The sequence below is a fragment of the Neotabrizicola paludis genome (genome assembly GCF_044142105.1).
GTDB lineage: Bacteria > Pseudomonadota > Alphaproteobacteria > Rhodobacterales > Rhodobacteraceae > Pseudogemmobacter.
The window spans coordinates 57070-109085 of record NZ_JBGTYM010000011.1; the positions used below are offsets into that span (position 1 = coordinate 57070).

Annotated in this window: 63 protein-coding genes and 1 pseudogene (1 of these 64 running past the window's edge); 23 read left to right on the forward strand and 41 right to left on the reverse strand. The window is 65.8% G+C overall.

All coding sequences use genetic code 11. The features are described 5' to 3' along the window. The 3 genes from groL to ACED67_RS19215 form a co-directional block, all read left to right on the forward strand. Positions 1-279, forward strand: the end of a protein-coding gene (gene groL / locus ACED67_RS19205; protein WP_395543344.1) for a chaperonin GroEL. The gene continues 1359 nt to the left of window position 1, outside the view; only the last 279 of its 1638 coding nucleotides appear in the window; its start codon lies off the left edge, out of view; it ends in the stop codon at positions 277-279. A 109-nt stretch (positions 280-388) separates the two neighbouring features. Then, positions 389-718 carry a hypothetical protein gene (locus tag ACED67_RS19210; RefSeq protein WP_395543345.1) on the forward strand — a complete coding sequence of 110 codons (330 nt, stop codon included), beginning with the start codon at positions 389-391 and terminating at the stop codon, positions 716-718. A 10-nt stretch (positions 719-728) separates the two neighbouring features. Next, positions 729-1571, forward strand: coding sequence for a DMT family transporter (locus ACED67_RS19215; RefSeq protein WP_395543346.1), 843 nt, complete (start codon positions 729-731; stop codon positions 1569-1571). Here ACED67_RS19215 and ACED67_RS19220 read toward each other — a convergent pair. Genes ACED67_RS19220 through ACED67_RS19230 form a run of 3 tightly spaced genes read right to left on the reverse strand, consistent with a single transcriptional unit; the run spans position 1547 to position 2983 of the window. Further along, a complete protein-coding gene (locus ACED67_RS19220) occupies positions 1547-2044 on the reverse strand; it encodes a GNAT family N-acetyltransferase (RefSeq protein ID WP_395543347.1) in 498 nt (165 codons plus the stop codon). The two genes, ACED67_RS19215 and ACED67_RS19220, sit on opposite strands and share 25 nt — an antisense overlap. After that, positions 2034-2531 carry a GreA/GreB family elongation factor gene (locus tag ACED67_RS19225; protein WP_395543348.1) on the reverse strand — a complete coding sequence of 166 codons (498 nt, stop codon included), beginning with the start codon at positions 2529-2531 and terminating at the stop codon, positions 2034-2036. The genes ACED67_RS19220 and ACED67_RS19225 overlap by 11 nt, the downstream gene beginning before the upstream one ends. Next, the gene (locus tag ACED67_RS19230) at positions 2528-2983 is read right to left on the reverse strand and encodes an NUDIX domain-containing protein (protein WP_395543349.1); all 456 of its coding nucleotides are present in this window, start codon (positions 2981-2983) and stop codon (positions 2528-2530) included. The genes ACED67_RS19225 and ACED67_RS19230 overlap by 4 nt, the downstream gene beginning before the upstream one ends. 89 nt (positions 2984-3072) lie before the next feature. Between ACED67_RS19230 and ACED67_RS19235 the strand changes: the two genes are divergently transcribed. Continuing rightward, the gene (locus ACED67_RS19235; protein WP_395543350.1) at positions 3073-3471 is read left to right on the forward strand and encodes a low affinity iron permease family protein; all 399 of its coding nucleotides are present in this window, start codon (positions 3073-3075) and stop codon (positions 3469-3471) included. A 3-nt stretch (positions 3472-3474) separates the two neighbouring features. Next, the gene (locus ACED67_RS19240; RefSeq protein WP_395543351.1) at positions 3475-4125 is read left to right on the forward strand and encodes an alpha/beta hydrolase; all 651 of its coding nucleotides are present in this window, start codon (positions 3475-3477) and stop codon (positions 4123-4125) included. A 61-nt stretch (positions 4126-4186) separates the two neighbouring features. Here ACED67_RS19240 and ACED67_RS19245 read toward each other — a convergent pair whose 3' ends face one another. From ACED67_RS19245 to ACED67_RS19260, 4 genes are all read right to left on the reverse strand, one after another. Then, positions 4187-5257, reverse strand: coding sequence for a 5-(carboxyamino)imidazole ribonucleotide synthase (locus ACED67_RS19245; RefSeq protein WP_395543352.1), 1071 nt, complete (start codon positions 5255-5257; stop codon positions 4187-4189). After that, the gene (purE, locus tag ACED67_RS19250; RefSeq protein ID WP_395543353.1) at positions 5250-5738 is read right to left on the reverse strand and encodes a 5-(carboxyamino)imidazole ribonucleotide mutase; all 489 of its coding nucleotides are present in this window, start codon (positions 5736-5738) and stop codon (positions 5250-5252) included. The genes ACED67_RS19245 and purE overlap by 8 nt, the downstream gene beginning before the upstream one ends. A 173-nt stretch (positions 5739-5911) precedes the next feature. Beyond that, positions 5912-6505 carry an OmpW/AlkL family protein gene (locus ACED67_RS19255; RefSeq protein WP_395543354.1) on the reverse strand — a complete coding sequence of 198 codons (594 nt, stop codon included), beginning with the start codon at positions 6503-6505 and terminating at the stop codon, positions 5912-5914. A 155-nt stretch (positions 6506-6660) separates the two neighbouring features. Then, on the reverse strand, positions 6661-6879 hold the full coding sequence (locus ACED67_RS19260; protein ID WP_395543355.1) for a YdcH family protein: 219 nt from the start codon (positions 6877-6879) through the stop codon (positions 6661-6663). Between the two features lie 194 nt (positions 6880-7073). Between ACED67_RS19260 and ACED67_RS19265 the strand changes: the two genes are divergently transcribed. From ACED67_RS19265 to ACED67_RS19275, 3 genes are all read left to right on the forward strand, one after another. Further along, the gene (locus tag ACED67_RS19265; RefSeq protein ID WP_395543356.1) at positions 7074-7502 is read left to right on the forward strand and encodes an Hsp20 family protein; all 429 of its coding nucleotides are present in this window, start codon (positions 7074-7076) and stop codon (positions 7500-7502) included. Beyond that, entirely contained in the window at positions 7499-7726 is a 228-nt protein-coding gene (locus ACED67_RS19270) for a DUF1150 family protein (RefSeq protein WP_395543357.1), read from the forward strand. Before ACED67_RS19265 ends, ACED67_RS19270 begins: the two co-directional genes overlap by 4 nt. 171 nt (positions 7727-7897) lie before the next feature. Then, positions 7898-8374: a cytochrome b gene (locus ACED67_RS19275; RefSeq protein ID WP_395543358.1), complete on the forward strand. Its 477-nt coding sequence runs from the start codon at positions 7898-7900 to the stop codon at positions 8372-8374. Positions 8375-8446: 72 nt separating this feature from the next. Here ACED67_RS19275 and ACED67_RS19280 read toward each other — a convergent pair whose 3' ends face one another. Both ACED67_RS19280 and trxB read right to left on the reverse strand, forming a co-directional pair. Beyond that, positions 8447-10516, reverse strand: coding sequence for a bifunctional sulfate adenylyltransferase/adenylylsulfate kinase (locus ACED67_RS19280; protein ID WP_395543359.1), 2070 nt, complete (start codon positions 10514-10516; stop codon positions 8447-8449). A gap of 136 nt (positions 10517-10652) precedes the next feature. Further along, complete coding sequence (gene trxB, locus ACED67_RS19285; RefSeq protein ID WP_395543360.1) at positions 10653-11591, reverse strand: thioredoxin-disulfide reductase; 939 nt, start codon at positions 11589-11591, stop codon at positions 10653-10655. A 229-nt stretch (positions 11592-11820) separates the two neighbouring features. On the opposite strand from trxB, the gene ACED67_RS19290 reads away from it, so the two are divergent. Beyond that, positions 11821-12321, forward strand: coding sequence for an Lrp/AsnC family transcriptional regulator (locus ACED67_RS19290; protein ID WP_395543361.1), 501 nt, complete (start codon positions 11821-11823; stop codon positions 12319-12321). A gap of 396 nt (positions 12322-12717) precedes the next feature. On the opposite strand, the gene ACED67_RS19295 is transcribed toward ACED67_RS19290, so the two are convergent. The 4 genes from ACED67_RS19295 to lgt form a co-directional block, all read right to left on the reverse strand. After that, positions 12718-12921, reverse strand: coding sequence for a hypothetical protein (locus tag ACED67_RS19295; protein ID WP_395543362.1), 204 nt, complete (start codon positions 12919-12921; stop codon positions 12718-12720). Positions 12922-13160: 239 nt separating this feature from the next. Next, the gene (gene pgeF, locus ACED67_RS19300) at positions 13161-13910 is read right to left on the reverse strand and encodes a peptidoglycan editing factor PgeF (RefSeq protein ID WP_395543363.1); all 750 of its coding nucleotides are present in this window, start codon (positions 13908-13910) and stop codon (positions 13161-13163) included. 20 nt (positions 13911-13930) lie between these two features. Further along, a complete protein-coding gene (locus tag ACED67_RS19305) occupies positions 13931-14992 on the reverse strand; it encodes a class I SAM-dependent methyltransferase (protein WP_395543364.1) in 1062 nt (353 codons plus the stop codon). Positions 14993-15002: 10 nt separating this feature from the next. Next, positions 15003-15890: a prolipoprotein diacylglyceryl transferase gene (gene lgt, locus ACED67_RS19310; RefSeq protein WP_395543365.1), complete on the reverse strand. Its 888-nt coding sequence runs from the start codon at positions 15888-15890 to the stop codon at positions 15003-15005. Positions 15891-16025: 135 nt separating this feature from the next. Here lgt and ACED67_RS19315 point away from each other — a divergent pair, with 135 nt between their 5' ends. Then, a complete protein-coding gene (locus ACED67_RS19315; RefSeq protein WP_395543366.1) occupies positions 16026-16280 on the forward strand; it encodes an accessory factor UbiK family protein in 255 nt (84 codons plus the stop codon). 154 nt (positions 16281-16434) lie between these two features. Further along, the gene (locus ACED67_RS19320; RefSeq protein WP_395543367.1) at positions 16435-16941 is read left to right on the forward strand and encodes a VOC family protein; all 507 of its coding nucleotides are present in this window, start codon (positions 16435-16437) and stop codon (positions 16939-16941) included. Between the two features lie 4 nt (positions 16942-16945). Here ACED67_RS19320 and ACED67_RS19325 read toward each other — a convergent pair whose 3' ends face one another. From ACED67_RS19325 to ACED67_RS19400, 16 genes are all read right to left on the reverse strand, one after another. Then, complete coding sequence (locus ACED67_RS19325; protein WP_395543368.1) at positions 16946-17728, reverse strand: TIGR02186 family protein; 783 nt, start codon at positions 17726-17728, stop codon at positions 16946-16948. After that, complete coding sequence (locus ACED67_RS19330; protein ID WP_395543369.1) at positions 17725-18645, reverse strand: sulfite exporter TauE/SafE family protein; 921 nt, start codon at positions 18643-18645, stop codon at positions 17725-17727. Before ACED67_RS19330 ends, ACED67_RS19325 begins: the two co-directional genes overlap by 4 nt. A gap of 83 nt (positions 18646-18728) precedes the next feature. Beyond that, positions 18729-19532 carry a purine-nucleoside phosphorylase gene (locus ACED67_RS19335; RefSeq protein ID WP_395543370.1) on the reverse strand — a complete coding sequence of 268 codons (804 nt, stop codon included), beginning with the start codon at positions 19530-19532 and terminating at the stop codon, positions 18729-18731. A 257-nt stretch (positions 19533-19789) separates the two neighbouring features. Continuing rightward, positions 19790-20758: an ABC transporter permease gene (locus ACED67_RS19340; RefSeq protein ID WP_395543371.1), complete on the reverse strand. Its 969-nt coding sequence runs from the start codon at positions 20756-20758 to the stop codon at positions 19790-19792. Continuing rightward, positions 20758-21921 (reverse strand): ABC transporter permease, encoded by a 1164-nt coding sequence (locus ACED67_RS19345; RefSeq protein ID WP_395543372.1) that lies wholly within the window; start codon positions 21919-21921, stop codon positions 20758-20760. The genes ACED67_RS19340 and ACED67_RS19345 overlap by 1 nt, the downstream gene beginning before the upstream one ends. Further along, positions 21921-23513 (reverse strand): ABC transporter ATP-binding protein, encoded by a 1593-nt coding sequence (locus ACED67_RS19350; protein WP_395543373.1) that lies wholly within the window; start codon positions 23511-23513, stop codon positions 21921-21923. The genes ACED67_RS19345 and ACED67_RS19350 overlap by 1 nt, the downstream gene beginning before the upstream one ends. After that, the gene (locus tag ACED67_RS19355) at positions 23513-24508 is read right to left on the reverse strand and encodes a BMP family lipoprotein (protein ID WP_395543374.1); all 996 of its coding nucleotides are present in this window, start codon (positions 24506-24508) and stop codon (positions 23513-23515) included. Before ACED67_RS19355 ends, ACED67_RS19350 begins: the two co-directional genes overlap by 1 nt. A gap of 195 nt (positions 24509-24703) precedes the next feature. Beyond that, positions 24704-25117: a GNAT family N-acetyltransferase gene (locus ACED67_RS19360; protein WP_395543375.1), complete on the reverse strand. Its 414-nt coding sequence runs from the start codon at positions 25115-25117 to the stop codon at positions 24704-24706. Between the two features lie 7 nt (positions 25118-25124). Then, a complete protein-coding gene (gene tsaB / locus ACED67_RS19365; protein WP_395543376.1) occupies positions 25125-25739 on the reverse strand; it encodes a tRNA (adenosine(37)-N6)-threonylcarbamoyltransferase complex dimerization subunit type 1 TsaB in 615 nt (204 codons plus the stop codon). A gap of 6 nt (positions 25740-25745) precedes the next feature. Beyond that, the gene (locus ACED67_RS19370) at positions 25746-26306 is read right to left on the reverse strand and encodes a NifU family protein (protein WP_395543377.1); all 561 of its coding nucleotides are present in this window, start codon (positions 26304-26306) and stop codon (positions 25746-25748) included. 87 nt (positions 26307-26393) lie between these two features. Beyond that, entirely contained in the window at positions 26394-26552 is a 159-nt protein-coding gene (locus ACED67_RS19375) for a hypothetical protein (RefSeq protein ID WP_395543378.1), read from the reverse strand. 176 nt (positions 26553-26728) lie between these two features. Next, a complete protein-coding gene (locus ACED67_RS19380; RefSeq protein WP_395543379.1) occupies positions 26729-28540 on the reverse strand; it encodes a S1C family serine protease in 1812 nt (603 codons plus the stop codon). 138 nt (positions 28541-28678) lie between these two features. Beyond that, positions 28679-29134, reverse strand: a complete 456-nt coding sequence (locus ACED67_RS19385) for a universal stress protein (RefSeq protein WP_395543380.1) — start codon at positions 29132-29134, stop codon at positions 28679-28681. 69 nt (positions 29135-29203) lie between these two features. Next, positions 29204-30547 (reverse strand): MATE family efflux transporter, encoded by a 1344-nt coding sequence (locus tag ACED67_RS19390; RefSeq protein ID WP_395543381.1) that lies wholly within the window; start codon positions 30545-30547, stop codon positions 29204-29206. A 70-nt stretch (positions 30548-30617) separates the two neighbouring features. After that, entirely contained in the window at positions 30618-31070 is a 453-nt protein-coding gene (locus ACED67_RS19395) for a PaaI family thioesterase (protein WP_395543382.1), read from the reverse strand. After that, complete coding sequence (locus tag ACED67_RS19400) at positions 31067-31501, reverse strand: PaaI family thioesterase (protein WP_395543383.1); 435 nt, start codon at positions 31499-31501, stop codon at positions 31067-31069. Before ACED67_RS19400 ends, ACED67_RS19395 begins: the two co-directional genes overlap by 4 nt. A gap of 142 nt (positions 31502-31643) precedes the next feature. Here ACED67_RS19400 and ACED67_RS19405 point away from each other — a divergent pair, with 142 nt between their 5' ends. The 12 genes from ACED67_RS19405 to ACED67_RS19460 all read left to right on the forward strand — a co-directional run bounded on the left by ACED67_RS19405 (position 31644) and on the right by ACED67_RS19460 (position 41621). After that, the gene (locus tag ACED67_RS19405; RefSeq protein ID WP_395543384.1) at positions 31644-32024 is read left to right on the forward strand and encodes a MerR family transcriptional regulator; all 381 of its coding nucleotides are present in this window, start codon (positions 31644-31646) and stop codon (positions 32022-32024) included. A 154-nt stretch (positions 32025-32178) separates the two neighbouring features. After that, complete coding sequence (locus ACED67_RS19410) at positions 32179-32595, forward strand: MerR family transcriptional regulator (RefSeq protein ID WP_395543385.1); 417 nt, start codon at positions 32179-32181, stop codon at positions 32593-32595. Between the two features lie 130 nt (positions 32596-32725). Further along, complete coding sequence (locus ACED67_RS19415; RefSeq protein WP_395543386.1) at positions 32726-34501, forward strand: acyl-CoA dehydrogenase C-terminal domain-containing protein; 1776 nt, start codon at positions 32726-32728, stop codon at positions 34499-34501. A 71-nt stretch (positions 34502-34572) separates the two neighbouring features. After that, positions 34573-34785 carry a hypothetical protein gene (locus ACED67_RS19420; RefSeq protein WP_395543387.1) on the forward strand — a complete coding sequence of 71 codons (213 nt, stop codon included), beginning with the start codon at positions 34573-34575 and terminating at the stop codon, positions 34783-34785. A 281-nt stretch (positions 34786-35066) separates the two neighbouring features. Beyond that, positions 35067-35702 (forward strand): glutathione S-transferase family protein, encoded by a 636-nt coding sequence (locus ACED67_RS19425; protein ID WP_395543388.1) that lies wholly within the window; start codon positions 35067-35069, stop codon positions 35700-35702. Between the two features lie 4 nt (positions 35703-35706). Beyond that, a complete protein-coding gene (gene yidD, locus ACED67_RS19430; protein ID WP_395543389.1) occupies positions 35707-36090 on the forward strand; it encodes a membrane protein insertion efficiency factor YidD in 384 nt (127 codons plus the stop codon). 18 nt (positions 36091-36108) lie between these two features. Continuing rightward, entirely contained in the window at positions 36109-37320 is a 1212-nt protein-coding gene (locus tag ACED67_RS19435; RefSeq protein ID WP_395543390.1) for an acetyl-CoA C-acetyltransferase, read from the forward strand. 3 nt (positions 37321-37323) lie between these two features. After that, a complete protein-coding gene (locus tag ACED67_RS19440) occupies positions 37324-37758 on the forward strand; it encodes a hypothetical protein (protein WP_395543391.1) in 435 nt (144 codons plus the stop codon). 8 nt (positions 37759-37766) lie between these two features. Further along, positions 37767-38240 (forward strand): cupin domain-containing protein, encoded by a 474-nt coding sequence (locus ACED67_RS19445; RefSeq protein ID WP_395543392.1) that lies wholly within the window; start codon positions 37767-37769, stop codon positions 38238-38240. After that, the gene (locus tag ACED67_RS19450; RefSeq protein WP_395543393.1) at positions 38237-38461 is read left to right on the forward strand and encodes a hypothetical protein; all 225 of its coding nucleotides are present in this window, start codon (positions 38237-38239) and stop codon (positions 38459-38461) included. The genes ACED67_RS19445 and ACED67_RS19450 overlap by 4 nt, the downstream gene beginning before the upstream one ends. After that, positions 38458-39429 (forward strand): cupin domain-containing protein, encoded by a 972-nt coding sequence (locus ACED67_RS19455; protein ID WP_395543394.1) that lies wholly within the window; start codon positions 38458-38460, stop codon positions 39427-39429. The genes ACED67_RS19450 and ACED67_RS19455 overlap by 4 nt, the downstream gene beginning before the upstream one ends. Further along, positions 39426-41621 (forward strand): 3-hydroxyacyl-CoA dehydrogenase NAD-binding domain-containing protein, encoded by a 2196-nt coding sequence (locus ACED67_RS19460; protein ID WP_395543395.1) that lies wholly within the window; start codon positions 39426-39428, stop codon positions 41619-41621. Before ACED67_RS19455 ends, ACED67_RS19460 begins: the two co-directional genes overlap by 4 nt. An 87-nt stretch (positions 41622-41708) precedes the next feature. On the opposite strand, the gene ACED67_RS19465 is transcribed toward ACED67_RS19460, so the two are convergent. The 12 genes and pseudogenes from ACED67_RS19465 to ACED67_RS19520 form a co-directional block, all read right to left on the reverse strand. Beyond that, positions 41709-42626 carry a DMT family transporter gene (locus ACED67_RS19465; RefSeq protein WP_395543396.1) on the reverse strand — a complete coding sequence of 306 codons (918 nt, stop codon included), beginning with the start codon at positions 42624-42626 and terminating at the stop codon, positions 41709-41711. A 54-nt stretch (positions 42627-42680) separates the two neighbouring features. Then, positions 42681-43334, reverse strand: coding sequence for a Type II secretory pathway, pullulanase PulA (locus ACED67_RS19470; protein ID WP_395543397.1), 654 nt, complete (start codon positions 43332-43334; stop codon positions 42681-42683). A 3-nt stretch (positions 43335-43337) separates the two neighbouring features. Continuing rightward, the gene (locus tag ACED67_RS19475; protein WP_395543398.1) at positions 43338-44288 is read right to left on the reverse strand and encodes a 2-hydroxyacid dehydrogenase; all 951 of its coding nucleotides are present in this window, start codon (positions 44286-44288) and stop codon (positions 43338-43340) included. Next, a complete protein-coding gene (locus ACED67_RS19480; protein WP_395543399.1) occupies positions 44288-44623 on the reverse strand; it encodes a tRNA-binding protein in 336 nt (111 codons plus the stop codon). The genes ACED67_RS19475 and ACED67_RS19480 overlap by 1 nt, the downstream gene beginning before the upstream one ends. Beyond that, positions 44620-45432, reverse strand: coding sequence for a pyrroline-5-carboxylate reductase (gene proC, locus ACED67_RS19485; protein ID WP_395543400.1), 813 nt, complete (start codon positions 45430-45432; stop codon positions 44620-44622). The genes ACED67_RS19480 and proC overlap by 4 nt, the downstream gene beginning before the upstream one ends. 27 nt (positions 45433-45459) lie before the next feature. Next, positions 45460-45963, reverse strand: a complete 504-nt coding sequence (locus ACED67_RS19490; protein ID WP_395543401.1) for a type III secretion system chaperone family protein — start codon at positions 45961-45963, stop codon at positions 45460-45462. A 226-nt stretch (positions 45964-46189) separates the two neighbouring features. Further along, entirely contained in the window at positions 46190-47935 is a 1746-nt protein-coding gene (locus tag ACED67_RS19495; RefSeq protein WP_395543402.1) for a site-specific DNA-methyltransferase, read from the reverse strand. 147 nt (positions 47936-48082) lie between these two features. Next, positions 48083-48877: a hypothetical protein gene (locus tag ACED67_RS19500; RefSeq protein WP_395543403.1), complete on the reverse strand. Its 795-nt coding sequence runs from the start codon at positions 48875-48877 to the stop codon at positions 48083-48085. 301 nt (positions 48878-49178) lie between these two features. Then, positions 49179-49967 carry a hypothetical protein gene (locus ACED67_RS19505; RefSeq protein WP_395543404.1) on the reverse strand — a complete coding sequence of 263 codons (789 nt, stop codon included), beginning with the start codon at positions 49965-49967 and terminating at the stop codon, positions 49179-49181. After that, complete coding sequence (locus tag ACED67_RS19510) at positions 49964-50374, reverse strand: hypothetical protein (protein WP_395543405.1); 411 nt, start codon at positions 50372-50374, stop codon at positions 49964-49966. Before ACED67_RS19510 ends, ACED67_RS19505 begins: the two co-directional genes overlap by 4 nt. A 132-nt stretch (positions 50375-50506) precedes the next feature. Next, positions 50507-50809 carry a hypothetical protein gene (locus tag ACED67_RS19515; RefSeq protein ID WP_395543406.1) on the reverse strand — a complete coding sequence of 101 codons (303 nt, stop codon included), beginning with the start codon at positions 50807-50809 and terminating at the stop codon, positions 50507-50509. Continuing rightward, positions 50806-52016, reverse strand: a pseudogene (locus tag ACED67_RS19520) (glycine-rich domain-containing protein); the annotation flags it as partial. The gene ACED67_RS19515 and the pseudogene ACED67_RS19520, both read right to left, overlap by 4 nt.

Sequence of the window (52016 nt, forward strand, 5' to 3'; positions counted from 1 at the left end):
ATCGCCGAGAACGCCGGCGTCGACGGCGCTGTGGTCGCGGGCAAGATCCGCGAGTCGAAGGACAAGAACTTCGGCTTCAACGCCCAGACCGAAGAATATGGCGATATGTTCAAGTTTGGCGTGATCGACCCGGCCAAGGTGACCCGCACCGCTCTGGAAGACGCGGCTTCGGTTGCGTCGCTCCTGATCACCACCGAGGCGATGATCGCCGACAAGCCGGCCGACAAGGCTGCGGCTCCGGCGATGCCCGGCGGCGGCATGGGCGGCATGGACTTCTGATCCAGCCCCTGCACAGGGATGGGAAAGGGCGGCCCTCGGGCCGCCCTTTTTCTTTGCGCCGCGGCCGGGAAGGGCGCAGGATGCCGGCAGAGACAGCGGAGATGGCGGGATGGCGCAACAGACGGCGAAGCAGCCCCTCTACATCGTGATCTTCATGAGCGTTGTCCTGATCTTCGGGGCGGCGAGCGCTGTGGTGGTGACGGCCGACGAATATGATCCGGCAAGCCTGGTCTATCTGGAACTGGGCCTCGATCTGGCGATGACGATCTGCCTTGCCGTCCTGTTGATGCAGGTGCTGAAATCCGCATCCGAGGGCGGGCTGCGCAGCGCTGCGCTGGTTCTTGGACCGCTGGGCCTGCTGGCGGGCCTGGTCAAGCTGGCCGCGCGGTTTTCCAGCGATGCGGGCTGGTGGACTGGGCATTTCAGCTACGCGCTCTGACCGGGCGACCTTGCGGCTTTTCCTCCTCACGGCGCTGACCATGCTGGCTTTCGCGGCCAATTCGGTGCTGAACCGGATGGCTGTCGCACCCGGCCATATCGGCGCGGTGGAATTCGCGGTGATCCGCCTTGTCAGCGGGGCCGCGATGCTGGGCCTTGTGCTGGCGCTGCGCGGGCGGGCCTGGCTGGGGCTGGCGGGGCGAGGACCGGGCGTGTTCGGCCTGCTGGTCTACCTTTTCGGGTTTTCCTTCGCCTATCGCGGCCTCGATGCCGGGACCGGCGCGCTGATCCTGTTCGGGGCGGTGCAGGTGACGATGTTTGCAGGCGCGGTGCTGGCGCGGGAGGCCGTGCCCGCCCGGCGCTGGGCCGGGGCCGGGCTGGCCCTGGCCGGGCTGGCATTGATGGCTTTGCCCGGTGCATCGGCCCCGCCGCTTTGGCCCGTGCTGCTGATGGCAGGGGCCGGGCTGGGCTGGGGTGTCTATTCGCTGGCCGGGCGGCGCGCGTCCGATCCGCTGGCGGCGACGGCGTGGAGTTTCATCCTGTCAGTGCCCCTGGCACTGCTGCTGGCGCTGGGGGCGGGGCTGGCCATGCCCTCGGCCCAGGGCATCGCCCTGGCGGTGATCTCCGGCGCGGTGACCTCGGGCCTGGGCTATGCGCTGTGGTATGCGCTGGTGCCGCAGCTGGGGGCCACGCGCGCGGCGGTGGCGCAACTGACCGTGCCGATCCTGGCCGCGCTGGGCGGGGCGCTGCTGATTGCCGAGCTGCCGGGCTGGCGCTTCGCCGCGGCCAGCGTGCTGGTGCTGGGGGGCGTCGCGCTGGCGAGCCTGAATTACAGGGCTTTCACCAGGCGGTGAATCACATGGCCGGTTTCGTCATCCGCCCGGCTGATCCCAGTGGGTGCGAAGCCCTGGCGTTCCCAGAAGGCGCGACCGCGCGGGTTTTCCTGAAGCACGGCAAGGTAAATCCGGGGCGATCCGGCGGCGCGGGCAAGCGCCTCGACAGCGGCGTTGAAGGCCGCCCCGTGCCCGGTGCCGCGGATGCGCGGCGCCAGGATCATCAGGCCGAGATAGGCGTCTTCGGGCAAGGGATAGCCAAAGGACAATTCGGCCAGACCCGAAAGCCGCCCCTCGACAAACAGCCCAATTCCATGGCTGCGCGCGGGGTCGCAGCCCGGCGGACCATCGGTAAAGAAGTCGCGGGCCTTTTGCAGATCGGGCGGCCGGCGGTCGGCCAGAAGCCAGTAATCCTGCGCCTCGTCGTAAAACGCGTTGACAGCAGCAAGATCGCCGTCCGGGTCAAGCGCGCGGATATCCTGGTCAGCTTGCATGGGCGATGCTCAATATTTCCAATGTCAGATCACCGGCCGGCCGGTGCCAGGTCACCTCGTCGCCCACCTGGGCGCCGATCAGCGCACGGGCCAGCGGTGAATGGGGCGCGATGCGGCCAAGGGCGGGATCGGCCTCATCCTCGCCGGTGATTTCATAGGTGGTCTCGCGGCCATCTTCATCGGCCACGGTCACAAGCAGGCCGAAGGCGACTTCGGACAGGTCATGGGCGGAGAGGTCCACCGGGATCGCCGCTTTCAGCCGCGCCTCGAGCCAGCGGATATCGCGTTCTGCAGCGGCCTCGGGCAGCTTGTCCAGCCGGTCGGCACGGGCGCGCAGGGCGGCAAGATCGGCCTGCCTTGCCGCAAGCCGCGCTTGCAGATCGGCCAGCCCGCGCGGGGTGACGTAATTCGGATGCGGCGAGACCGGCAGTTCCGGCAGGTCGGGCCGGTCGGACCCGGCATCCTCATTCACGAAGGCGCGGCTCATGCGACGATTTCCTCGAGCGGATCGTAGATGCAGCCCTCGCCCCAGGCGGCCTGGGGCAGGCTGTCGGGCTTGAATCTGATCTTTCTGTCGGCAAGATCGGCGCGGGAATAGAAGCACCGTTCGGTGACTACGCCTTCGGGATCGCGCCAATCGGCGCTTAGCGACCCGGTGGTGATCGTGGCGCGGAAGAAGAGATCAACCTGATGGAAGCCGGTCTTCGGGTCGTGGAACTCGTTGATCAGGGCGGGCGCGCCCACGGCGATGGTCAAGCCGGTTTCCTCGAACACTTCGCGGACCAGGTTGTCGGGCAGGGAGCGCCCGGCCTCGGCCCCGCCGCCAGGGGCGCACCACAGATCGGAGGTGCCGCCGGGATAGGCGTTGACCAAAAGCAGCCGGTCCTGATGCAGGATCAGCGCGCGGGTGGCGAGGCGGGGTTTGAAACGGGCAGCCATGACGCAGCGTTGGGCCAGGGCGCGGGCTTTGTCCAGCCTTGCGCGGCGCGGGGCTGGCGGCGCAGGATGCACGCAACCGGAGGTGCGGCATGGAATACACGGGCATTGCCAAGCGGGTCTCGACTTGGTGCGGACGACCGGGGACGTTCGTTCTGGCGCTGGGGGTGATCGCGGTCTGGGTGATGACAGGGCCGATCTTCCGCTACTCGGACACCTGGCAATTGGTCATCAACACCGGCACGACGATCGTGACCTTCCTGATGGTCTTCCTGATCCAGAACACCCAGAACCGCGACACGGCGGCGATCCAGTTGAAGCTGGATGAGCTGATCCGGGCGACGGCGGGCGCGCATAACGCGCTTCTGGATCTGGAGGAGTTGGACGAGAAGGCGCTGGCCGCTTTTCGCGCCCGCTATGAGGATCTGGCGCGGCAGGCGCGGGACAAGCGGGCGCGGGGCGACAGCGATACCGATTCCCCCGAGGCCTGATCCATGGCGGGAACGGTTCTGCTGATCCACGGCCTGGCGCGAAGTTCGCGGTCTCTGGGGCCCATGGGGCTGGCGCTGCGGGCGGCGGGCTATCGGGTTGCGCCGGTGGCCTATCCGTCCACCAAGGCCACGCCCGAGGCGCTGGTGGCGCATTTCGCGGCCCGTGTCGCGGCGCTGGTTCTGGAGGGGCCGATCCATGCCGTGGCCCATTCAATGGGGGCGCTGATCCTGCGCGACTGGTTGGCGCAGGCGGCGCCTGCGGGCTTTGGCCGGGCGGTGCTGCTGGGGCCGCCCAATCACGGCTCGGAACTGGTGGACCGGCTGGGCGAGGACAAGCATCTAGGCCCGGCCTTCCGGCTGGTGAACGGCCCGGCGGGGATGGCGCTGGGGACGGGGGCGGGAAGCTGGCCCAACCGGCTGCCGCCGCCCATGCATGAGATGGGGGTGATCGCCGGCACCGGCTCGGTCAGCCCCTGGTTCTCGGCGCTGCTGCCGGGGCCGGATGATGGTAAGGTGACGGTCGAAAGCACGCGGATGGAGGGCATGGCCGACCATTTGGTGCTGCCGGTCAGCCATACCTGGATGATGATGGACCCGCGGGTGATCCGTCAGGTGCGGCATTTCCTGCGCGAAGGGCGGTTCGCGCACGCATAGCACGCGGCACGGGTGGCGGCGGCGCGTGCGGGCGTATTTGGCGCCACGGTTCCGGGGCGGCTCAGCCCTTGCGGCGGATGCGGTTCACATGGCCCATCTTGCGGCCGGGGCGGGGGGCGCCCTTGCCGTAAAGATGCAGGGCAGCATCGCGCTCGGCCAGGATCTGCGGCACGGCCAGCACGTCGTCGCCGATCAGGTTCTCCATCACAACATCGGCAAAGCGGCTGCCATCGCCCAGAGGCAGGCCGGTGACGGCACGGATATGCTGTTCGAACTGGTCGACGGCGCAGCCCTGCTGGGTCCAATGGCCGGAATTGTGGACGCGGGGGGCGATTTCATTGACCAGAAGCCCCTCGGTGGTCACGAACAGCTCGACCCCCATCACGCCGACATAATCCAGCGCATTGAGGATGCGGGCGGCCAGCAGCACGGCGTCCGAGCGTTGGGCGGGCGTCAGGCGGGCCGGGACGGTGGTGCTGCGCAGGATACCGTCGCGATGGACATTCTCGCCGGGATCGAAGGCCGCGACCGAGCCGTCCAGTCCGCGCGCGGCGATGACCGAAACCTCGTGGCTGAAATTCACGAAGCCTTCCAGAACAGAAGCCGCGCCGTTCATCGCGGCCAGGGCGGCGGGCGCGTCGCCGGGCGCCATGATCCGGGCCTGGCCCTTGCCGTCATAGCCAAGCCGGGTGGTTTTCAGGATCGCGGGCGCGCCGATGCGGGAAAGTGCGGCATCGAGATCGGCGGCAGTGGTCACGGCGGCATAGGGCGCGACGGTCAGGCCAAGGCCCGAGAGGAAATCCTTCTCGGCGATGCGGTCCTGGCTGACGGCCAGGGCGCGGCGGTTCGGCCGGATCGGGCGCAGGCTTTCCAGAAGGTCCAGCGCGGCGGTGGGGACATTCTCGAATTCATAGGTGATGACATCGACGCATTCGGCAAAGGCGCGCAGGGCGGCCTCGTCCTCATAGGGCGCGGTCGTCACCTTCAGCGCGACATCGCCCGCCGGTGCGGCGCCGGGTTCGTAGATGTGGCAGCGATAGCCCAGGCGGCTGGCGGCGACCGACAGCATCCGGCCCAGCTGGCCGCCGCCCAGAATGCCGATCACGGAACCTTGCGGCAGGGCGTCATTCATCCTTGGGCTCCTCGGGGATCGAGGCCGACAGGGCCTCGCGCCAGGCGTCAAGCCTTGCGGCAATGTCAGGGTCGGAGATGGCAAGGATGCCCGCCGCCATCAGGCCGGCATTGGCGGCCCCGGCTGCGCCGATGGCCATGGTGGCGACCGGATATCCCTTGGGCATCTGGAGAATGGAATACAGGCTGTCGACGCCGGACAGGGCCTTGGTCTGCACCGGCACGCCGATCACCGGCACGCGGGTCTTCGAGGCCATCATCCCAGGCAGATGCGCGGCCCCGCCTGCCCCGGCGATGATGACTTTCAGCCCCCGTTCGACGGCGGTCTTGCCATAGGTCCAGAGCCGGTCGGGCGTGCGATGGGCCGAGACGATCTTGGCCTCGTATGGAATGGCCAGCGCATCGAGGATCGCTGCCGCCTCGCGCATGGTGGCCCAGTCGGACTGAGAGCCCATGATGATGCCGACAGTGGGTTGGGTCATGCGGGCCTCTTGTCCTGCGCGCCAATGCCCGGCCCTTATACCCGGCGGCGCGAAGGGGGCAAGCTGTGCGCTGCTTGGCAACCCCGGCCCAAAGCGGAAAGGGCGCGGAGATTGTCCCTCCGCGCCCCACCTGTCGCGTCGCCCGCCCGCCTTCCCGGCTGGCGATGACGGGTTCAGAACTTGATGACGTAGGAAATGCTGGTCACGAGCGGGTCGATCTCGACCTTGCCGATCGGGGCGCCGTTTAGCGTCACGTCACTGTCGATATCGACATAGCGCAGGTCCAGCCGCAGGGCGGCCTTGTCGCTGATGGCGTAATCCACGCCCAGATGCGCGGCGAGGCCGAAACTGTCATCGATCTTGAGATCGCCCAAGGGCGAGGAAGTTTCGAAGAACTTGGTGTAGTTCACCCCAAGGCCGACGAAGGGCGTCAGCTTGCCGCCGGTGGGGATGTGGTAGTTGAGCGAGAGCGTCGGCGGCAGTTGCTTGGTCTCGCCTGCGAAGCCGCCGTTCAGAAAGACCGAATGCTTGAAGGGCAGCGCGCCCAGCACTTCCAGCCCAAGGTTGTCGCGCAGGAAATATTCGAAGGTGATCGAGGGGCGGGAATTGTCGCTGACCGTGGCACCGGCGCCGGCCAGTGTGCCATTGTCATCCTTGGGCGAGACAAGGGCGAAGCCGAAGCCCAAGGTCATCTCGCCGGCAGATTGGGCGGCGGCCGGAGCGGCAAGGGCCGCGGTGGCAAGAAGGGCGAGAAGGGCGGTTTTCATCTGGGTTCCCCGTGTTGAATTCGGGGGGACCATCGGCCCGCAAGGACGCGGCGACGTTGACCTGAATCAATTTGCCGATGCCTTCCGCTGCGACGGGATGTCGCAAAGGCGGCAGCATAAGGCGCTGAAAATTAATATGAAAACAGGATTTATCTTCAGGCGATGATATCGGGAATGAGCTGATCCTCGATCTTGGTGATCGTGTCCTTCAGCGCCAGTTTCTGCTTTTTCAGCCGCCGCAGCGTCAGCGGGTCGGGACGGCCATTGGTTTCCAGCGCATGGATCGCCTCGTCCAGATCGCGATGCTCGCGTCGAAGCACTTCAAGCTTCACGCGCAGCATTTCATCAAAGCTCATCTCGGAAGGGGCGTTCATGGCAGTTCGGCTCGCCTTGGCATTTGTTGGAAGTGTATAGCGCCGCGACTGATTCTGGGAAACTTCTCATCGCGTGTCGCGGGCTTGGGACTTGCGGCCCCCCGGAGCGGACCCCATATTTCGTTCATGGCCGGGATGCCTGAGATCAGGGTTCCGGGACCGGAGATGTCGCTTTGTGCAAGGACAGCCCGCAGATGACGAAACTGACCTTTGGGGCCCATCCCTATCTTCTGGGCTTCGAGCAGCTGGAACGGCTGGTCGAACGCACCGCCAAGTCGGGGGCAGAGGGCTATCCTCCCTATAATATCGAGGCGGTGAGCGAGAATGCCTATCGCATCACGCTGGCCGTGGCCGGGTTCCGCGAGGAAGATCTGGCCATCACGGTCGAGGATCGCCAGCTGGTGATCCGGGGCCGCCAGGCCGATGAGGCCGGGGAAAGGGTCTTCCTGCACCGGGGCATCGCCTCGCGCGCCTTCCAGCGTAGCTTCGTGCTGGCGGATGGGGTCGAGGTGGCCGGAGCCGGGATGGAGCATGGGCTTCTGAACATTGATCTGCGGCGCAGCGTGCCTGAAACGGTGGTGCAGACCATTCCGATCGGCCGCAAGGAAGGAGGACGAAAATGAACACGCCATTCCAGGGTTTTCCCGAAACCGCCGAGCGGATCGTCTATGTCCGCCCCGTGGCCGTGGCCGATCTGCCCGACGATATCCGAGAGCAGGTGGGCGAGGCCGAGACGGTCTATTCGGTCCATGCACCCGATGGCCAGCAACTGGCGCTGGTCGCCGACCGCAAGCTCGCCTTCCATCTGGCGCGCAGCCATGATTACGCGCCGGTCAGCGTGCATTGACGCCTAAGCGGCAGGCAAAAGACGCGGGCGCTTAGGCGCTCGCGCTGGATTTCTTCATCTTTGCATCGCAGGTTGTGCAAAGGCCGGGCCAAAAGCGCCGGGCGCGACGGAAGATGCGCGCCCGCACGTTTGCGGAAGGGCCAGATCAAGCCAGCGAGGGCGCAGAGCAAGATGAGAACCACCACCGGATATTCCTCCGCACAGATCCTGCTGCACTGGGGCGTCGCCCTGGGTGTGGTGTTCAACTATTTCGTCAGCGAGGGCATGGGCCGCGCGCTGGACCAGAACCTTGGTGGGGAGGCGGTGACGGTGGGCGTCGCCTCCTGGCATGTCTGGGTCGGCGTGGCCGTTCTGGTGCTGGCGGTGCTGCGCATCGTGCTGCGGCTGACGCGTGGCGGCCCGCCGCCGGAACCCGGCCTTCTGGGCAAGGTGGCCTCGGCGATGCACGGGCTGCTTTATGTGCTGATCTTGCTGGTGCCCGCCCTTGGCGCGCTGGCCTGGTTCGGGGCGATCGACGCCGTGGGGGAACCCCATGCGCTGCTGGCCAATGTCATGGTGATCCTGGCCGCGCTGCATGCGCTGGGCGGGTTCTACCACCATCTTGTGTTGAAGGATGGCATCCTGCGGCGGATGCTGCGCCCGGCCTGAGCCCGGCGTCGACCGAAACGCGAAACGCCCCGCCGCAAGCGGCGGGGCGTTTCCTTTTGCGGACGATGGGCCTTAGCCTTTGATCAGGCCCATGGATTCCAGCTTGAGCAGGACTTGGTGCGCGCAGTGATCGACATCGACATTCTCGGTGTCCACCACCAGCTCTGCCTTGACAGGCGCTTCATAGGGGTCGGAGATCCCGGTGAATTCCTTGATCTTGCCCTCGCGTGCCAGCTTGTACAGGCCCTTGCGGTCGCGGCGCTCGCACTCTTCGATGCTGGTTGCCACATGCACTTCGACGAAGGCGCCGAAGGCCTCGATCATCTCGCGGACGGCCCGCCGGGTGGCGGTATAGGGCGCGATGGGCGCGCAGATCGCGATGCCGCCATTCTTCGTGATCTCGCTCGCGACATAGCCGATGCGCTTGATGTTGATGTCGCGATGTTCCTTCGAGAATCCCAGCTCGGATGACAGATGCTTGCGCACCACGTCGCCATCCAGCAGCGTCACGGGGCGGCCGCCCATCTCCATCAGCTTGACCATCAGCGCGTTCGCAATGGTCGATTTGCCCGAACCCGACAGGCCGGTGAAGAAGACGGTAAAGCCCTGCTTGGCGCGCGGCGGCGAGGTGCGGCGCAGTTCCTGCACCACTTCGGGGAACGAGAACCAGTCGGGGATCTCAAGCCCTTCGCGCAGGCGGCGGCGCAGCTCGGTGCCCGAGATGTCCAGCACGGTCGCGCCTTCCGGCACTTCATCGACCGGGAAATATTGTGCCTTTTCCTGCACATAGACCATCTGCTTGAAATCGACCATCTCGATGCCGATTTCAGCCTGATACTGGCGCACTAGGTCTTGCGCGGCATAGGGGTCGTAGAAATCCTTGCCCTGGCTGTTCTTGCCCGGACCGGCATGGTCGCGGCCGACGATGAAATGGGTCAGGCCGTGGTTCTTGCGGATGATCGCGTGCCACAGCGCCTCGCGCGGGCCAGCCATGCGCATCGCCAGATTCAAAAGCGAAAGCTGCGTGGTCTGTGCCGGGTATTTGTCGAGCACGGCTTCATAGCAGCGCACGCGGGTGAAATGGTCCACGTCGCCCGGCTTGGTCATGCCGACGACCGGGTGGATCAGGAGGTTCGCCTCGGCATTGCGGGCAGCGCGGAAAGTCAGTTCCTGATGCGCGCGGTGCAGCGGGTTGCGGGTCTGGAAAGCCACGACCTTGCGCCAGCCCATCTTGCGGAAGAAGGCGCGCAGCTCGTTCGGCGTGTCGCGGCGCCCCTTGAAGTCATAATGCACCGGCTGCTGGATGCCGGTGACCGGGCCGCCCAGATAGACCGGGCCCGCGACATTGTGCAGGTAGTTCACCGCCGGATGGGCCAGATCATCGGCGCCAAAGACCTTTTCCGCCTCGTTGGCCTTGTTCGGCAGCCATTTGTCGCTGACCGACAGGATGGCGAGGATGACGCCTTCCTGGTCGCGCAGCGCGATGTCCTGGCCGGGTTCGATGCCTTCGGCAAACTTTTCGGACACGTCCAGCGTGATCGGCATCGGCCAGAGGGTGCCATCGGCAAGGCGCATCTTCTCGACCACGCCGTCATAATCAGCTTCGGACAGGAAACCTTTCAGCGGTGCGAAGCCGCCATTCATCAGAAGCTCGAGATCGCAAATCTGGCGCGGGGTCAGATCCCAGGAGGGCAGGTTGCCCGCCTCGACCTTCAGCTTCTGGGCGGAATCGTAGGAGACGTAGAGTTCGGGCACGGGCGCGAAGTTCTGTTGCATGTCTTTGGTCCTGTTCTTCGAGGCGATCAGATGGGGAAGCGCGCCGGTCAGTTCGGCGTGCAAGGCGTTGTATTCGGCCAGTTTTCCGGCCAGGAATCCTTCGGCGAGGCGGGCCTTCTCGGTCGCGCCGCGGGTGGTCAGGGCATAGGCGAAGCGCTGGCGACGGTCGGGGCCGGGGCGGTCCTGCACGGTGATCAGGCCGGCGTCGCTGGCCGCGCGCAACTGGGCGTTCAGGCTGCCCAGGCTGATGGCCAGCGCCTCGGCCGTGGCGCGCTGCGAGGCCTCGGGCTGCAGGTCAAGCTGCCGCAGGAGCAGGAAAAGCTGCGCTTCTTCGGGCAGGGCAGATTTGGCTGCGGCGGCGGGCATTAGGAGACTCTGGATGTGTTCACGCGTGAACTGATAGAAGATTTCTCTCCCGCCGGAAAGGCGAAAACCGGACGCGGAGGAAATCCGGTCCGGTTTTCAGCGTGAATTCGCCTGAAACAGAGGGATTTCCCGCCAGTCAGTGCCCGGCGAGGAATTTTTCCGCATCCAGCGCCGCCATGCAGCCCATGCCCGCGCTGGTCACGGCCTGGCGGTAGATGTGGTCGGTCAGATCGCCCGCAGCGAAGACGCCGGGGATCGAGGTGCGCGTGGTGCCGGGTTCGACCTTCACATAGCCGCCGGAATGCAGCTCGAGCTGGTCCTTGACCAATTCGCTGGCGGGGGCGTGGCCGATGGCGACGAAGAAGCCCGCGCAGGGGATGTCGGTCTCGGCGCCGGTCTTGAGGTTGCGCACCTTCACCGCAGTCACGCCAAGCGGCGTGTTGGTGCCCAGAACCTCGGTCACCTCGCTGTCCCAGACCACTTCGATCTTGGGATTCTTGAACAGGCGATCCTGCATGATCTTTTCGGCGCGGAAGCTGTCGCGGCGGTGGATGACGGTGACCTTGGAGGCGAAATTGGTCAGGAACAACGCCTCCTCGACCGCGGTGTTGCCGCCGCCGATCACCACAACCTCTTTGCCCCTATAGAAAAATCCGTCGCAGGTGGCGCAGGCAGATACACCGAAGCCCTTGAACCGCTCTTCGGACGGCAGGCCCAGCCATTTGGCCTGGGCGCCGGTTGCCAGGATGACGGCGTCGGCGGTGTAGGTGGTGCCGGAATCGCCATGGGCGGTGAAGGGGCGCTTGGAGAGGTCGAGCGAGGTGATGATGTCGCCGATGATCTCGGCGCCCATTTCCTGCGCGTGCTCTTCCATCCGCACCATAAGGTCGGGACCCATGACCGACTTGTCGCCCGGCCAGTTTTCCACATCGGTTGTAATGGTTAGCTGCCCACCGGGCTGGATTCCCTGCACCAGAACGGGTTCAAGCATGGCGCGGCTGGCATAGACGGCGGCGGTATAGCCCGCCGGGCCGGAGCCGATGATCAGAACCTTGCTGTGCTTCGTCGCGCCCATGTCTTGCCCCCGAACTCTGCGTCTTCCCGGCGTCTTCCGAATGTCTTCCGATCGTCTTCCGGGCCCGGCGCCTGATATAGCCAGCCAGGGCGCGGGCCGAAAGCCCCGAACCATTGCGTTCCGCACCCGATTTTCGCAACCGAGGCGGTTTGACCGGGCGTCAGTTTGAAACTTTGTTGCGCGGGGCAGGGCAATTGCCTAGACAGGCGGCAGCGAAGGAGACTGACCCATGGCAAGCCACAAGCTTGACGAGATCGACCGGCATATCCTGGCCCAGTTGCAGGCGGATGGCCGGATGACCAATGTCGAGCTTGCCAGCCGCGTCGGCATCTCGGCCCCGCCCTGCCTGCGCCGGGTGCGCACGCTGGAGGAGCAGGGCTATATCACCGGCTATCACGCCGAGATCGACGCCCGCGAGTTGGGCTTTGAAGTCTCGGTCTTTGCCATGGTGCGGCTGAACTCGCAAGCCGAGGCGGACCTTGCCGCCTTCGAGGATCGCTGCCGGTCCTGGCCGCTGGTCCGCGAATGCCATATGCTGAATGGCGAGATCGACTTCATCCTGAAATGCGTGGCGCCCGATCTGTCGAGCTTTCAGAGCTTTCTGACCGGCGAGCTGCTGAAGGCCACCAATGTGGCCAATGTGAAGACCAGCCTTGTCATCCGCTGCGCCAAGGACGAGGCCGGGGTGCCCTTTGACGTGCTTGAGGCACGGCTGGCGCGCACGGCCTGAGCACGGCGTCCTGGTTCGATCCATTCCAAGCAAAAGCGGCCCCATCAGGTGCCAGAGGCGCACCGGGGCCGCTTTCCTCCCGCCAATTTCCTTGCGGGCGCAGGGATCGCGCGGCCCCGCAATCGGCGGGGGCGGATCTGGTGGCGGACGCTGCCCGGGCCAGGATGCCAGGGAAGGGCAAGGGCCGCGCCGGCCGATGCGACGGAGGGACACCCGTCGTGAAGACACGATGCCGCGACCGAGCGCGCCGGGTCAAATTCCGGCAGGGACTGGCAGGCCTGGCCCCGACAGTCGCGGCTTGGCCGATGGCATTGTGACGCGGGAAAATGGTTAAGGTTTGAACGATTTAACCTGGCCTCGCCGACAGCGATTCGCCGGGCCCGCGCGGGGCCGGGATCAATGTGCGGCGATGGGCGCGCGGCGGCGCGGGCCTTGCGCCAGATGCGGATGGACCGGCACGACCCGCAGGATCGGAGCGGTTTCAAGCGCTTGCGGGCGGCGTTTTTCGCCGCGCATCCAGGGGAAGTTCGGCAGCGGCTCGGTCGAGGCGGCGATCACGGAGCGCAGCCAGCGGCGTTCGGTCTGGATTTCCTTGGTCATCGCATCTCTCCGCATCCATCGGCCGCATTGGGCCTTGGAGAAATATTCCCCGGCCAATGCGGCCTCTCTGCGACCAATCGGAGAAGGATTGCGGCCATTTCCAGGCGCGGCACAATCAATCGTGGCACATGCAGATTGTTTCGGAGGGCAACAATACCTGGCAAGAAATGCGGACAATGCTGCAGAGAGAGCGGCGGCTGTTGCCGATTTCGCCGCAATCGCGGCCGCGCCTGCGCGGATCAGATGCGGATGGACGAGATCAGCCGCCCGTAATCCGCCTCGCCCGCATGGGTGGCGCGGCGATAGCTGAAGAATCGCTCGGCATCGCGATAGGTGCAGTGGCGGGTCCATTCGGCATGGCCGACCCCTGCCGCGCGCAGCCGGTGCAGCCCATAGGCGGGTAGGTCGAAGAGCATCCGGTCGCCCGCCCCATTGGCGAAGAAGCGGGCAGTGTCGCGGTCCTCGTCGGTGAAGGTCTCGAAGAATTCGGGACCAACCTCATAGGCGGATTGGCTGATCGTCGGGCCAATCACGGCGGCGATGTCGGCGCGGTGGGCGCCCAGGGTCTCCATCGCGTCGAGCGTCGCTTCCAGCACCCCATCAAAGGCACCGCGCCAGCCGGCATGGGCGGCGCCGATGACGCGGGCCTTGCGATCGGCGAAGAGGACGGGCTGGCAATCGGCGGTGAGGACAGCCAAGGCGAGGCCAGGCGTGGCGGTGGCCAGCGCATCGGCGCGTGGCCTTTCGGGCAGGGGGGCGTTGACCGGGATCACATCGGCGGAATGGACCTGATGGACATTGATCAAGGCGGGCAGGTCGACGCCCATCGCTTCGGCCACGCGGGTGCGGTTGATGGCGACGATTTCCGACTGGTCGGTCGATCCGGTGCCGCAATTCAGCCCGGCGAAGATGCCCGAGGACGCGCCGCCCCTGCGGGTGAAGAACCCGTGGCGGAAGGGGATGGCGTCGGAGGTGATGATTTCCAGCATGACGGTCTTATCGGGGGGCTTCAGGCGAATCCGGGCGGCGGCGGGTCTTGCGGCCGGGTCAGGGCCAGTGCCTTGAACAATTCGCCCATTTCCTGCGGATGGGTCAAGCGCCGCGCGGCGGCGAGGTGATTGTCGAGCGCCGCACCGGCAAGGGACTGCGCAAGGCGCTGGCTGCGCGGGCCGATGCCAAGCCGGGCGAGCAGCGCGCCCTGCGTGCTGTAATGGTGGGCGAGCGGTCGGGCGGCGCTTGCCAGGGCCTGGAAATCGACATGGGCGGTCAGATCGGCCTGGCCCGGCGCGGCCAGCGGGTCGGTCGGGGCATGGGCGCGCAGGGCCTGGAACGTGTCGCCCAGCGAGCGCCAGCCGCCATAATCGAGGATCAGGGCAAACCCGCCCTGGGCGGCGATGCGGGCGGCGAGGCTGGCGATGATCGGCGCGGCGGCGGGGCAGAGTTCCACCACGTCGCCATCGCGCGTGTCGGTCAGCCGCGGGGCGAGAGCGGCGAGGGGGGCGGGCGGCGCGAGGCCCAAGGTGAGGCTGCCCGCAGGGGACAGGCTGATGACGGTTTCGGCCCAGGCCTCTCCGGCCCGGCGGAACTGGCGGATCGGCAGGGCGTCGAAGAACTCGTTGGCCAGAAGGTACAGCGGCGCGTCGGGCAGGTTTTCGGCACGGTCGCACCAGATGGGGGCGTGGCCGCTGAGCGCACGGGCCTGTTCGGCGCGCAGGGCGGGCGAGGCCTCGACCAGGTGAAGGCGGGCTGCGGCGTGAAAGCCGGGCACGCCGCGCGTGGCGCGCAGCACATCGGCCATCAGCGTGCCGCGACCGGGGCCAAGCTCGGCCAGGGTGAAGGGTGCAGGCGCGCCGGAATCGAGCCAGTGCTGCGCAAGGCAGAGGCCCAGCAACTCGCCGAACATCTGGCTGATCTCGGGCGCGGTGGTGAAGTCACCCGCCGTGCCGAAGGGCGGGCGGGTGGTGTAATAGCCGTGCTCGGGATGCAGCAGGCATTCGGCCATATATTCGGCCAGCGTCATCGGGCCCAGGGCGGCGATGCGCCGCGCGAGAAGCTGGGCGAGGGGCGTCATGCGGGGGGCGTCATGCCGCCACGGCCAGCGGCGCGCGGCGGGCCCGGGCGATGAACCACAGGCCGGCGGCGATCATCGGCAGGGAGAGGATCTGGCCCATGGTCAGGCCGTAGCCGGATATATGGAAGGCCAGGCCAAGGGGATTGCCCGGGCTTACGAATTGCGCATCGGGCTGGCGGACGAATTCGACGAGGAAGCGGGCGAGGCCATAGCCGGCCAGGAACGTGCCCATGACAAGGCCCGGGCGGCGTAAGGCGCCGCCTCTCCAGGACATCCACAGGACTACCGCGCCCAGGATCAGGCCCTCGAGCGCGGCTTCGTAGAGCTGGCTCGGGTGGCGGGCGCAGGCCTGGGTGGCGGTGGCGCAGGCCTGGGCGGCCTGACCCGGGAAGATCACGCCCCAGGGCAGGTCGGTGGGGCGGCCCCACAGCTCGGCATTGATGAAATTGGCGATGCGACCGAGGAAGAGGCCGATCGGCGCGACCATGGCCATCAGATCGCCAAGGGACAGGGGGGCGATGCCCTCGCGCCGGGCAAACCACAGGCCCGCGAGCACGACGCCCAGGAAGCCGCCATGGAAGGACATGCCGCCCTCCCAGACCTTCAGGATGTCGGCGGGATTGGAAAGATATTGGCCGGGCTGGTAGAAAAGGACATAGCCAAGCCGCCCGCCCAGCATGACGCCAAGGATGATCCAGGTCAGCAGCCTTTCGACCTGCTCGCCGGTCAGCGGGGCGGGGCCGGACCACAGCCGGGGCGTGGCGACCGCGCGGGTGATCAGCCGCCAGCCGAGCAGAAGCCCGACGATGTAGGCCAGCGCATACCAGCGCAGCGCGAAGGTCATGTCGCCGATCGGGATCGAGACGATCTCGGGCGAGATGTTAGGGAAGGGGATCATGCCCGTCTCCTGCTGGCTGCGTTTCGTCGTTTGTCGGGCGGGCAGGGGGGGAAGTCAACCGCAGGGCCGGGCCGACCCGCGGGCTTGTGAAGGAGGACGCCCGCGCGCATATAGGGGAAAAGCCAGGAGGCGCCGATGCAAAGCCGCAACAAGTTCTTCGATGACATGAGCCAGCTTATGACCAATGCGATGGGCGTGGCGCAGGGGGCCAAGACCGAGGCCGAGACGGCGTTCAAGGGCATGGTCGATCGCTGGATGGCGGATCGCAATTTCGTGAGCCGCGACGAGTTCGACGCGGTGCGGGCCATGGCGCAGAAGGCGCGGGAAGACAACGAGGCGCTGGCCGCGCGGATCGCGGCGCTTGAGGCGGCACTGGCGGCCAAGGTCTGAAACCGCGCGCGATCCTTCGGCGAAGGATATGGGTGCGGGTGCCGGGACGCGGCCCTTGCCATGGGCGCACAGGGCCGGTGCGGCAAAGGACCTAGGCGGCAGGCGGGAGCGGGCCTATCTTTTCCGCTGAACCCCTGACCCGAAAGGCCCCGCCATGTCCGGTCCTGCCACGCCCGCCTCTGCGCCCGTCCTGCCCGCCGAAACCCGCATCGGCCATGTCCATCTCAAGGTCGCGGATCTGGACCGCGCCATCGCCTTCTATTCCGGGATTCTCGGCTTCGAGATCACCCAGCGCTATGGCACGCAGGCGGCCTTCCTGTCGGCGGGCGGCTATCATCACCATATCGGGCTGAACACCTGGGATTCGAAGGGCGCGAGCCCGCCGCCGCCCGGTCATACGGGGCTTTACCACACGGCGATCCTGTTTCCCGACCGCAAGGCTCTGGCGCAGGTCTTGAAGCGACTGGTCGACGCGGGCTGGCCCCTGACCGGCGCATCCGACCATGGCGTGAGCGAAGCGCTGTATCTGGACGACCCCGATGGCAATGGGGTGGAGCTTTATCGCGACCGGCCCGAGGCCGACTGGCCGCGCGATGACACCGGCGCGCTGAAGATGGTGACGAAACGGCTGGACCTCGAGGCGCTTCTGGCCGAGGCCTGAGGCGTCAGGCGCGCACGAAGCGGAAGGCGGCGCTGGCGGCCCAGCCCGAGGCGGCGGCCAGGACAAGCGACAGCAGGCCGTAGATCAGGGGCCGATCCTGGGCGAGATTGAAGATGGCGCGCTCGAGCCCCTCTTTCCGCACACCGATCAGGCGTTCCTGGCTGGCGACGATCTTGCCGCCGCGCAGCAGGAAGATGCGCACCTTGTAGCCACCTTCGGTCAGATTCGCGGGCAGGGCCACATCGGCGCGGAAGAGGGTGGCGTCGGTCAGCTGCACCTTGCCTTCGGAAAGACGGTAGCGGCCTTCATCGGCGCGCACACGCTCCAGCGCCTCGATGAACGTGGGGGCGTTTTCGGCCTCGGAGGCGATCCCCACGGCGCGGATCACCCGGTCGATTGTGATCGAATGGCGCAGGTTCTCGGTGTGGGAAAGGATCTTGTCGATCGGGCCAGTGGTGACCACGGAATAGAACGAGGGCGCGCTGTCGATGGTGACGGCGGCATCGTTGATCCAGATCCCGGCGACGCGGTCCTTGCGACGCACCACGACCGGCACGGAAGGGCCTTCGACGGTGACGATGACTTCGAGCTTGCCCTCGGGGATCGGCGTCTCGCGCTTGACCGCGCCATAGATGAGGATTTCCGAGCCGTCGAAATTCGCGGTGATCGAGACACGGCTCTGGCTGAGGCCCGCGACGATGGCCTCGGGCGGCGGTTCCTGCGCGCGCGCCGTCGCGGCGAGAAGGCCAAGCGCGACGGTGAGGGCGATGAACAGGCGCGCGGTCATGGCAGCGAGACCGCGGTGACGGAATAAAGCTCGTCGGGGCGCAGCAGAAGATCGGCCGCGATGCGCAGGCTGACGGCCAGAACGAGAAGCGAAAGCAGGACGCGCAGCTGTTCGGCCCGCAGCCGCACGCCGACGCGGGCGCCGATCTGGGCGCCGATCACGCCGCCGAAGATGAGGAGCAGCGCCAGCATCATGTCGACGGTCTGGCTGGTCACGGCATGCATGACGGTGGTGAAGGCGGTGACGAAGATGATCTGGAACAGCGAGGTGCCGATCACGACCTTGGTGGGCATGCCCAGAAGGTAGATCATGGCGGGCACCATGATGAAGCCGCCGCCGACGCCCATGATCGCGGCCAGGAAGCCCACCAGCGCGCCGACCAGCAGGGGCGGGATCACGCTGATATACAGGCCCGAGGCGCGGAACTTCATCTTGAAGGGCAGGCCATGCACCCAGTTATGGGTATGGCCACGCCGCACCGTGCCGCCGGGCTTTCCGCTGCGCAACAGGGCGCGGAGCGATTCCTGCAACATCATCAGCCCGATCAGGCCGAGAAAGAGCACATAGGAGAGCTGGACGAAGAGGTCGATCTGGCCCAGCGCCTTCATCCAGGCGAAGACCCAGATGCCGACTGCGGATCCGGCCATGCCGCCGATGAAGAGCACGATCCCCATGCGGAAATCGACCGCCTTGCGCTTGAGCTGCGCCAGAACGCCCGAGACAGAGGAAGCGACGACCTGATTTGCCCCGGTCGCCACGGCGACGGCGGGGGGAACGCCGATGAAGAAGAGGAGCGGCGTGATCAGGAAGCCGCCGCCCACGCCGAACATGCCCGAGAGGAACCCCACGACCCCGCCGATCCCGAGAATCAGGAAGGCGTCGACCGAGACCTCGGCGATGGGGAGGTAGATCTGCATGGGCCGGGCGCGGGGAACTGGAAGAGGAGTGTCTGGCCAAAGGCTTGCGCGCCTTGGGCCGCGAAGTCAAATCACCTGCGCGCTCATCGCAGCTTGCGGAGGAAATGCCGCAGGATGCGTTCCAGTTTTGCCGCACCCAGCGGGGCCATCGCCTTGGTATGCTCGTGGCTGATCTTCTCGTCGCTCATGCCCGCGGCCATGTTGGTGATGGTCGAGAGGGCGGCAACCTCAAGGCCAAGGAAGCGGGCGAGGATGACCTCGGGCACGGTGGACATGCCGACCGCGTCGCCACCCAGAAGTTTCAGCATGCGGATTTCGGCCGGGGTCTCGAAGGAGGGGCCGGAATACCAGCAATAGACGCCTTCGGGCAGGGGCAGGCCCTCGGCCGCGGCGGCGGCTTTCAGTGCGGCGCGCAGGCGGGGGGAATGGGCTTCGGTCATCGGCACGAAGCGCGCATCGGTCCGCTCGCCGATCAGCGGGTTCAGGCCGGAATAGTTGATATGGTCGGACAAGAGCATCAGATCGCCCGGCGGGATGTCTGGGCGCAGCGAGCCTGCGGCATTGGTCAGGATCAGCTCTTGCGCGCCAAGGGCCTTGAGCACTTCCAGGGCAGGGCGCATGGCGGCGGGGTTGCCGTTTTCGTAATAATGCTCGCGCGCGCCGAAGACCGCGACGCGGACGCCTTCCAAAGTGCCGATGTGGAGATGCGGGTTGTGGCCCGAGACGCCGATATGGGGAAAGCCGGGCAGATCACCATAGGGGATGGCGGGGCCTTCGACCGCATGGGCAAGATGGCCAAGGCCCGAGCCGAGGATCAGGCCAAGGCGGACGGGATCCGCTCCGGCGCGGGCGCGGATCAGGGCGGCGGTGGCGGCAGGATCGTGCATGTCAGGTCTTTCGCTTTCGGCTGGCCCTGGGGGCGCTTCGCCCCCGGACCCCCGGAGGATATTTATGAAGGGCAGAACCGAAGAAGCGGCAAGGCCTGGCTGCGGCCGGTTTGCCCCGCGAGCGGTCCCTCTCCGGGCCATGCATCGCGGCGTGGTCCTTTCCTTTCCGCGCTATTGCCTCTTCTGTTCGCAAATATCCCACGGGGGTCCGGGGGTGTGAAACCCCCGGGGATGGGGCAGGGTGGATCGCGTCCGGGTCAGCGCTCCTTCACATAGGGCTCGCCCCCGGCGCGGGGCGGGATGGCCTTGCCGACGAAGCCCGCAAGGACGAAGACGGTCAGGACATAGGGCAGCGCGTCGAGGAAGGGCACCGGCACCTTCACCCGCACCACCCATTCCACCACATCGGGACGCAGTGCGAGGGCCTGGAAGAAGCCGAACAGGAGGCAGGCCCACATCGCCGCGACCGGGCGCCATTTGGCGAAGATCAGCGCCGCGAGCGCGATATAGCCGCGGCCCGCCGTCATGTCCTTGCCGAAGCCGGCCTGGAGCGCGGTGGCCATATAGGCGCCGGCGAGACCGCAGAGGATGCCGGTGATCATCAGGGCCGAGAAGCGCAGGCGGGTCACCGAGATCCCGGCCGTGTCGACGGCGGCGGGGTTTTCGCCCACCGCGCGCAGGCGCAGGCCAAAGCGGGTGCGGTAGAGTGCCCACCAGGTCAGGGCCACGCAGGCGAAGGCGACATAGACCAGAAGGGCATGGCCCGAGATCACCTCGGCATAGAAGGGGCCGACCAGCGGGATGGCGCGGGCTTCCTCGGCGAAGGGCAGGGTGATGGTGCCGAAGCGGGCGGCGCCTTCCAGCGGCGGGGTGCGGCCGCCCTGGCCGAACAGCCGCTGCGCGACGAGGACGGTCAGGCCGGCGGCGAGGAAGTTCAGCGCCACGCCGGAGATGAGCTGGTTGCCGCGGAAGGTGATCGAGGTCAGGCCGTGGATCAGCGCGAAGAGGAGCGAGCCGCCGATCGCGGCCAGAAGCCCGAGCCAGGCCGAGCCGGTCAGTGCCGCCACGGTGCCCGCGCACATGGCGGCGGCCAGCATCTTGCCCTCGAGCCCGATGTCGAAGACGCCGGAGCGTTCGGAATAGAGCCCGGCGAGGCAGGCGAAAAGCAAGGGCGTCGCGAAGCGCAGCGCCGTGTCGAGGATCTGAAGGAGGGTGTTGTAATCCATCACGCAGCCCCCCCGACAACGGGTTTCGGGCGGCGGAACAGCGAGAAGATCCGCGTCAGAAGCATGCGTACCCCCACATCCAGCGCGCCGGTGAACAGGATAACGAGACCCTGCACCACGACCCGCATCTCGATCGGGATCTTGGTCCAGAGGCCGAGTTCGGCCCCGCCCTGGAACAGGAAGCCGAAGAGGAAGGCCGCGAGCACGACGCCGAGCGGGTGGTTGCGGCCCATGAGCGCCACCGCGATGCCGATGAAGCCAGCACCCGAGGCCGAGTTCTGCACCAGACGCCCCGCCTCGCCCATGACGTTGTTGATCGCCATCAGACCGGCCAAGCCGCCCGACAGGATCATGGCGATCATGATGATCTTCGTCGCGCTGATGCCAGCGTAGCGCGCCGCCGCCTCGGACTTGCCGAAGGCGCGGATGTCATAACCAAGGCGCGTGCGCCACAGCAGCGCCCAGACGCCAAGCGCGAGCAGGAGCGCCACGAAGAAGGTGACGTTGGCCGGGACGATCTGGTAGTCGATATTGCCCGCGGCATTCAGCTTGACCGCGCCATCGGCGGTGTAGCGCTGGAACAGGTGCTGCAGTCCCGGGATTTCGTGAAAGCGCGGCAGGGCGGCGTCGGGCCCGAAACGGGCCGTGGCCGGGTCCATCTGACCGGCCGGGCGCAGCACATCGACCAGAAGGAAGATCAGAAGGCTGGCCGCGATATAGTTGAACATGATCGTGGTGATCACGATATGGCTGCCGCGTTTCGCCTGAAGCCAGGCCGGGATCGCGGCCCAGGCCGCCCCGAACAGCGCCGCGCCGCAGGCTGCGCCGAGGAGCGCCAGCGTCCAATGCGGCCAGGGGATGTACAAGAGCGCCAGCGCGACACCCAGGCCGCCGAGTTGCGCCTGCCCCTCGCCGCCGATGTTGAACAGGCCGGCATGGAAGGCCATGGTCACGGCGAGGCCGGTGAAGATGAAGCTGGTGGTATAGTATAGCGTATAGCCCCAGCCGCTTGCGGTCATCACCGTGCCCTGGATCATCACATCCAGCGCCTCGAGCGGGTCCTGGCCGATGGCGAGGATGACAAGCGCCGAGCAGAGCGCGGCGAGAAGAAGCGAGACCAGCGGCACCAGCGTGACATCGGCCCATTTCGGCAGGCGGTCCATCAGGCGGCTTCCCCCTTGGGCGTGTCGGTGATCCCGGCCATCAACAGGCCCAGTTCGCGTTCATTGGTGGTCTCGGGGTCGCGTGTGCCCATGATCTGTCCGTCGAACATCACGGCGATGCGGTCGGACAGCGAGAGAATCTCGTCCAGTTCGACCGAGACCAGCAGGATCGCAGCCCCGGCGTCGCGCAATGCGATGAGCTGTTTGTGGATGAATTCGATGGCGCCGATATCGACGCCGCGGGTGGGCTGGCCGACCAGAAGAAGCGTCGGGTTCTGCTCGAACTCGCGGGCGACGACGATCTTCTGCTGGTTGCCGCCCGAGAAGTTCTTGGCGGCGAGCCAGCAATCGGGCGGGCGCACGTCGAAAGTTTCCATCTTGCGCCGCGTGTCGTCGCGCAGGGCGTCATTCGACATGAACAGCGCATTGGCCTGATATTTAGGATCGTCGGAATAGCCGAAGGCGACGTTTTCCCAGGCGGTGAAATCGAGGATCAGCCCGTGATGCTGGCGGTCTTCGGGCACATGGCCGACCCCCGCCGCGCGGCGGCTGCGGCCATCGGCCCCAGCGCCCGACAGGGGCAGGGGGGCGCCGCTGAGACGGACAGTGCCGGTTGCCGGCATCATGCCGCCCAGGGCGGCGAGAAGTTCCGACTGGCCATTGCCCGCCACCCCGGCAATGCCAAGGATTTCTCCGGCGCGGATCTCAAGGCTGACGCCCTTCAGCCGTTCGACGCCATGTTCGTCGCGGACGCGCAGATCCGCGACCTCCAGCACCAACGCGCCGGGCCGGGCCGGGGGTTTTTCCACCTCCAGCAGAACCTTGCGACCGACCATCAGCTCGGCCAGCGCCTCGGGGCTGGTCTCGGCGGTCTTGACGGTGGCGACCATGGTGCCGCGGCGCATGACGCTGACATTGTCAGTGGCCTCCATGATCTCGCGCAGCTTGTGGGTGATCAGGATGACGGTCTTGCCCTGCGCCTTCAGCCCCTTGAGAATGCGGAACAGGTGATCGGCCTCGTCCGGGGTCAGGACGCCGGTGGGTTCGTCGAGGATCAGGATATCGGCCTGGCGGTAAAGGGCCTTGAGGATCTCGACCCGCTGCTGATGGCCGACGGACAGGTCCTCGATCATCGCGTCGGGATCGACATCGAGATCGTATTCCTGCGCCAGCCGCTGCAATTCGGCCCGCGCCTTGCGCAGGCTGGGGCCGAGCAGCGCGCCTTCCTCGGCGCCCAGGACGACGTTTTCGAGGACGGTGAAATTCTGCACCAGCTTGAAATGCTGGAAGACCATGCCGATGCCGGCGCGGATGGCGCTCTGGCTGTCGGGGATGGCGGTCGGGGTACCGTTGATCAGGATCTGGCCGCTATCGGCCTTGTAGAAGCCGTAGAGGATGGACATCAGGGTCGACTTGCCGGCCCCGTTCTCGCCGATGATGCCGTGGATCGTGCCCTTCGGCACGGCGATGTTGATGTCCTTATTGGCCTGCACCGGGCCGAAGGCCTTGGAGATGCCCTTCAGCTCGATGGCATGGGCCATATGCGAGACGGGGGCGGCCACGGGCCGCCCCCCTTCCGATGCTGCGGCCATCAGAACGTGGCGGCCGGGCAGGTGTTGTCGGACATGTAGTCATGCACCTTGATCTCGCCCGCCTTGATCTTGGCCGCGGCGTCATCAACCTTGGCGACCATCTCGGGGGTCACGAGCGAGGCGTTGTTCTCGTCCATGGCATAGCCGACGCCATCGTTGGCCAGACCCATCACCTCGAGGCCGGGCTTGAGGTCGGTGCCTTCCTTGAAGGCGCTGTAGACGGCATTGTCGACGCGCTTCATCATCGAGGTCAGCACCGAACCGGGATGCAGGTAATTCTGGTTCGAGTCGACGCCGATCGACAGGATGCCCTCATCGGCAGCGGCCTGCAGCACGCCCACGCCCGTGCCACCGGCGGCGGCATAGATCACGTCGGCGCCCTGGGCCTTCTGGCCCTTGGCCAGTTCGGCGCCCTTGACCGGATCGTTCCAGGCCGCCGGGGTGGTGCCGGTCATGTTGAGGACGATCTTGATGTCGGGGTTTACCGCCTTGGCGCCTTCGGCATAGCCGCAGCCGAATTTGCGGATCAGCGGGATGTCCATGCCGCCGATGAAGCCGACAGTGCCGGTCTTCGAGGCCATGGCGGCCAGCATGCCGACCAGATAGCTGCCCTCATGCTCGGTGAAGACGACCGATTTCACGTTGGGGGCATCGACGACCATGTCGATGATGGCGAATTTGGTGTCGGGGAAATCGGGGGCGACCTTGGCCAGCACATCGCCGAAGGCGAAGCCGGTCATCACCACCGGGTTGGCGCCAGCCTCGGCCAGACGGCGCAGCGCCTGTTCGCGCTGGGCCTCGTCCTGCATTTCCAGTTCCTTGTAGGTGCCGCCGGTTTCCTTGGCCCATTTCTCGGCGCCGTTGAAGGCGGCCTCGTTGAAGGATTTGTCGAACTTGCCGCCAAGGTCGTAGATGATCGCCGGGTCGGCGGTGGCCATGCCGGCCATGAGCGCCATGGCGGCGGTCACCCCCGCAAGGGATTTCATCAGGGTCATCGGTTTTCTCCCGGTTGAACAAACCATTGCCGCCCGGTTCTTGCGGGGCCAAAGCACCGGCCGCCTGCGGGCGTTTCATTCGTCAGATTACGCGCCAAGGCCCTGCGGGGGTCAAGTCGGATTCGCGAGCGGCAGGCGGCGTTCCTGACCTTTTGGTCAAGTTCCGCCGGGGCAGGGCCGCGGGAACGGGCGGGCTCAGAGCGCCCGGGTCATCACCAGCGCATCGACCCGCGGGCCTTCGGGCGTGGTGTAATAGCCGCGGCGCCGGCCGGACAGGGTGAAACCCTGCGATTCGTAGAGTTTGACGGCACCGGGGTTCTCGGCGCTGACCTCAAGAAAGGCCTGATCGGCCCCGCGCAACCGGGCCTGATAGAGAAAGCGCGACAGCAGTTTCGCGCCAAGGCCAAGGCGGCGGGATTCCGGCGCGACGGCCAGGGTCAGAAGCTCTGCCTCGCCCGCGACCGCGCGACCGACAAGGAAGCCCGCATCGCCCTCGACCAGCAGGAAGGCAAGGGGATCGGCGGTGAAGCTGGCGAAATCGGCGGCGGACCAGGGGGGCGGGCTGCGAAAGCAGCGGGCGTGGAGCGCGGCGAGCTGGTCGGGCGTCACGGCAGGATCACCCCAATATCACGGGGGGCGGGTCGGCGGGCGGGGCGGCATCGGCGCCGCGCAGGTAGAAGGGGGCCGGGCGCGGCAGGTCGGTCCGGTGCAGGCGCTGGGCGGCGAGGCGGAGGATCGCTTCGGCCAGCGGCACGGGCTGGGGCAGGGCGCTGGGCCCGGCGGCGCTTCCGGTCAGGGCGCCGGGCGGCGGGGCGCTTTCGGCGGGAGCAAGATGCGCGGGGCCAAGGCCCTCGGCGGTGAAAGCCTGCACATAGGTCTCGCCCCGCCTTGCATCCTCGATCACGGTCAGCGGGCGGGGCAGGCCAAAGGCCCGCGCCTCGAGCGCGGTGATGCCGATGGCGGGAATGCCAAGGCCAAGGGCCAGGCCGCGCGCGGCGGCGACGGCGATGCGGATGCCGGTGAAATTGCCGGGGCCGGTGCCGACGGCCAGCGCGGTCAGGTCGGTCCAGCCAAGATCCCCGGCGGCGAGAAGCTCTTCAAGAAAGGGCAGAAGGCGTTCCGCCTGACCCTTTTCCATCGGTTCAAGCCGCTGGAGGACAGTGCCATCGGGCAGAAGCAAGGCGGCGGCGCAATGCGCCGCCGAACTGTCGAAAGCGAGGATCGCAGGCATCTTGCCTCAGGCGGCGACGGGGCGCACTTCGGTCACTTCGGGGATGTAGTGCCGCAGCAGGTTCTCGATGCCCATCTTCAGCGTCAGGGTCGAGGAGGGGCAACCCGCGCAGGCGCCCTGCATATGCAGGTAGACCACACCGCGATCGAAGCCATGGAAGGTGATGTCGCCGCCATCCTGCGCCACGGCAGGGCGGACGCGGGTGTCGAGCAATTCCTTGATCTGGCGAACGATCTCGCCGTCTTCGCCGCTATGCGCGGCATGGCCACCGCTGGCCGCGCCGCCCTCGACGGCGGCGGCGCCCGACTGGAAATGCTCCATGATCGCGCCCAGGATCGCCGGCTTGATATGCTGCCAGTCGGTGTCTTCTGCCTTGGTCACGGTGACGAAATCCGAGCCGAGGAAGACGCCCGTCACCCCGCCAGCGGCGAAGATGCGCCGGGCCAGCGGCGAGGTCGCGGCCGCGTCGACATTGGGGAAATCGGCGGTGCCAAGGTCAAGCACGGTCTGGCCGGGCAGGAATTTGAGCGTTGCCGGGTTGGGCGTGGATTCCGTCTGGATGAACATCTGATATCTCCGACCGTTCCACTCGGATATGCGCTCCGCTGGGGCACAAGTCAAGTTTGGAACGATTCCAGATTGCCCGGAACGGGATCAGCTGCGGTCGCTGCCCCAATAGGCATACATCTGTTCGATCGCGGTGAGCGCCCGAAGGTTGACATTGCGCAGCAGGGCGCGTTCCTCGGCGTGGAAGGTGACCTGGGCGCTGGGCTGGGCGGGGGCGGCGGCGCGCGGGTGCATGTGGACGGACATTGCCGTTCTCCTTGACCTTAAATCCTCCCGTGACGGGGATATAGGCCGATGCTGCGATGCAGAAAACCCGGGCCTCGCGCATGTCCCCTCTGCGCTGGGGGCATGGCTTTAAATGCGGGCGGCCCGGACCTTGGGCAAGGGTCCGAGCCGCAGGTTTCGCAAAGGATTGCCGGGCCTTACTGGTAGCAGTGCAGCGGCACGACCGCGTCGGAGACGCCTTGCGGCACTTCGCCCGACATCTCGCCCGACGTGCCGTCGCCCTGCGGGCGGGTGACGCGGTTCTGGGCAAGGAAGGTCAGCAAGGGGCCGGAAGGCACGGCGAAGTTCATGTTCTGCGGCAGAGAGCCGGTCTCCTCAAGGATCGCCATGTCGTCGACCCGCGCCACCACCACGCCGATCACCGCGCCCTTCTTGTTCAGAAGCGGACCGCCGGAATTTCCGGGCTGGACGGGGGCGGTGATCATCACGCGGTTGGACGAGCCGTCGATGCCGCGCAGGGCGCTGACATTGCCCGAGGTCACGGTCAGGCCCTGATCGAGCGAGGTGTAATAGGGATAGCCAAGTGCCGTGACCGCCTCGCCCAGCTTGGGCACTTCCAGCGCCGAGAGCTTGAGCCAGGCCCCGGCATCGGTCGCGCCGGAGAGGACGGCGAGGTCGAGGCTGGAATCCGAGGCGATGACCTCAAGCGGGGTGCCGTCGATCATGGCCATGGCGCCGCAGCCCTCGACCACATGTGCGGCGGTCACAAGAAGCGTGGGGGCGATGTAGAAGCCGGTGCCAGAGCCCTTGATCGTGCCGCTGATCTTGGGCTTGGGCGGCTCGGCCGGGGCGGCGGCGACGCCACCGGGATCGGCCGGGGCCGCGCCCGTGCCGGGGGCGAGGATCGGGGCGGGGCCCGGGGCCGCGCCAATGCCGCCGGGGGCCGGGGCAACGGGGGCGGGTGCGGCCGCGACGGGCGTGGTCGGATCGGCGGGGGGCGGGGTGCCCAAAATGGGCGCGGCGCCGCCCGGCGCGGGGGCAGGGGCGGGCGCGGCACCGGGGGCCGGGGTGCCCAGAACCGGCGGATTGGGGCTGGGAGAGGCGCCGACATCGACCGTCTTCGGGGCCGGGGCGGGCGCAGGTGCAGGGGCGGGAGCCGGAGCAGGCGCGGGGGCCGCCGCCACGCCGGGCGGCAGCGGGCGGCGCACCTGATCCTTGGGATCGGAGGGCCCACCGGGCGCGGCGGGGGCAACCGATGCGGTGCTTTGGCCATTGACGATCTGGTCGATCACGCCGCCATCGGTCCAGATCAGCGTCGCCGGGCTGCCGCCCACGGTGATCGAACTGGCCAGGATGTTGAGCTGGTTGAAATAGTCAGGCCGCACGACGATGGAAATCGTCGACCATTGCTTGCCCACCAGATCCGAGCGGGCATAGGCGATGAAGCCGTCATTGATCTCGGTCGAGGTGATCCACATCGACTGATCGCTATACTGGAAGGGCTTGGCGCCCGGTGCCTGCTTGCCCATGAACCAGTCATGCACCGACTTCATGTCGCCGAAATTGTCGAAACGGACGATCATCGAGAAGCCTTCGTCCTTGGACAGGAACTCGATCACGGCGTCATTGTCGACCTGTTGCAGCAATTCGAACGGATGCAGGTAGGAGATGCCGTTCGATTCCGAATAGAAGAGCTGCCAGCCGTTCTTCACCCGCTCATCCTCGAGATCGAGGATCAAGTCCTTGAGATCGCCGAAGCTTGGGCTGCGGGTCGATTCCTCGCGCTGCATATAGGCTTCCAGCGCGGTCTGGGTATCGGCGTTCCACACCCCGTCGAGAAAGCCGTAATAATCGCCGGAAAAGGCCAGCGCGGCCTGAATCGTCGCGGTATCCTCGCGGCTGAGGGCGGAGGGGTCGAATTTCTGGTCGAGCCAACCCTGGGCCGAGGCCGAAAGGGGCGCGAGCAAAAGCGCGACGAGGAAGAGAAAGCCGGTTGAAAACGCGCGCATGGCGAAAACCTGTGCGGACATGAATGGATCAAGGCCCATGGTGGCGCGGATTTGCCACGGGATTCAAGAGAATCTTGCGTGATCGCAGGTCGGGGATACCCGAGGGTGGCCGCCATGCCCGCCGGGATGCGGCTGGTCTCAGGTGATGGCTTCCAGCCGTTCCTTCGACATGTCGCCGGGCACGATGGTGATCGGGATCGGCAGGTTGCCGGAATTGCGGCTCATCGCGGTGACAAGCGGGCCGGGGCCGTTCTTGTCGGTGCCCGCACCCAGCACCAGAACGGCGATCTGTTCGTCTTCCTTCACCTGGGCGAGGATTTCGTTCACCGGATCGCCCTCGCGGATCACCAGTTCCGGGTTCACACCCTGCTTGTCGCGCATCCATTTGGCGAAGACCTCGAAATGCGCCTCGATCCGCTCGCGCGCCTCGGCGCGCATCAGGTCGGCCACGCCCATCCAGTGCTGGTATTCTTCGGGCGGAACGATCGAGAGGATGGTGACGCCGCCGCCGGTATGGGCCGCGCGCAGGGCGGCGAACCGCATCGCGTTCAGGCATTCGCGGCTGTCATCCAGAACGACCAGAAACTTGCGCATCCTGTTCCCCCAAGGCTTCGCGGCCGGATCATGGCCCGGGCCACAGGGGGAAGGCAAGGGGCGGTGCGGTCAGCGGGTCGCTGCGGGAAGCGCGGCGGCCTTGGCCTCGGCCTCGGGTGCGCGGCGCCACATCGCGAAGGAACGCGACAGGTTCAGCACCGCGAGCGCGGCCCAGAGTCCGTGATTGCCGAAGGCAGGCACCAGCAGGGCCAGCGCCAGGCCATAGATCGCCACGCAGGGCACCATGAGGTTGCGCATGGTCCGGGTAAGGGTGGCGCCGATAAAGATGCCGTCATAGGTCCAGGCGGCAGTGCCGATCAGCGGCGCGGCCACGACCCAGGGCAGGAAGGCGCGGGCCTCGGCCCGGACGTCGGGGGCGGTGGCCATCAGGTCGATCAGCGCCGGGCCGACAAGCGCGAAGATCAGCCCCAGCGCCAAAGCCCCGGCAAAGCCCCAGAACAGGGTCAGTGCGGCGGCGCGGCGCACCGCATCGGGCCGCCGCAGGCCGACCGCCTGACCCACCAGCGCCTCGGCGGCGAAGGCGAAGCCATCCAGCGCATAGGCGGTGATCTCAAGGAATTGCAGCAGGATCTGATTGGCGGCGAGCGTCACGTCGCCTTCGCGTGCCCCCAGGAAGATGAAGGTGGTGAAGGAGAGTTGCAGCAGGACCGAGCGGATCATGATGTCGCGGTTGACATCGAGCATGAGCCGCAGCGCCGCGCGGTCCCAAAGCCGCGCCCGCGCCGCCGCGAATCCCGGGCCGAAGGTGCTGCGACAGAGCCAGAGACCAAGGGCGAGCCCGGTCCATTCGGCGATCAGGGTGGCGGTGGCGACACCCGCGACGCCCCAGCCAAGCCCCAGCACGAACCAGAGGTCAAGGACCAGGTTCAACCCGGTGATCCAAAGCTGCACCGCGACCATGGCCCGCGTGCGTTCGACCGCGAGAAGCCAGCCCGAGACGGCGAACAGCGCGATGGTGGCAGGGGCACCCCAGATGCGGATCGCCAGATAGCCGCGCGCCAGCACCTCGACCTCGGGCGTGGCGGGAGCCAGGGCGAAGGCGCCGCGGATCAAGAGGTTTTGTGCCAGGATCAGCGCAAACCCCGCCACGGCGCCGATCAGCAGGGCGCGCAGAAGGATGGCCGCGCGCTCGGCCGCATCGCCCGTGCCATGGGCCTGGGCGGCAAGGCCCGACGTGCCCATGCGCAGGAAGCTGAAGATCCAGTAGAGCGTGGCGAGGATGACGGCGCCAAGCCCGACCGCGCCGATGGGGGCGGCCAGGCCCATCTGGCCGACGACCCCGGTATCGACAGCGCCGAGCAGCGGCACCGTCGCGTTGGAAAGGACGATCGGCGCGGCGATCTTCCAGACGCGGCGATGGGTCAGCGGGGCATCGGGGCCGACGGTGCTCACGGCGGGTAATTGCGGGCCGGCGATTTCCACAGGGAAATCGGTTCGGTATCCGCGCGCCGTGCTGTCCCGGTCATTCGTGATGCGCCCCGCGCATCAGGAAATGCCCGGTGCCCTGCGCGAAAAGCCGGCTGCGATCTTCTTGCCAGGCCTCGACATGGACGCTGGCATAGCGGCGGCCGGAGCGGACGATCCGCGCGACGGCGTAAGCGTCACGGGCAAGGCCGGGGCGCAGATAATCGACGGTCAGGTCGATGGTCTTGGGGAGCGGGTGGTCCGCCGTGCCGGGCGTGTCTTGCGGGCCAAGCTCCTGCCAGGCAAGACCGACGATGGCGGTCACTTCCAGAAAGGCTGCCGTCACTCCGCCATGCAAAGCGGGCAGCACCGGATTGCCGATCAGCATCGGCTGGAAGGGCAGGACGGCGGTCAGCGCCTCGCCCTGGCGCGTGAAATGCAGACCGAGGAAGCGCAGATAGGGGATGCGGGCGACAAAGGCGTCGAGCAGCGCGTCGCGTGGATCGGTCATGCCTTGTCCGCCCCGGGCAGGGTGACGGTGAAGGCGCCGGTGCCCATGGCGACGGGGCGGCTCTCATCCTCGTCCGTGGCAAGAACGCGCACGAAGGCGACCGAGCGGGTGACGTGGTGGCATTCGGCCCGCGCGCGGATCACCTGGCCCGGCGTCGCGGGCCGGAAATAGTCGATCCTCAGGTCGAGCGTCGCGGTCACGCCCGTGCCCGCAGGATGGCACATCACCGCCGCGCCCGAGGCCGTGTCCATCAGGGTCGAGACCGCGCCACCGGCGATCACCCCGGTCGATGGATCCCCGACAAAGCGCGGATCATAGGGCATGGCGATCACAGCCACGCCCGAACCGACCTCCTCCATCTCAAGCCCCAGCGCATGGGCATGGGGCAGGGCGGCGATGAACTGGCGGGCACGGGTCAGGATCTCGGACATGCGCGCATCAAACGCCGCCGCATCGCCGGGTGCAAGCCCCCGTCTTGGCCCTCTTTTTGCCGGGCCAGCGGGTTCCCGACGCGATCCTGTTGCGCCTTTGCAGGGCTGGATTTACCATCCGGGGACAAGGAAAGGGTGCAAGATGACCGACGATCCGCGCCTGAGTTTCAAGGAGATGTGCGCCCGGTTCGATGTGACCCCGCGCACCCTGCGGTATTATGAGTATATCGAGCTTCTTGCCCCCGATCGCGAGGGCCGCAGCCGGTTTTACGGGCCGCGCGAAGTGGCGCGGATGAAGTTGATCCTGCGCGGCCGCCGCTTCGGCTTTTCTCTGGAAGAGATTCGCCAGTGGCTGTTGATCTATGGCAAGAAGGGCGAGCGCCAGCAGCTTGAAAACTGGCTGGGTCTGGCCGACCGGCAACTGACCGAGCTTGAGCGTCAGCGCCGCGAGCTGGACAGCAGCATCGAGGACCTGCGCGCGCTGCGGGCGACGGCGGTGGCCGAGATGGAAAAGCTGGGCTGACACCACGGTCGCTCCTGCGCAAAGTTCCGCCAAATCCTGTGCATTTCGTGACGTGACGTTACGCTTACGTTAACGTCAACTGCCTTGGTATGCAGCGGACAGATGCCTATTTGGGGAGGAGAAACTCCCTCCCGGATATTCCAACGAGCCCAGCATGACCCAGATCCAGCCCGTTACTCAGGGCGGCGACCTTTTGTCGATCCGCGAGATGTGCGACGCCTATGACGTCACGCCGCGCACCCTGCGCTTCTATGAAGCCAAGGAGCTTCTCCAGCCCATCCGTCAGGGCAGCCGCCGCCTGTACACGCGGCGCGACCGCGCCCGGCTGACGCTGATCCTGCGCGGCAAGCGCTTTGGCTTCTCGCTTGAGGATATCCGCCAGACCCTGGACCTTTACGACAGGGATGGCAGCAATTTGCAGCAACTTCTGCGCACCTATGACCTTGCCCGCGACAGGCTGGTGGCGATGGAGACGCAGCGCGACGAACTGACCGAGGCGATCGGCGATCTGAAGCATGAGCTGGAGCGGGTCGCCGCCATCATCGCAGGCATTCGCAAGGCGGCCGAATAGCCGCGCCCGGCCGACCGGCGCATGAGGGGCGCTGGCAGGCGAGGCCGAGTGCGGCCGCGGGTGAAGGGCCGCAAGAGACAAGAACCGGAGGCGCCGCAAGCGGCGTGCGAGACCAGAGGGAGACGACCAGGTGACCAGCTATAATGCCCCCGTGAAGGACATGCAGTTCCTGCTGCACGAGGTTCTGAAGATCTCGGCTTCCGACATTCCGGGCTATGCCGATCTGGACGAGGGATTCACCGCGGCGGTGCTGGACGAGGCGGGCAAGGTCGCCTCGGAGGTTCTGGCGCCGCTGAATGCCGTGGGCGACCGCGAGGGCTGCGTGCTGGAAAATGGCGTGGTGCGCACGCCCAAGGGGTTCGACGCGGCCTTCAAGGCGATGAAAGAGGGCGGTTGGACGGCGCTGGATTGCGATCCCGACTATGGCGGGCAGGGTCTGCCCTATCTGGTCAATACCGCGGTGGGCGAGATTTTCGTGTCCGCCAATATGGCCTTCAACATGTATCAGGGCCTCACCCATGGCGCCTATTCGGCGATCCATACCCATGGCACCGCCGAACAGAAGGCCAAGTATCTGCCGAAGATGGTCAGCTGCGACTGGACCGGCACGATGAACCTGACCGAGCCGCATTGCGGCACCGATCTGGGGCTGATGCGCACCAAGGCCGAGCCGCAGGCGGATGGCAGCTATCTGATCACCGGGCAGAAGATCTTCATCTCGGCGGGCGAGCATGATCTGGCCGAGAACATCATCCATCTGGTTCTGGCCAAGGCGCCGGGCGGCGGCGAGGGCACGCGGGGCGTGTCGCTGTTCATCGTTCCGAAAGTTCTTGTGAACGAAGATGGCTCGCTTGGCGCGCGCAATGCGGTCAGCTGCGGCAAGCTGGAAGAGAAGATGGGGATCCACGGCAATGCCACTTGCGTGATGAACTATGACGGCGCCCGCGGTTGGCTTCTGGGCGAGCTGCATAAGGGCATGAAGGCCATGTTCACCATGATGAACGAGGCCCGGCTTGGCGTGGGCCTGCAGGGCTATGCCGTGGCCGAGGCCGCCTATCAGAATGCGCTGGCCTATGCGAAGGACCGTCTGCAGGGCCGCGCGGTGACGGGGGCGGAAAATCCCAACGGGCCGGCCGATCCGCTGATCGTGCATCCCGACATCCGCCGCAACCTGATGGAGCAGAAGAGCTTTGTCGAAGGCGCGCGGGCGCTGACCTTCTGGGGCGCCTCGCTGATCGACGCGGCCCATCGCAAGGGGGATGCGGCGGCCGACGGGCTGGTCGGGCTGCTGACCCCGGTGATCAAGGGCTTCCAGACCGACAAGGGGTTCGAGATGGCGGTGCAGGCCCAGCAGATCTGGGGCGGGCATGGCTATATCGAGGAACAGGGCATGTCCCAGTTCGCCCGCGATGCCCGGATCGCGATGATCTATGAAGGCGCGAATGGCGTGCAGGCGCTGGATCTGGTCGGCCGCAAGCTGGCGCAGGATGGCGGCAAGCATGTGATGGCTTTCTTCGAAATGGTGAAGGCCGAATGCAAGGCGCATGAGGCCGAGCCGCGCATGGCCGAGTACACGTCGCCGCTGAAGGCCGCGTCCAAGCAGATGCAGGCGGCGGGGATGTTCTTCATGCAGAATGGCATGAAGAACCCCAATGCGGCGCTGGCGGGGTCTTACGACTTCATGCATCTTATGGGTCATGTCTGCCTGGGCCTGATGTGGACCCGGATCGCCCGCGCCGCGCTGACCGCGCTGGACGAGGGACGCGGCGATGCCGCCTTCCTGCGGACGAAGCTCGCCACCGCGCGCTTCTACATGACGCGTCAGCTTCCGGCCTGCATGCTGCATCTGGCGCGGATCGAAAGCGGCGCCGAGCCGGTGATGGCGCTGGAAGCCGAGGCCTTTTAGACTGGCGCGAAAGCCCCGGGGGCGACGGTTTTCATACGAAAATCCCGCCCCCTTCCGACCGGAGGAGCCCGATGCCGAAACGTTTCCGCCTGACCCGCCGCTTCGCAGCCGCCATGACCGAGGATGGCTATCGCCGGCTGAAACGCTTTGCCGCCGAGGCGGGGCTGGAGGAGGGGGAGGCGCTGTCCTTCCTCTTCGAGCATTTCGACTCTGTGACGGACAAGGACAATCTCACGCACCGGCTGCGGCTGTTCAATTCGGAACTTGAGGCGCGGAAAGGCTGAGGGGTGCGGATGGACGGCGTGGGCGCCTTGCGCGGAGTGTATTTGGGCCAAGATGAACCCTTTGGGTCCAGCCCGATGCCGCTGTCCGTCCTGGCGGTACGGGGCTTCGGAACGGGGCTTCACCTCGGGCGGTCATCGGCGCTCCAGCCTGTACCGTGCGACGAAGGATCGGATGAAGTGATTCACGAAAGATCGCTTCATCTTGGCGAAGATACTCCGCGGGGGTCCGGGGGGCGCGAAGCGCCCGGGCGACCGGCGGCGGAATGGGAGGAAGACACGCAATGACGGTTCAGCTTTATTGCTTCGGGGAATCGGGCAATGCCTATAAATGCGCGCTGGCGCTGGAATTGACCGGCACGGCCTGGCAGGCGCGGCATGTCGATTTCTTCAACGGCGAGGCACGCGGGCCGGAGTTCCGCGCGATCAACGAGATGGGCGAAGTGCCGGTTCTGGTCGAGGGCGATCTGTCGCTGTCGCAATCGGGCGTGATCCTGCTGCATATCGCCGAGACCACCGGGCGGTTCGGCGGGGCCAGCCCTGACGAGGCGCGCGAGATCCTGCGCTGGCTGTTCTGGGACAATCACAAACTATCCACCCAGGTCGGCACCACGCGTTTCCTGATGAACTTCCTTCCCCCCGAAAAGCGGCCCGACGCGGTGATCGCCTTCCAGCAGGGACGCCTGAAGGCCGCCTATGGGGTGTTGAACGACCATCTTGCCGGACGGGACTGGATCGTCGGGCAGGGGCCGACGCTGGCCGATCTGTCTTGCTGCTCCTATCTCTATTACCCCGAGCCCTTCGGCTTCTCCCGCGCCGACTGGCCGAATATCGACGCCTGGCTTGACCGCATCTCGGCGCTGCCCGGCTGGAAACACCCCTATGACCTGATGCAGCGCGCCTTCCCGCCAAAGACGTGAGCCCATGCTGAGCCGCCTCGCCCTTGCTGCCATCCATGGCGACCAGCGGCATCTTTCGCCGCGCGAGGGGTATGGCTGCGCCTACCGCCTGGCTCATGGCGGCACCGGCTGTTCGGGTTTCGCCAAGGTGCAGATATCCGAACACGGGCTTTTCCGCGCCCTTCCGCCCATCTGCGCGCGCTTTGCCGCCTGCCGTGACACGGCGGAAGAGTTGCTTGCGCGCCGGCGCGCGGGCGAGAAGGAAAGCGAAGACAGGGGGATGAAACGGCGCGAGCGGTGGTGGGACAAGTGCGACTGCGGCCCCTGCGATTGCTTCCCGTCGACGCGCCGTGGCGGCCAAGACCTGACACCCGATTGCGACTGCACGCCCGACTGCTGCAGTCTCTGAGATGACCGGAGGACCACAATGACCGAAGCCTATATCTACGATGCCATCCGCACGCCGCGCGGCAAGGGCCGCCCTGATGGCGCATTGCACGAGGTCACCTCGGTCGCGCTTTCGGCGGGGCTGTTGAACGCCGTGAAGGAGCGCAACGGGCTGGAGGGCCATGCGGTCGAGGATGTGATCTGGGGCAATGTCACCCAGGTGGGCGAGCAGGGCGGGTGCCTGGCGCGCTCGGCGGTGCTTCTGTCCGATCTTGAGCAGTCGATCCCGGGTCTGGCGATCAACCGCTTCTGCGCCAGTGGCATGGAGGCGGTGAACCTGGCCGCCAATCAGGTGAAGGGCGGGGCCGGGCAGGCCTATATCGCGGGCGGGGTCGAGATGATGGGCCGGGTCGCCATGGGCAGCGACGGGGCGGCCATCGCGGTCGACCCGACGCTGGCGATGAAGACCTATTTCGTGCCCCAGGGCATCAGCGCCGATATCATCGCCACCGAATATGGCTTTACCCGCGCACAGGCCGATGCCCTGGCGGTGGAAAGCCAGCGCCGGGCCGCCGCCGCCTGGCAGGATGGGCGTTTTGCGAAATCGATCGTGCCGGTCAAGGATCGCAATGGCCTGATCATCCTCGACCGCGACGAATATATGCGGCCCGACACCACGGTCGAGGCGCTGGGCGCGCTGAAAGCCAGCTTCAAGGACATGGGCGAGGCCATGCCGGGCTTCGACAAGGTCGCCCTGATGAAATACCCGCATCTCGAGCGTATCGAGCATATCCATCATGCCGGCAATTCCAGCGGCATCGTCGATGGCGCGGCGGCGGTGCTGATCGGGTCGAAAGCCTTTGGCGAGGCCCACGGGCTGAAACCGCGCGCCCGCATCCGCGCCACCGCGAAGATCGGCACCGATCCGACGATCATGCTGACCGGGCCGGTGCCGGTGACCGAAAAGATCCTGCGCGACTCTGGCATGTCGATCAGGGACATCGACCTGTTCGAGGTGAACGAGGCCTTTGCCAGCGTGGTCCTGCGTTTCATGCAGGCCTTCGATGTCGATCCGGCGCTGGTGAACCCCAATGGCGGCTCGATCGCGATGGGCCACCCCTTGGGGGCCACCGGCGCCATCATCATCGGCACGCTGCTGGACGAGCTGGAGCGGACGGGCAAGGGCACCGGGCTTGCCACGCTTTGCATCGCCAGCGGAATGGGGGCGGCCACGATCATCGAAAGGATCTGAGCCATGACGCAGGAGGCGTTTCAGGTCTTGTCCGACCGTCTGAGCCGCGCGCTCGAGACCGGCAATGCCGCGCTCTATCGCTCGCTTGTGGTCCTGCCGCTGCGGGTCGCGCCGCGCGACGCGCCGGGCTATGTGGTCGAGACGCAGGATGAGCTTGATGCCGATTTCGCCCATTACCGTGACACGATCGTCGCGGCTGGCATCACCGACATCACGCGCGAGCTGATCGAGGTTGTGCCCGAGGCCAAGGGCAACCGCCTGCGCTATGCGGTGACGCTGCTGCGGCAGGACGAGCCGATAGGTCCGCCCCATGTGACCGAACTGTTGCTGGTGCAGACCGCAACGGGATTGAAGATCGCCGAGATGGTCTCGACCTCGACCCTGGTCGACTGGACCCGCCGCGCGGGCCCGCGCGGCGCGGCCCCACATCCACATTGAGGAAGATCATGCCAAAGCTCGACATGGACAAGGTGCCGGTCAAGACCGGATCGATCTATCCCGAACCCTATGCCGCGATGATGAGGGGCCGCTCGAGCCTGCGACTGGGCGAGGCGGCGGGGCTGACGCAATTCGGCGTCAATCTGGTGCGGCTGGAGCCGGGTGCGGTGTCAAGCCTGCGGCATTGGCACATGGCCGAGGACGAATTCGTCATGGTGCTGTCGGGCGAATGCGTGATGGTGCAGGACGCGGGCGAGACGGTGATGCGCCCGGGCGATTGCGCGGGCTTTCCGGCGGGTTCGACAGATGGTCACCATTTCCTGAACCGGACCGAGGAGCTTGCGACCTTTCTGGTGATCGGCAGCAAGGCACCGCGCGAGGTGGCGACCTATAGCGACCACGATCTGCGTATCGAGATCGAGGATGGCAAGGCGCGGTTCACCTATCGCGATGGCAGCGCCTGGAATGGAATGCGCGAATGAACTCGATGACGCATTTTCAGGATCGGCTCGATGCGGTGTCGCGCGCCGTTCTGAAGGGGGATTTCACCGCCTCTCTGCGCTGCCTGGACCTGCCCCATCCTTTCTCGACGCTTGAGGCTGATTTCGTGCTGCGCGACGCGTGGAAGGCCGAAGAGGACGCGGGCTGGCGTGCCGATATATGGCTTGAGCGCGGCCCGGCCCGGCCGGAGGCAAGGCCATGATCGTCGATCCGGCCAAGGCGCCGGTCAGCGCAGCGAAGGGATTGACCACCGCGCATCTGTCGGTAGCGGGCGGGATCACCCAATTCGGCGCCTATCTCGACACGCTGGATCCCGGCGCCTGGTCGAGCTTTCGCCACTGGCATTCGGCCGAGGACGAATTCCTGTATCTGCTGTCGGGCCGGGCCACCCTGCGCGATGATGACGGAATGACCGATCTGATGCCGGGCGACGCGTTGTGCTTCCGACGCGGCGATCCGAATGCGCATCACCTGACCAACCGGGACACGGAAGCGGCGCGCTGGCTGATCGTGGGGACGCGGGCGGCGGGCGATGTCTGCACCTATCCCGATGACCATCGCCGTCAGGTGAACGAGGCAACGCGCTGGCGGGTTGAGGCTTTTGACGGCCAGATCCTTCGCCAAGGCGATCTGCCGCAGGAATTGCTGAACCTGCCCGCGCCCTGGGGCAAGCCGTTTGACGGTGTCGCGATGCCGCGCGTTCTGCGGGCGGCGGGGCGCGAATGGGTGACCGAGGATGCCTATGTCCATCCCATTCTGGGCGGCGGGCTTGGCCCCTATCGCCATTGCGTCCTGGGCGACGTGGGCGGGCTGACGCAATTCGGTGTTCATCTTGAGGAATTGCCGCCGGGAAGCCGGTCGTCCTTCCGCCACTGGCACGAGACCGAGGATGAGGCGATCTATGTCCTGTCGGGCCATCCGGTCCTCGTCGAGGAGACCGAGACCCGGCTGAACCCCGGCGACATGGTCTGCTGGCCCAAGGGCACGCCCATCGGCCACCAGCTGGAAAATCGAGGGCCGGGAGCGGCTCTTTACCTCACCATGGGAACGCGGCTGCACCACGACCGCATCCATTACCCCGATCACGACCTGATCACCGAAAAAGACGGACCGGCCCGGCGCTATGCCCATGCCGATGGCCGCTTGCGCATGAAGGGAGACCACGCATGACCGAAGATTTCACCCTGGCCAAGGATGCCGATGGCATTGCCACCATCACCTGGGATGTCGCGGGCAAAAGCATGAATGTCATGTCCACGGCGGGCTTTGCGCTGCTGTCGGATCTGGTCGATCAGGCGCTGGCGGACGCAACGGTGAAGGGGATCATCCTTACTTCAGGCAAGAAGGATTTCGCGGGCGGGATGGATCTGAACGTCATCGCGCAGATGCGGGCGGGCGGGGCCGAAGCGATCTTTGACGGCGTGATGCAGATGCACAAGGTCCTGCGCAAGATCGAGCTGGCGGGGATGGACCCGAAGACCAAGAAGGGGGCCAAGCCGATTGTCGCAGCCCTGCCGGGCACGGCGCTGGGCATCGGGCTGGAACTGCCGCTCTCCTGCCACCGCATCTTCGCCGCCGAAAACCCCAAGGCCAAGATCGGCCTGCCCGAGATCATGGTCGGCATTTTCCCCGGCGCGGGCGGCACGACGCGGCTGGTGCGCAAGATGGGCGCGATGATGGCGGCGCCCTTCCTCTTGGAAGGCAAACTCTCGGACCCCAAAGCGGCCAAGGCGGCGGGGCTGGTCGATGAGGTCGTCCCCGCCGATCAGCTTCTGGCGCGGGCCAAGGAATGGGTGCTGGCGGCGAAGGACGCCGATCTCGTCAAGCCCTGGGATGACAAGGGCTATAAGATGCCCGGCGGCGCGCCCTATCACCCGGCGGGATTCATGACCTTTGTCGGCGCCAGCGCGATGGTGCATGGCAAGACGCAGGGCGTGTACCCCGCGGCCAAGGCGCTGCTGGCGGCGGTCTATGAGGGCGCGATGGTTCCCTTTGACACCGCGTTGAAAATCGAGGCGCGGCACTTCACCTCGGTGCTGCTGAACCCTTCGTCCAGCGCCATGATCCGCTCGCTTTTCATCAACAAGGAAGCGCTGGAGAAAGGCGCCAATCGGCCCGAGGCGCCCGATCAGTCGGTGAAGAAGCTGGGGGTGATCGGCGCGGGGATGATGGGCGCGGGGATCGCCTATGTCAGCGCCAATGCCGGGATCGAGGTGGTGCTGATCGACAGCACGCAGGAAGCGGCGGATCGCGGGCGCAAGCACAGCGAAGACCTGCTCGACAAGGGCGTGAAGCGCGGCAAGGTGACGGTCGAGAAGAAGGCGGAAGTGCTGGGTCGCATCACCGCCACCACCGATTACGCTGCTTTGAAGGGTGTGGATCTGGTGGTCGAGGCGGTGTTCGAGGACCCCAAGGTCAAGGCCGAGGTGACGAAGAAGATCGAGCTGGCGGTGGGGAAGGACTGCATCCTGGCTACCAATACCTCGACCCTGCCGATCACCGGCCTGTCCAAGGCCTTCGGCCGACCCGAGGATTTCATCGGCATCCATTTCTTCTCGCCCGTCGACAAGATGATGCTGGTCGAGATCATCAAGGGCGAAAAGACCGGCAGCCGCGCCGTGGCCAAGGCGCTGGACTTCGTCCGCGCCATCCGCAAGACGCCGATCGTCGTCAATGACGCCCGCTTCTTCTATGCCAACCGTTGTATCATTCCCTATATCAACGAAGGCATCCGTATGGTGGCCGAAGGGGTGGAACCGGCGCTGGTGGAAAACGCCGCCAAACTGGTAGGTATGCCGCTGGGACCCTTGCAACTGGTCGACGAGACCTCGATCGACCTGGGCGTCAAGATCGCCAAGGCGACCAAGGCCGCGATGGGGGCGGACTATCCGGACGAGGCGGTGGATCATGTCCTGTTCTGGATGGCCGATCAGGGCCGTCTGGGCCGCAAGTCGAATGCGGGCTTCTACGCCTATTCCGACAAAGGCGAGCGCCTGGGCCTTTGGGACGGGCTGGAACACAAATACCCTGCCGACAAGGCCCAGCCCTCGCTGTCGGATGTGCAGCATCGCCTGCTGATGGCGCAGGTCCTTGAGGCCGTGCGGGCGCTGGAAGAGGGTGTCTTGACCGATATCCGCGAAGGCGATGTTGGCGCGATCCTGGGCTGGGGCTTCGCGCCCTGGTCGGGCGGGCCCTTCTCGTGGTTGGACATTCTGGGTGCGGGCCGCGCGGTCGAAATCTGCCGCGGGCTGGTGGCGCAATATGGCCATCGCTTCGAGGCGCCGGCGCTGCTGCGCGAAATGGCGCAGAAGGGCGAGACTTTCTACGGCCGCTTTGGTGGCGGTGCCGCGAAGGCGGCCTGAGCGGGGTGGCGCCCCGGGGTGCGTGCTAATACACACACCGGGGCGCCGCGCCGACCTAGATCGCTAGGGTGCGTGCTTGCACGTATCCTAGCGCCGCGAGGCGATGACCAAACCGCCCGCGATCAGCCCGGCGCCGATTAGGTGGAAGGTCTCGATCCGCTCGCCCAGGAAGATCACCGCGAGAATGGTGCCGAAGACCGGCAGAAGGTGGATGAACAGCCCCGCCCGGCCCGCGCCGACCAACTCGACCCCGCGATTGAAGCAGAGATAGGAGAGGAAGCTGGGGAAGATCACCAGATAGGCCAGCGCGGCCATGTTGGCTTGCGTCATCGGCAGCACGTCGCCCGACAGATGCTCGCGGATGTAGAAGGGCAGCAGCGCCAGCGCCCCAAGGGTGAACAGCGCGGCCAGAAAGGCCAGGGGGTGCATCGCGGGCCTGCGCCGCAGCAGCGCCGAGTAGAAAGCATAGGCCACGACGGCCGCCAGAACCCAGAGGTCGCCCTGATTCACCGCCAGCCGCGCCAGCGCTTCGGGATGGCCGCGCGTGGCGATGAAGATCACGCCCAGAAGCGACAGCACCACGCCCAGCGACTGCAGCTTGCCCGGCATTTCTCCATACAGGCCGAAACAGGCGACGAGGATCAGCAGCGGGATCGCGGATTGCAGTAGAAGGGCGTTGACCGAAGTCGTCTCTTGCAGGCCGAAATAGAGGAAGGTGTTGAAGCAGGCGATGCCCAGCACCGCGATCAGGATCACCACCGGGAGTCTGGGGCGAAGAAGGCGCCATTCCCGGGCGAAATCCACCCGGCCCCGCGCCAGGAGCAGGATCGGGATCAGGGCCAGAACCCAGCGCCAGAACGCCAGCGCCACGGGGGGCGCCTCGGTCAGGATCGCGCGCCCGACGACGAAATTGCCCGCCCAGAACAGCGGGGCGAGGGTCAGGAGAAGATAGGCATTGCCCCAGATCCCGCCCCGCTTGCTGCCGGTGCTGCCTGCGCGTTCCATGATCATGTCTTTCCCTGACTTGCCCATGGCTTCTTTCGCGCCCGCGCGGCAGGGTCAAGACGGATCGAAACCATAGCCGAAGCGGGCGATATCCTCGGCGCAGAGATCGGCGATCAAGGCCGCGTCAGCGTCGGTGTAATAGCGGCGCCAGTCGCGCTCGCGTTGCGATTCATTCACGCGCCGCAGCGGCAGGGCAAAGCCAAGATGGGCTTCGAAGGGCACAACATCCTGTCCGTAATGCTCAAGCCGGATGCAAAGAGCGGGCTTCTCGCCGCCGTCGGGCAAGCGGAGATAGGCGCCGTAGGGCCAAAGCCGCAGCGCGGTAAGCGTCTGGGGATGGTTCAGGAAGCTGCTGAAATCATGGGTTTTCGCCAGGCCCACGGCGGGATGCGCAAAGCTTTGCCCGCGCAGCCAGTGGTAGTAGCTGACCGCTCGGTCCCAGGGGTTGCGCACCATGGTGACGGTCTGGAACGCGGCAATCTCGGCCTCGGTGACAAGGCCCGGCAGATCGGCAAGAGTCGAATGTTTCCACAACCGTCCCGCTGTCTTGACGCCTTTCCAGCGCCCGGCGCGCCGCCGCGCCTTTGGGGTGTCGCCGATCAGGATGTCGTCCTTGGCGGCCCGCGCCTCAAGCGCGAGCGAGAGCGCAGTGCCGCCGGTCTTGGGGATATGCACGAAGATGAAGCGCCGCGCGCGAGAGATGATCATGTTTCAGACCGGAGTGAGGAGGGGGCGACCCTCAGCGCAGGCGATCACATTGTCCAATGCAATCCGCCCCATCGCCTCGCGCACCTCAAGACTGGCCGTGCCCAGATGCGGCAGCAGGGTGACATTTTCCATCGCGATCAGCGCTGGCGGAACTTGGGGTTCAAATTCATAGACATCAAGGCCCGCCCCGGCGATGCGACCGGCCTGAAGGGCGGCGATCAGGGCCGCCTCGTCCACCACATCGCCCCGCGAGACGTTGATGAATATGCCATCGGGCCGCATCTGCGCCAGCGCATCCGCGTCGATCAGATGATGGGTGGCGGCAGAGCCGGGCACGGACACGACGACGAAATCGGCGGCCATGACCTCGGCCAGCGGCACCTGCCGCGCGGGCAGGCCCGGATCGGCGATGGCGCTGCGATTGTGGAACAGGATTTCCATGCCAAAACCGAAATGGCAGCGCCGGGCAATCGCCCTGCCGATCCGGCCCAGGCCGACGACACCCAGCCGCTTGCCCGTGACATGGGTGCCCAGCATGTCGACCGGCCCCCAGCCCGCCCATTTCCCGGCGCGCAACAGGCGCTCGCCCTCGCCCAAACGCCGCGCGGTCATGAGGATCAGCGCGAGGGCGATATCGGCCGTGGCATCGGTCACCGCGCCCGGCGTGTTCGTCACCGCAAGGCCTGCCGCCCGCGCTGCCGCCACGTCGATATGGTTGTAGCCTGCGCCGAAATTGGCCAGCAGCCGCGCCTTTGGCTGCGGCACGTCGGCGAAGACCTCGGGCTGGAAAGCATCGCCATGCGAACAGAGGATGAGGTCATAGTCCCGCAGCGCGGCGCGCAATTCCTGGGGCGAGAGCGGCTTTTTGCTGTCGCGCTCGGTCACGTCAAAGCGCGCGCGGGCGGCGGCGGCCACGGTTTCGGGAAAGCGCCGCGTCAGCAAAAGGCGTTCCATCAGAACATTCGTCCGCCAAGCGGCACATTCTGGCCCGGCGACAGGAGGACAACCTCGCCTTGGGCATCCGGTACGCCCAGAACCAGCACTTCCGACAGGACCGGCCCGATCTGGCGGGGCGGGAAATTCACCACGGCCATGACCTGCCGACCGGGCAGCTCTTCCAGCGTGTAGTGCCGCGTGATCTGGGCCGAAGATTTCTTGACCCCGATCCCCCCGCCGAAATCGACCCATAGCTTGTAGGCGGGCTTGCGTGCCTCGGGGAAGGGTTCGGCGCGGGTGATGCGGCCGACGCGGATATCGACCTTCTGGAAATCATCGTAGCTGATCGTCACTTGCCCAGCTCCCGGCCCCGGTCTGCGGCGGCCTTGACCGCGCGGTTCAGCAGGGCCGGAAAGCCCGTTGTCTCGTCCATCAGCACGGCCAGCGCTGCGGCGGTGGTGCCGCCGGGCGAGGTGACGTTGATGCGCAGTTGCGCGGCTGTTTCGGGCGACTGGTACGCCAATTCGCCCGCTCCGCATACGGTGGCGCGCGCCAGTTGCATTGCCACATCGGCAGGCAGGCCCTGGGCCTTTCCGGCCGCCGCCATGGTCTCGATCAGATGGAAGACATAGGCGGGGCCAGAGCCGGAAACGGCAGTGACCGCGTCGATCTGATGCTCGCCCGTCAGCGTGACGACCTGGCCTACGGCGGACATCAGCGCGCACGCAAGGTCCATCTGCGCCGGCGTCACATGGCCATTGCCGCACAGCGCGGTGATGCCGCGCCCGACCATGGCGGGGGTGTTGGGCATGGTGCGGACGATGGGCGTCTGGCCGCCCAGCACGGATTCGAAGGTGGCGATGGTGGTGCCCGCAGCGATCGAGACGAAAAGCGTGCTGCCATTGCCCAGGGCCTGCAAGGCGGGCAGGGCATTGCCCATCATCTGCGGCTTCACCGCCAGAAGCGCCACGGCGGGCGCGGCCGGCACGCCTTCGTTCAGATGGACGCCAGTGCCGCGCAGCCAGTCGGTGGGGTTCGGTTCGATCACCCAGAACGCCCTGGCGTCGATCCCCGCCGCCAGCCAGCCCGCCAGAAGGGCCGATCCCATCTTGCCACAGCCCAAGAGCACAAGCCCTTCGCGGGCCACGATTTCCAGTGACATGGTCACCCCCTTTTCCGGGGGCAGAGGTTAGGCGCGTCCGTAGGCCTCGGCAATGGCAACCTGCATCGCCTGGGCCGGGGTCTTGTCGCCCCAGAGCGACAGTTGGAAGGCTGGATAGAAGCGTTCCGCCGCCATCACCGCGCTGCCGATCAGCCGGTCGATCTGTTCGGGTCCGGCGATCTGCCCCCCCGCAAGGCACAGGCCATAGCGCCAGACCATGAGCTTCTGCTCGGCCCACCAAGTGAAGGCGCCGGTCCAGACCATGTCATTGCAGCGGTTCAAAAGCTCGTAGAGCTGCGGCAGCCGCTCATCCGGCGGCTCCATCTCGAAGGTGCAGATCAGCCGCAGCGTCTCGTCCGCGGGCGACCAAGCCAGCGTCAGCGAATAGCTGCGCCACTGGCCTTCGACCGACATGGCGATCTGGTCCTCGGTGACGCGGTCGAACTCCCAGTCATGGTGGGTCGCCAGCGTCTCGACAATGTCGATCGGGTGGAGGTCATCCGTTTGCAGATAATCTTCGGAAAGCGACATTGCCCGGCCTCATTATAAGGCTTCCGATGGGCCGAGACCCACAAGAAGCTGGGTGTCTGGCAAGGATCAGCGTTTGCCCGACGCTGTCCTTACTAGATATAGTGAGGGGGGGCGGGAAGCCTGTAAAGTGAATTCTTCTGTGGAAAAGCGGAACTGACCTGCTTGTGTGTGGCTCGCCACGGAAGTTTGCAGGGAATGACACGGAAGTTCGCAGCAGCGCGGTTTTCTAAGAGCGGGCACTCGCGACCGATGCTCGCGGTTCTGGAAGGACGTGCTGGGCGTGTTGGCCTGCCGGCGTTCCGCTGAAGGTGAACAACATCTGCCGCTGACGGAAAATCTCCCTTGGGTCGAGATACGCTGTGCCGCGCCCCTTCTGTCGTCCGATCGTGGCCGCAGTGACGGTGTTCAGCATCAGCGGCACCTGTATAGTGCGTCCTGCAAAGATGTCAGCGACCGATAGTATCTGAACTGCTTGCATTTCCCCCAAGGCCGTTTCCACCCTGCCGGCTCGTCGGGCTTCGTCGATCATGCCGCCTGTCGGTGCGCGCGCGGTGACCAGCACCGCAATGGCATCTGGGTCGCCTGTCATCTGTCTTTCACGCGCAAGCGTACCGACCAGATCGCGTACCATTCCGGGGTTCAGATTTCTGCCGGCCTTGACCGAGACAATCCCACGGCTGGGGTCGTCTCGGCCGTGTAGAAAATAGAACGATCCGTCGATTCCTCCATCGTTTCGGAAACGGCCAGAATGCATGGCGCCGATGCGCGAACATGCCCACTCCTCGAACTTGAAGGGATCCCTGTCGGCCAGCCACAGGGCGCTGTCTACGTCGGCGGGGAGTCCGAAAACGTCATACGAAATGGACGGAAAAGCGCTCTGCATGCGATCTCCGATGACTTGCATGGCCTGGACAGCCACGTCGATCCCTATCCAGTGTCGCCCTGTTTTCTGAGCCGCATGTAGGGTTGTGCCGCAACCACAGAACGGATCAAGGATCACATCGTCTTCGATTGACGACATTCTAATAATACGTTCGAGCAGGGACAAAGGCTTCTGGGTAGGATAACCCAGCCTCTCCTGAGCTTGCGAATTGAGAGGAAGAATATCTGTCCAGACATCCGACAACGGCAGCCCTTTCATGTCATCGAGGTAGCGCTTAAGACGCGGCACCCTGCCTGGACCGCTTTGATGAATCAGTCCGGCGTCGTGCGCCGCCTGCATCCGGTCTCGCGTCCATCGCCACACGCGACGGACGCCGAGAAATTCATACGTCAGGTTAGGGCGGTTCGGGTTTGGGTTCAGAAGATCTCCCAATGTGTACCGCCGACCATCAGGGTCCACATGCGAATATTTCTCTGCAGTTTTCTCAGGCAGGTTATCTGGATCATACGGCCGATAGATCGCATCTTCGTTCCATGTGCTCTCCTGCGATTTCGTATAGGCAAGGAGGACGTCATGTGTATTGGGAAGACGCCGCGACATGAGCGACTTTCCAGAGTTTCGTTGCCAGATGATCTCGTTTAGGAAGCGAGGGGCTCCAAATACCGCATCCATTACGATTTTGAGGTAGTGGCTCGCCGTCGGATCGCAATGCAAGTAAAGACTTCCGGTCGGCTTGAGCACCCGCTGTAGCTCTACCAATCGCGCGGTCATCATGGTCAGATACGCGAGCATGTCATTTTCGCCAAGAATGCGACGGAGTGCAGTCAACACCTCGGCTGCGCGCCCCCCGGCTTGGACTGTCTCACGGAACTGGGCATCGGCCATGTCACCCCACCTCCATGTGTCGTCGAAGGTCGCAATTTGCGCATCGGACCAACGTTTGCGATCGGGTGATTTAAAGAGAAGGTTGTAATTCGCGTTCGAGTTGAACGGCGGGTCGAGGTAGATCAGGTCGACGCTTTCGTCGGGGATATACCTCCGCAGGATATGCAGGTTGTCGCCGAAGTAGAACGCGTTCAGATCCGCCATGTCGCCTCCCGTTCCCCCAGGACGGCCAAGAGACACTGCCAGAAAGCGAGCAGTTGCGCGGCGTGAAATTGTTGGAAATAGGAAATTTCTACGGGTGAGTGTCGCGAATGACTCAGTCGCATCGGTCTAAAACGGCGGCTTTCATCTCTAATCGTCCTCTAGATCGACTACGTCGTGAACATTGAGCACGCGGTACACGCGGGGTTTGCCGCCAACGGTCTCGACGTCCAAGTCAATGACGAAACCTTTCTGGAACGGGTTCCCGTCAGGTTTCATGATCTCATCTTTGATCCTTTGCCCGGCTAGGTCAGAAGCGTAGATCAGTACTCGCGGCACCATATCGATGCTCTCAACGATCCCCTTCTCCGACGTCTTTTTACCGACACGGACGTCTTCAACACTGGATTGATGCAGCCTCATAAGTACCCGCGGATAGCCAACAGATTTTCCGGCCTCGATCTCCCGACGCTGCTCAAGCACGTTGGCCTCGATGACCTTCGCATCTTCCTTCTCAATGATGAGTTCCTGGAGGACCTTTCCGTTCTTAAATCGGGCTTGGACGCGTAGCGCCCCGTCACTATCCCGGACGACTGATTGAACCGTTTCATTCAGGTTTCTTAGCTGTGCGGTCGTAGGGTCTTCTAAGCGTCCGCCTTGCTTTCTAAGGGGGTTAACGAGGGCTGCAAGATGCTGGACGAAGTTCGCGGCAGTGTTGGTATACTCCATTGTGGAAATGATAGGCGCCAAGGCCGGCAACATCTCGAGAACAATCGAACCCTTGCGAACCTCTACGATCAGCAGCCTAGTTTCGTCGGGCTCGATGCCTGGCCTTTCGGCCCTCAGTCGCGCCTCGTGCTCCCGAGCGAGTCCTGTTAGGGACGACGTGAAATCTAACAGGTCTATGGGATCGCTGTTTTCGATCACGACGACGATCAGCGGCACGTCGTCTTCAACACGGTGGACTTGCGGGACTAAGTCGTTGCGCCTGGAGCCGGCCAAAATGGTAATCCTCAATAACATCGATATGATCAAAGACTTGCCCGGGACGCGCCGTCGTACAACGATTCGTCTCCCTGCCTCGAGGGGCACGCTGGCCGAGCCCCAGATGCGCGCGCCAGCGATTCATCCTAATCTTCCTCCATAACCTAGTTCCGCCTCAGCATCCTCCACGCGTGTGCTGCAGCCAGAGGGACCATCTCGTCACTCGTTGAGCAACGGCGCTATGGCAAGGTAGCTTCGTGGGCTACGCCCCTTCCTTGTTGGTCTTCGGTTCGGCCACCAAATCTGCTAGAGAACTGACATCCTCAACGGCGACAACCCTAACCCTGGACTTGTCGCGCAAGTTCGAAAGGTGCTCCTCTTCGAGCCGTTCGAATACCTTCTTTGACAGAAACTCGAACTTGTACTCCGGCCGACAGAAGATCCCTCCGAACTTTCCGTCCACCTCGTTCCGCACAATGTCACCAAGGATGGCCTGGTTGCGACAGAAGTCAAAGACGAGCGGCAGAAGAAGCGACGACCGATAAGCCGCATAGACCGAGCGGCCTGGGCTGCCGGCATATTCTTCGCGCAGCTCGACCTTCAGTTTAGCCTCGAGCAGTCGAATCGTGTCGCGAAGGTAGTTCCCTTCGTCTGCACAGAGGCCGAATGTGGGCTTGATCAGCACGATGGTTCGGTCGTCATGCTCGCGCAGCTTCGACAGGTAGTTCCGATAATAGCTGTCAGCCAGCGTGTTGATCACCGCTTTGCGCTGCTGGCACACCACGAAAAAGAACGTTGCGGCCAAGGGCAGGAGAAAGAAGCTGACATCCCTCAGGTAACCTGCGGCCTCGTCCGATGGTAAGGCGGTCCTTCGAATGTAATCCAGCGCCGCCGAAAGGATTGCTGGGCTGCTGTGCCCCAAAATCTTCGCCACACTGAACGCGATGGCGACGAGAAAGCCGAGGCCCGCAAAAAAGAGCAGCGCCCCCCAGGCCAGTCTCTGCAGCTTAAGCCATTCCGCGATCAGGCAGAGGGTCCGGTTCTTCATCATAGCTCAAAGACTCCGTCAAAGAACGTGTTCAACCGATCCATGTCCAGGAAGGCGTTCTTGACAGGTCGACGCGTGTCGGACGCTGCGGTCTTGAAGGCTGTGGCATAGAGGTCGAAGAGCCTTACCGCTTCCTGTCGGTCGTCCACGGGCGCGATCTTGCGAATGCGCACCCTCTTGGTCGTACGCGCTGCGGGTATCTCTATCAGGGCGGCCCTTAGCCCGTCGGTCAGAAGGGCCAGATCGTCGCCGTCATGAATCACAAGCTCCAGATCGGGACGTAACAACGGCATTTCAAAGTGAAGGCAAAAATTGCTCACCTTGGCCGTGAAATAGCGGACTGAATGATCGGTCACCTGGAAGACGAACCGCTCATCAATCGCACTCACGATCCGACGCTGATGGTCCACTGGAGCCTCCGCACTGCCCGCACAAGAGATTAGGTTGTGCGAAGGGTACTGGCCAGCAGAACCTGAGTTGCCTTTCAATCACAGCAGCCCATTAGGCTGGCGAAAACTCAGCCTGGCCGCTGTCATGGGCGATCACCCCACACTGCGCTTGACCGTCAGCTCCTCTGCAATCAGCGTCCTGGTCTGGCCGGTCACGGTCGCGCGGATCTGCAGTTCATACTTCCCGACCGGCAGAGCGAGATCGTTCCAGGCGATCTGGATGAGATCGGGCGCGATGATCGCCACTGAGCTGGCCGCAATGGCTGCACCGCCCCTTAGCGGTGCCGCGAAGGCCTCGGCCGTGCCGCCCTCGAGGCTCGTGATATTCGATGCCGGATCAAAGGTGACCTCGACGCGGATCACCAGATCATCCTTGCTATAGCTGATCAGGCTCATGGCTCGCTCCAATGGGCTGCGATGGTGATGGGGGCCCAGCGGGCAGGTAAGGTGGGCGCGTGCCAGCGTGCTGGCAGCGTGATGCATGCCCAGGTTTCCGGGCCTGGTGGCGAGGTGCCGCCCGAGGTGGCAGTGGCCTCGCCCGTGACGCCGGCAATACCGCCCGCGACGGCCTTTGCCGGGGCCATGCCTGAGGCTTCGCCCGTGACGCCTGCCACGCCCACCGCGGCACCACCCGCTGGCGCTGCCGCCTCGGCCGCTCCGGCAACGCCTGCCACGCCCGTGGCCTGTGCCCGGACAGGTGCCGTGGCGGTTGCGGCGCCGGTGACACCGGCCTCCCCGCTGGCTGCACCCGACGAGGCGACACCTTGCCCGGCCGTGGCGGCGCCGGTAACCCCGGCCTCGCCGGACGCTTGCCCGCGCGCGGGCGCCTGGGCCGATGCCGCGCCCGTGACGCCCGCCAGACCGGAGGCTTCGCCCTTGGCTGGAGCTGATGCAGTTGCCGCCCCCGCGACCCCGGCGATGCCCGTTGCCTGGCCCTTGGCAGGAGCAGCGGCGACAGCCGCGCCGGTCACGCCGGCGAGGCCGGATGCCTGCCCCTTCGCAATGGCCTGTGCTGTCGCCGCGCCGGTGACCCCGGCCTGTCCGCTGGCCGTCGCATTGGCGCCAGAGGCGGGCGTGGCCACCCGCAGGATGACGATGCCATCCAGGCCGGGGGTGGCGGTGGTCCAGGAACCGCCATCAACGGCGGAGGTCCCCCAGGCGCCCGAACCCGGTCCGCCCCAATTCGCAGGTTGGTTCTCTCTCCGGGAAGACCCGCCAGCCGCATAATAGACGGTCGCTCCCGTGATGCTGTCGGCATAGGGGTCACCGCCGACGCCGGGGGTGCCACCGATTGCCGAGGCGCCAGCCGAACCGGCGCCGCCACCACCGCCGCCTCGGCCGGACGAGGTCGACTGTGAGCCGTCGCCCCCATTGTGACCCTCTCCGGCGATTCCGGCGCCGGTGCCGCCCGGCAGATTGGCATAGCCCGAATTGCCGTTGCCCCCGCCGCCGCCTGAGCCGCCTGCATTTGCCGCAAAACCAGACGCGCCGCCCGGCGCCCCACCGCCGCCGCCTTCTGCCGATACGCCAAGGGCGGATGACGGGCTGCCGTTGTTCCCGGTGCCGCCACCCGTCATCGCGGCGCCACCAGCCCCGACGATGA

Bases quoted from the DNA above. Each gene is read 5' to 3' on its own strand.
- ACED67_RS19270 (WP_395543357.1), top strand. From the start codon at position 7,499: ATGAACACGCCATTCCAGGGTTTTCCCGAAACCGCCGAGCGGATCGTC.
- ACED67_RS19425 (WP_395543388.1), top strand. From the start codon at position 35,067: ATGACGGTTCAGCTTTATTGCTTCGGGGAATCGGGCAATGCCTATAAA.
- ACED67_RS19240 (WP_395543351.1), top strand. From the start codon at position 3,475: ATGGCGGGAACGGTTCTGCTGATCCACGGCCTGGCGCGAAGTTCGCGG.
- ACED67_RS19350 (WP_395543373.1), bottom strand. From the start codon at position 23,513: ATGGCCGCAGCATCGGAAGGGGGGCGGCCCGTGGCCGCCCCCGTCTCG.
- ACED67_RS19295 (WP_395543362.1), bottom strand. From the start codon at position 12,921: ATGACCAAGGAAATCCAGACCGAACGCCGCTGGCTGCGCTCCGTGATC.
- ACED67_RS19505 (WP_395543404.1), bottom strand. From the start codon at position 49,967: ATGATGAAGAACCGGACCCTCTGCCTGATCGCGGAATGGCTTAAGCTG.
- purE (WP_395543353.1), bottom strand. From the start codon at position 5,738: ATGACCCAACCCACTGTCGGCATCATCATGGGCTCTCAGTCCGACTGG.
- ACED67_RS19230 (WP_395543349.1), bottom strand. From the start codon at position 2,983: ATGGCTGCCCGTTTCAAACCCCGCCTCGCCACCCGCGCGCTGATCCTG.
- tsaB (WP_395543376.1), bottom strand. From the start codon at position 25,739: ATGCCTGCGATCCTCGCTTTCGACAGTTCGGCGGCGCATTGCGCCGCC.
- ACED67_RS19375 (WP_395543378.1), bottom strand. From the start codon at position 26,552: ATGTCCGTCCACATGCACCCGCGCGCCGCCGCCCCCGCCCAGCCCAGC.
- ACED67_RS19210 (WP_395543345.1), top strand. From the start codon at position 389: ATGGCGCAACAGACGGCGAAGCAGCCCCTCTACATCGTGATCTTCATG.
- ACED67_RS19335 (WP_395543370.1), bottom strand. From the start codon at position 19,532: ATGCACGATCCTGCCGCCACCGCCGCCCTGATCCGCGCCCGCGCCGGA.
- ACED67_RS19380 (WP_395543379.1), bottom strand. From the start codon at position 28,540: ATGCGCGCGTTTTCAACCGGCTTTCTCTTCCTCGTCGCGCTTTTGCTC.
- ACED67_RS19455 (WP_395543394.1), top strand. From the start codon at position 38,458: ATGATCGTCGATCCGGCCAAGGCGCCGGTCAGCGCAGCGAAGGGATTG.
- ACED67_RS19245 (WP_395543352.1), bottom strand. From the start codon at position 5,257: ATGAATGACGCCCTGCCGCAAGGTTCCGTGATCGGCATTCTGGGCGGC.
- ACED67_RS19445 (WP_395543392.1), top strand. From the start codon at position 37,767: ATGCCAAAGCTCGACATGGACAAGGTGCCGGTCAAGACCGGATCGATC.
- ACED67_RS19460 (WP_395543395.1), top strand. From the start codon at position 39,426: ATGACCGAAGATTTCACCCTGGCCAAGGATGCCGATGGCATTGCCACC.
- ACED67_RS19400 (WP_395543383.1), bottom strand. From the start codon at position 31,501: ATGTCCGAGATCCTGACCCGTGCCCGCCAGTTCATCGCCGCCCTGCCC.
- ACED67_RS19435 (WP_395543390.1), top strand. From the start codon at position 36,109: ATGACCGAAGCCTATATCTACGATGCCATCCGCACGCCGCGCGGCAAG.
- ACED67_RS19255 (WP_395543354.1), bottom strand. From the start codon at position 6,505: ATGAAAACCGCCCTTCTCGCCCTTCTTGCCACCGCGGCCCTTGCCGCT.
- ACED67_RS19315 (WP_395543366.1), top strand. From the start codon at position 16,026: ATGCAAAGCCGCAACAAGTTCTTCGATGACATGAGCCAGCTTATGACC.
- ACED67_RS19345 (WP_395543372.1), bottom strand. From the start codon at position 21,921: ATGGACCGCCTGCCGAAATGGGCCGATGTCACGCTGGTGCCGCTGGTC.
- ACED67_RS19410 (WP_395543385.1), top strand. From the start codon at position 32,179: ATGACCCAGATCCAGCCCGTTACTCAGGGCGGCGACCTTTTGTCGATC.
- ACED67_RS19475 (WP_395543398.1), bottom strand. From the start codon at position 44,288: ATGGAACGCCTTTTGCTGACGCGGCGCTTTCCCGAAACCGTGGCCGCC.
- ACED67_RS19450 (WP_395543393.1), top strand. From the start codon at position 38,237: ATGAACTCGATGACGCATTTTCAGGATCGGCTCGATGCGGTGTCGCGC.
- ACED67_RS19465 (WP_395543396.1), bottom strand. From the start codon at position 42,626: ATGGAACGCGCAGGCAGCACCGGCAGCAAGCGGGGCGGGATCTGGGGC.
- ACED67_RS19420 (WP_395543387.1), top strand. From the start codon at position 34,573: ATGCCGAAACGTTTCCGCCTGACCCGCCGCTTCGCAGCCGCCATGACC.
- ACED67_RS19470 (WP_395543397.1), bottom strand. From the start codon at position 43,334: ATGATCATCTCTCGCGCGCGGCGCTTCATCTTCGTGCATATCCCCAAG.
- ACED67_RS19490 (WP_395543401.1), bottom strand. From the start codon at position 45,963: ATGTCGCTTTCCGAAGATTATCTGCAAACGGATGACCTCCACCCGATC.
- ACED67_RS19225 (WP_395543348.1), bottom strand. From the start codon at position 2,531: ATGAGCCGCGCCTTCGTGAATGAGGATGCCGGGTCCGACCGGCCCGAC.
- pgeF (WP_395543363.1), bottom strand. From the start codon at position 13,910: ATGCTGGAAATCATCACCTCCGACGCCATCCCCTTCCGCCACGGGTTC.
- ACED67_RS19440 (WP_395543391.1), top strand. From the start codon at position 37,324: ATGACGCAGGAGGCGTTTCAGGTCTTGTCCGACCGTCTGAGCCGCGCG.
- ACED67_RS19385 (WP_395543380.1), bottom strand. From the start codon at position 29,134: ATGCGCAAGTTTCTGGTCGTTCTGGATGACAGCCGCGAATGCCTGAAC.
- proC (WP_395543400.1), bottom strand. From the start codon at position 45,432: ATGTCACTGGAAATCGTGGCCCGCGAAGGGCTTGTGCTCTTGGGCTGT.
- yidD (WP_395543389.1), top strand. From the start codon at position 35,707: ATGCTGAGCCGCCTCGCCCTTGCTGCCATCCATGGCGACCAGCGGCAT.
- ACED67_RS19320 (WP_395543367.1), top strand. From the start codon at position 16,435: ATGTCCGGTCCTGCCACGCCCGCCTCTGCGCCCGTCCTGCCCGCCGAA.
- ACED67_RS19325 (WP_395543368.1), bottom strand. From the start codon at position 17,728: ATGACCGCGCGCCTGTTCATCGCCCTCACCGTCGCGCTTGGCCTTCTC.
- ACED67_RS19305 (WP_395543364.1), bottom strand. From the start codon at position 14,992: ATGACGCCCCTCGCCCAGCTTCTCGCGCGGCGCATCGCCGCCCTGGGC.
- ACED67_RS19265 (WP_395543356.1), top strand. From the start codon at position 7,074: ATGACGAAACTGACCTTTGGGGCCCATCCCTATCTTCTGGGCTTCGAG.
- ACED67_RS19235 (WP_395543350.1), top strand. From the start codon at position 3,073: ATGGAATACACGGGCATTGCCAAGCGGGTCTCGACTTGGTGCGGACGA.
- ACED67_RS19370 (WP_395543377.1), bottom strand. From the start codon at position 26,306: ATGTTCATCCAGACGGAATCCACGCCCAACCCGGCAACGCTCAAATTC.
- lgt (WP_395543365.1), bottom strand. From the start codon at position 15,890: ATGATCCCCTTCCCTAACATCTCGCCCGAGATCGTCTCGATCCCGATC.
- ACED67_RS19260 (WP_395543355.1), bottom strand. From the start codon at position 6,879: ATGAACGCCCCTTCCGAGATGAGCTTTGATGAAATGCTGCGCGTGAAG.
- ACED67_RS19495 (WP_395543402.1), bottom strand. From the start codon at position 47,935: ATGGCGGATCTGAACGCGTTCTACTTCGGCGACAACCTGCATATCCTG.
- ACED67_RS19395 (WP_395543382.1), bottom strand. From the start codon at position 31,070: ATGACCGATCCACGCGACGCGCTGCTCGACGCCTTTGTCGCCCGCATC.
- ACED67_RS19340 (WP_395543371.1), bottom strand. From the start codon at position 20,758: ATGGATTACAACACCCTCCTTCAGATCCTCGACACGGCGCTGCGCTTC.
- ACED67_RS19275 (WP_395543358.1), top strand. From the start codon at position 7,898: ATGAGAACCACCACCGGATATTCCTCCGCACAGATCCTGCTGCACTGG.
- ACED67_RS19405 (WP_395543384.1), top strand. From the start codon at position 31,644: ATGACCGACGATCCGCGCCTGAGTTTCAAGGAGATGTGCGCCCGGTTC.
- ACED67_RS19330 (WP_395543369.1), bottom strand. From the start codon at position 18,645: ATGCAGATCTACCTCCCCATCGCCGAGGTCTCGGTCGACGCCTTCCTG.
- ACED67_RS19220 (WP_395543347.1), bottom strand. From the start codon at position 2,044: ATGCAAGCTGACCAGGATATCCGCGCGCTTGACCCGGACGGCGATCTT.
- ACED67_RS19515 (WP_395543406.1), bottom strand. From the start codon at position 50,809: ATGAGCCTGATCAGCTATAGCAAGGATGATCTGGTGATCCGCGTCGAG.
- ACED67_RS19355 (WP_395543374.1), bottom strand. From the start codon at position 24,508: ATGACCCTGATGAAATCCCTTGCGGGGGTGACCGCCGCCATGGCGCTC.
- trxB (WP_395543360.1), bottom strand. From the start codon at position 11,591: ATGGGCGCGACGAAGCACAGCAAGGTTCTGATCATCGGCTCCGGCCCG.
- ACED67_RS19290 (WP_395543361.1), top strand. From the start codon at position 11,821: ATGGCAAGCCACAAGCTTGACGAGATCGACCGGCATATCCTGGCCCAG.
- ACED67_RS19280 (WP_395543359.1), bottom strand. From the start codon at position 10,516: ATGCCCGCCGCCGCAGCCAAATCTGCCCTGCCCGAAGAAGCGCAGCTT.